51 protein-coding genes (1 of these 51 running past the window's edge) are annotated in these 52,798 nt (G+C 63.3%); 21 read left to right on the forward strand and 30 right to left on the reverse strand.

The annotated features are described in order from the left end of the window. Together NKJ01_RS19750 and NKJ01_RS19755 are read right to left on the reverse strand one after the other, a co-directional pair. Positions 1 to 1,151, reverse strand: partial view of an RNA polymerase sigma factor gene (locus tag NKJ01_RS19750; protein ID WP_352730280.1) — the 5' portion only. Its footprint begins 94 nt before the window's first position; the window shows 1,151 of its 1,245 coding nt (coding positions 1-1,151); the start codon lies at positions 1,149 to 1,151; its stop codon lies off the left edge, out of view. Between the two features lie 7 nt (positions 1,152 to 1,158). Continuing rightward, complete coding sequence (locus NKJ01_RS19755; RefSeq protein WP_352730282.1) at positions 1,159 to 1,527, reverse strand: YciI family protein; 369 nt, start codon at positions 1,525 to 1,527, stop codon at positions 1,159 to 1,161. Between the two features lie 254 nt (positions 1,528 to 1,781). On the opposite strand from NKJ01_RS19755, the gene NKJ01_RS19760 reads away from it, so the two are divergent. From NKJ01_RS19760 to NKJ01_RS19770, 3 genes are all read left to right on the forward strand, one after another. Next, positions 1,782 to 2,741, forward strand: coding sequence for a TAXI family TRAP transporter solute-binding subunit (locus NKJ01_RS19760; RefSeq protein WP_352730284.1), 960 nt, complete (start codon positions 1,782 to 1,784; stop codon positions 2,739 to 2,741). Between the two features lie 112 nt (positions 2,742 to 2,853). Then, the gene (locus NKJ01_RS19765; protein WP_352730286.1) at positions 2,854 to 4,965 is read left to right on the forward strand and encodes a TRAP transporter permease; all 2,112 of its coding nucleotides are present in this window, start codon (positions 2,854 to 2,856) and stop codon (positions 4,963 to 4,965) included. Next, a complete protein-coding gene (locus NKJ01_RS19770; RefSeq protein ID WP_352730288.1) occupies positions 4,962 to 5,363 on the forward strand; it encodes a DUF1850 domain-containing protein in 402 nt (133 codons plus the stop codon). The genes NKJ01_RS19765 and NKJ01_RS19770 overlap by 4 nt, the downstream gene beginning before the upstream one ends. Before the next feature lie 78 nt (positions 5,364 to 5,441). Here NKJ01_RS19770 and NKJ01_RS19775 read toward each other — a convergent pair whose 3' ends face one another. From NKJ01_RS19775 to NKJ01_RS19785, 3 genes are all read right to left on the reverse strand, one after another. Next, positions 5,442 to 5,888: a thiol-disulfide oxidoreductase DCC family protein gene (locus NKJ01_RS19775; protein ID WP_352730290.1), complete on the reverse strand. Its 447-nt coding sequence runs from the start codon at positions 5,886 to 5,888 to the stop codon at positions 5,442 to 5,444. A gap of 179 nt (positions 5,889 to 6,067) precedes the next feature. Then, a complete protein-coding gene (locus NKJ01_RS19780) occupies positions 6,068 to 6,208 on the reverse strand; it encodes a hypothetical protein (RefSeq protein WP_352730292.1) in 141 nt (46 codons plus the stop codon). Positions 6,209 to 6,257: 49 nt separating this feature from the next. Continuing rightward, positions 6,258 to 6,521, reverse strand: a complete 264-nt coding sequence (locus tag NKJ01_RS19785; protein WP_352730294.1) for a F0F1 ATP synthase subunit epsilon — start codon at positions 6,519 to 6,521, stop codon at positions 6,258 to 6,260. Positions 6,522 to 6,742: 221 nt separating this feature from the next. Between NKJ01_RS19785 and ligD the strand changes: the two genes are divergently transcribed. Next, positions 6,743 to 9,271, forward strand: a complete 2,529-nt coding sequence (gene ligD / locus NKJ01_RS19790; RefSeq protein ID WP_352730296.1) for a DNA ligase D — start codon at positions 6,743 to 6,745, stop codon at positions 9,269 to 9,271. Positions 9,272 to 9,479: 208 nt separating this feature from the next. On the opposite strand, the gene NKJ01_RS19795 is transcribed toward ligD, so the two are convergent. Then, entirely contained in the window at positions 9,480 to 10,154 is a 675-nt protein-coding gene (locus tag NKJ01_RS19795; protein ID WP_352730297.1) for an ArsR/SmtB family transcription factor, read from the reverse strand. Positions 10,155 to 10,328: 174 nt separating this feature from the next. Between NKJ01_RS19795 and NKJ01_RS19800 the strand changes: the two genes are divergently transcribed. The 3 genes from NKJ01_RS19800 to NKJ01_RS19810 all read left to right on the forward strand — a co-directional run bounded on the left by NKJ01_RS19800 (position 10,329) and on the right by NKJ01_RS19810 (position 11,176). Next, entirely contained in the window at positions 10,329 to 10,436 is a 108-nt protein-coding gene (locus tag NKJ01_RS19800) for a DUF1127 domain-containing protein (RefSeq protein WP_352605972.1), read from the forward strand. Positions 10,437 to 10,502: 66 nt separating this feature from the next. Then, positions 10,503 to 10,835, forward strand: a complete 333-nt coding sequence (locus NKJ01_RS19805) for an NIPSNAP family protein (RefSeq protein ID WP_352730299.1) — start codon at positions 10,503 to 10,505, stop codon at positions 10,833 to 10,835. Then, complete coding sequence (locus tag NKJ01_RS19810; RefSeq protein ID WP_352605969.1) at positions 10,832 to 11,176, forward strand: antibiotic biosynthesis monooxygenase family protein; 345 nt, start codon at positions 10,832 to 10,834, stop codon at positions 11,174 to 11,176. The genes NKJ01_RS19805 and NKJ01_RS19810 overlap by 4 nt, the downstream gene beginning before the upstream one ends. A 41-nt stretch (positions 11,177 to 11,217) precedes the next feature. Here NKJ01_RS19810 and mbfA read toward each other — a convergent pair whose 3' ends face one another. Continuing rightward, positions 11,218 to 12,201 carry an iron exporter MbfA gene (gene mbfA, locus NKJ01_RS19815; protein ID WP_023762247.1) on the reverse strand — a complete coding sequence of 328 codons (984 nt, stop codon included), beginning with the start codon at positions 12,199 to 12,201 and terminating at the stop codon, positions 11,218 to 11,220. 165 nt (positions 12,202 to 12,366) lie between these two features. Here mbfA and NKJ01_RS19820 point away from each other — a divergent pair, with 165 nt between their 5' ends. Continuing rightward, positions 12,367 to 12,690 (forward strand): hypothetical protein, encoded by a 324-nt coding sequence (locus tag NKJ01_RS19820; RefSeq protein ID WP_352730302.1) that lies wholly within the window; start codon positions 12,367 to 12,369, stop codon positions 12,688 to 12,690. 241 nt (positions 12,691 to 12,931) lie between these two features. Continuing rightward, positions 12,932 to 13,915: a threonine/serine dehydratase family protein gene (locus NKJ01_RS19825; protein WP_352730304.1), complete on the forward strand. Its 984-nt coding sequence runs from the start codon at positions 12,932 to 12,934 to the stop codon at positions 13,913 to 13,915. A gap of 111 nt (positions 13,916 to 14,026) precedes the next feature. On the opposite strand, the gene NKJ01_RS19830 is transcribed toward NKJ01_RS19825, so the two are convergent. From NKJ01_RS19830 to NKJ01_RS19845, 4 genes are read right to left on the reverse strand one after another with little or no spacing between them, the layout of a single operon-like run. Next, positions 14,027 to 15,163 carry an ABC transporter permease gene (locus tag NKJ01_RS19830; protein WP_023762244.1) on the reverse strand — a complete coding sequence of 379 codons (1,137 nt, stop codon included), beginning with the start codon at positions 15,161 to 15,163 and terminating at the stop codon, positions 14,027 to 14,029. Then, on the reverse strand, positions 15,160 to 16,080 hold the full coding sequence (locus NKJ01_RS19835) for an ABC transporter ATP-binding protein (RefSeq protein ID WP_352730306.1): 921 nt from the start codon (positions 16,078 to 16,080) through the stop codon (positions 15,160 to 15,162). Before NKJ01_RS19835 ends, NKJ01_RS19830 begins: the two co-directional genes overlap by 4 nt. Continuing rightward, positions 16,077 to 17,030 carry an HlyD family secretion protein gene (locus NKJ01_RS19840; protein ID WP_023762242.1) on the reverse strand — a complete coding sequence of 318 codons (954 nt, stop codon included), beginning with the start codon at positions 17,028 to 17,030 and terminating at the stop codon, positions 16,077 to 16,079. Before NKJ01_RS19840 ends, NKJ01_RS19835 begins: the two co-directional genes overlap by 4 nt. Positions 17,031 to 17,043: 13 nt before the next feature. Then, complete coding sequence (locus NKJ01_RS19845; RefSeq protein ID WP_352730308.1) at positions 17,044 to 17,730, reverse strand: CerR family C-terminal domain-containing protein; 687 nt, start codon at positions 17,728 to 17,730, stop codon at positions 17,044 to 17,046. A 105-nt stretch (positions 17,731 to 17,835) separates the two neighbouring features. On the opposite strand from NKJ01_RS19845, the gene NKJ01_RS19850 reads away from it, so the two are divergent. The 3 genes from NKJ01_RS19850 to NKJ01_RS19860 are packed head-to-tail and all read left to right on the forward strand — an operon-like array spanning position 17,836 to position 20,123. Next, complete coding sequence (locus NKJ01_RS19850) at positions 17,836 to 18,309, forward strand: CYTH domain-containing protein (protein WP_352730310.1); 474 nt, start codon at positions 17,836 to 17,838, stop codon at positions 18,307 to 18,309. Then, the gene (locus tag NKJ01_RS19855; protein ID WP_352730312.1) at positions 18,306 to 19,244 is read left to right on the forward strand and encodes a CHAD domain-containing protein; all 939 of its coding nucleotides are present in this window, start codon (positions 18,306 to 18,308) and stop codon (positions 19,242 to 19,244) included. Before NKJ01_RS19850 ends, NKJ01_RS19855 begins: the two co-directional genes overlap by 4 nt. 51 nt (positions 19,245 to 19,295) lie before the next feature. Then, on the forward strand, positions 19,296 to 20,123 hold the full coding sequence (locus NKJ01_RS19860) for a C40 family peptidase (protein WP_352730314.1): 828 nt from the start codon (positions 19,296 to 19,298) through the stop codon (positions 20,121 to 20,123). 65 nt (positions 20,124 to 20,188) lie between these two features. On the opposite strand, the gene NKJ01_RS19865 is transcribed toward NKJ01_RS19860, so the two are convergent. Then, positions 20,189 to 21,565 carry an adenylate/guanylate cyclase domain-containing protein gene (locus NKJ01_RS19865; protein WP_352730316.1) on the reverse strand — a complete coding sequence of 459 codons (1,377 nt, stop codon included), beginning with the start codon at positions 21,563 to 21,565 and terminating at the stop codon, positions 20,189 to 20,191. 365 nt (positions 21,566 to 21,930) lie between these two features. Further along, positions 21,931 to 22,731, reverse strand: a complete 801-nt coding sequence (locus tag NKJ01_RS19875; protein ID WP_352730318.1) for a helix-turn-helix domain-containing protein — start codon at positions 22,729 to 22,731, stop codon at positions 21,931 to 21,933. Between the two features lie 112 nt (positions 22,732 to 22,843). Between NKJ01_RS19875 and NKJ01_RS19880 the strand changes: the two genes are divergently transcribed. Continuing rightward, entirely contained in the window at positions 22,844 to 23,704 is an 861-nt protein-coding gene (locus NKJ01_RS19880) for an SMP-30/gluconolactonase/LRE family protein (protein ID WP_352730320.1), read from the forward strand. 277 nt (positions 23,705 to 23,981) lie between these two features. Here the strand turns inward: NKJ01_RS19880 and NKJ01_RS19885 are convergent, their stop codons facing one another. The 7 genes from NKJ01_RS19885 to NKJ01_RS19915 form a co-directional block, all read right to left on the reverse strand. After that, positions 23,982 to 25,469, reverse strand: coding sequence for a lipopolysaccharide biosynthesis protein (locus tag NKJ01_RS19885; protein WP_352730322.1), 1,488 nt, complete (start codon positions 25,467 to 25,469; stop codon positions 23,982 to 23,984). 40 nt (positions 25,470 to 25,509) lie between these two features. After that, entirely contained in the window at positions 25,510 to 26,484 is a 975-nt protein-coding gene (locus NKJ01_RS19890) for a glycosyltransferase family 2 protein (protein ID WP_352730324.1), read from the reverse strand. Positions 26,485 to 26,651: 167 nt separating this feature from the next. Next, entirely contained in the window at positions 26,652 to 28,028 is a 1,377-nt protein-coding gene (locus NKJ01_RS19895) for a sensor histidine kinase (RefSeq protein WP_352730326.1), read from the reverse strand. Beyond that, positions 28,025 to 28,681 (reverse strand): response regulator, encoded by a 657-nt coding sequence (locus tag NKJ01_RS19900; protein WP_352730328.1) that lies wholly within the window; start codon positions 28,679 to 28,681, stop codon positions 28,025 to 28,027. Before NKJ01_RS19900 ends, NKJ01_RS19895 begins: the two co-directional genes overlap by 4 nt. Positions 28,682 to 29,069: 388 nt before the next feature. Further along, entirely contained in the window at positions 29,070 to 29,303 is a 234-nt protein-coding gene (locus NKJ01_RS19905) for a hypothetical protein (protein WP_023762229.1), read from the reverse strand. A gap of 391 nt (positions 29,304 to 29,694) precedes the next feature. Then, on the reverse strand, positions 29,695 to 30,414 hold the full coding sequence (locus tag NKJ01_RS19910) for a phosphatase PAP2 family protein (protein ID WP_023762227.1): 720 nt from the start codon (positions 30,412 to 30,414) through the stop codon (positions 29,695 to 29,697). Between the two features lie 14 nt (positions 30,415 to 30,428). Then, the gene (locus NKJ01_RS19915; protein WP_031261091.1) at positions 30,429 to 30,770 is read right to left on the reverse strand and encodes a hypothetical protein; all 342 of its coding nucleotides are present in this window, start codon (positions 30,768 to 30,770) and stop codon (positions 30,429 to 30,431) included. Between the two features lie 172 nt (positions 30,771 to 30,942). On the opposite strand from NKJ01_RS19915, the gene NKJ01_RS19920 reads away from it, so the two are divergent. Further along, positions 30,943 to 32,334, forward strand: a complete 1,392-nt coding sequence (locus NKJ01_RS19920) for a sensor histidine kinase (RefSeq protein WP_023762225.1) — start codon at positions 30,943 to 30,945, stop codon at positions 32,332 to 32,334. Beyond that, positions 32,331 to 32,987 (forward strand): LuxR C-terminal-related transcriptional regulator, encoded by a 657-nt coding sequence (locus tag NKJ01_RS19925; protein WP_023762224.1) that lies wholly within the window; start codon positions 32,331 to 32,333, stop codon positions 32,985 to 32,987. The genes NKJ01_RS19920 and NKJ01_RS19925 overlap by 4 nt, the downstream gene beginning before the upstream one ends. Positions 32,988 to 33,062: 75 nt before the next feature. Here the strand turns inward: NKJ01_RS19925 and NKJ01_RS19930 are convergent, their stop codons facing one another. Both NKJ01_RS19930 and NKJ01_RS19935 read right to left on the reverse strand, forming a co-directional pair. Next, positions 33,063 to 33,554 (reverse strand): hypothetical protein, encoded by a 492-nt coding sequence (locus NKJ01_RS19930; protein WP_352730331.1) that lies wholly within the window; start codon positions 33,552 to 33,554, stop codon positions 33,063 to 33,065. A gap of 317 nt (positions 33,555 to 33,871) precedes the next feature. Beyond that, positions 33,872 to 34,354 carry a hypothetical protein gene (locus tag NKJ01_RS19935; protein ID WP_352730333.1) on the reverse strand — a complete coding sequence of 161 codons (483 nt, stop codon included), beginning with the start codon at positions 34,352 to 34,354 and terminating at the stop codon, positions 33,872 to 33,874. Between the two features lie 295 nt (positions 34,355 to 34,649). On the opposite strand from NKJ01_RS19935, the gene NKJ01_RS19940 reads away from it, so the two are divergent. Then, positions 34,650 to 36,653: a PhoX family protein gene (locus NKJ01_RS19940; protein WP_352730335.1), complete on the forward strand. Its 2,004-nt coding sequence runs from the start codon at positions 34,650 to 34,652 to the stop codon at positions 36,651 to 36,653. 130 nt (positions 36,654 to 36,783) lie between these two features. Here NKJ01_RS19940 and NKJ01_RS19945 read toward each other — a convergent pair whose 3' ends face one another. Beyond that, a complete protein-coding gene (locus NKJ01_RS19945; protein ID WP_352730337.1) occupies positions 36,784 to 37,974 on the reverse strand; it encodes a flavin-containing monooxygenase in 1,191 nt (396 codons plus the stop codon). A 338-nt stretch (positions 37,975 to 38,312) separates the two neighbouring features. Between NKJ01_RS19945 and NKJ01_RS19950 the strand changes: the two genes are divergently transcribed. Next, positions 38,313 to 39,350, forward strand: coding sequence for a phosphatidylglycerol lysyltransferase domain-containing protein (locus NKJ01_RS19950; RefSeq protein WP_352730339.1), 1,038 nt, complete (start codon positions 38,313 to 38,315; stop codon positions 39,348 to 39,350). A 31-nt stretch (positions 39,351 to 39,381) separates the two neighbouring features. On the opposite strand, the gene NKJ01_RS19955 is transcribed toward NKJ01_RS19950, so the two are convergent. Next, on the reverse strand, positions 39,382 to 40,143 hold the full coding sequence (locus NKJ01_RS19955) for an ABC transporter permease (protein ID WP_031261086.1): 762 nt from the start codon (positions 40,141 to 40,143) through the stop codon (positions 39,382 to 39,384). Positions 40,144 to 40,157: 14 nt separating this feature from the next. Beyond that, positions 40,158 to 41,084 carry an ABC transporter ATP-binding protein gene (locus NKJ01_RS19960; RefSeq protein ID WP_352730341.1) on the reverse strand — a complete coding sequence of 309 codons (927 nt, stop codon included), beginning with the start codon at positions 41,082 to 41,084 and terminating at the stop codon, positions 40,158 to 40,160. Positions 41,085 to 41,321: 237 nt separating this feature from the next. On the opposite strand from NKJ01_RS19960, the gene NKJ01_RS19965 reads away from it, so the two are divergent. Both NKJ01_RS19965 and NKJ01_RS19970 read left to right on the forward strand, forming a co-directional pair. After that, positions 41,322 to 42,683, forward strand: a complete 1,362-nt coding sequence (locus NKJ01_RS19965) for a cytochrome ubiquinol oxidase subunit I (RefSeq protein ID WP_352730343.1) — start codon at positions 41,322 to 41,324, stop codon at positions 42,681 to 42,683. A 108-nt stretch (positions 42,684 to 42,791) separates the two neighbouring features. Continuing rightward, the gene (locus tag NKJ01_RS19970; protein ID WP_352486105.1) at positions 42,792 to 43,796 is read left to right on the forward strand and encodes a cytochrome d ubiquinol oxidase subunit II; all 1,005 of its coding nucleotides are present in this window, start codon (positions 42,792 to 42,794) and stop codon (positions 43,794 to 43,796) included. Between the two features lie 209 nt (positions 43,797 to 44,005). Here the strand turns inward: NKJ01_RS19970 and msrA are convergent, their stop codons facing one another. The 4 genes from msrA to NKJ01_RS19990 all read right to left on the reverse strand — a co-directional run bounded on the left by msrA (position 44,006) and on the right by NKJ01_RS19990 (position 47,123). After that, a complete protein-coding gene (gene msrA / locus NKJ01_RS19975) occupies positions 44,006 to 44,737 on the reverse strand; it encodes a peptide-methionine (S)-S-oxide reductase MsrA (protein ID WP_352730345.1) in 732 nt (243 codons plus the stop codon). A 111-nt stretch (positions 44,738 to 44,848) separates the two neighbouring features. Next, entirely contained in the window at positions 44,849 to 45,109 is a 261-nt protein-coding gene (locus tag NKJ01_RS19980) for a hypothetical protein (protein ID WP_352730347.1), read from the reverse strand. 100 nt (positions 45,110 to 45,209) lie between these two features. Next, a complete protein-coding gene (locus NKJ01_RS19985) occupies positions 45,210 to 45,908 on the reverse strand; it encodes a DUF1223 domain-containing protein (RefSeq protein ID WP_352730349.1) in 699 nt (232 codons plus the stop codon). A 150-nt stretch (positions 45,909 to 46,058) separates the two neighbouring features. Further along, positions 46,059 to 47,123 carry a TadE/TadG family type IV pilus assembly protein gene (locus NKJ01_RS19990; protein ID WP_352730351.1) on the reverse strand — a complete coding sequence of 355 codons (1,065 nt, stop codon included), beginning with the start codon at positions 47,121 to 47,123 and terminating at the stop codon, positions 46,059 to 46,061. A 239-nt stretch (positions 47,124 to 47,362) separates the two neighbouring features. Between NKJ01_RS19990 and lepA the strand changes: the two genes are divergently transcribed. Together lepA and NKJ01_RS20000 are read left to right on the forward strand one after the other, a co-directional pair. After that, positions 47,363 to 49,168, forward strand: a complete 1,806-nt coding sequence (gene lepA / locus NKJ01_RS19995) for a translation elongation factor 4 (protein WP_352730353.1) — start codon at positions 47,363 to 47,365, stop codon at positions 49,166 to 49,168. Positions 49,169 to 49,676: 508 nt separating this feature from the next. Beyond that, positions 49,677 to 50,192 (forward strand): hypothetical protein, encoded by a 516-nt coding sequence (locus tag NKJ01_RS20000; protein WP_352730355.1) that lies wholly within the window; start codon positions 49,677 to 49,679, stop codon positions 50,190 to 50,192. Between the two features lie 519 nt (positions 50,193 to 50,711). Here the strand turns inward: NKJ01_RS20000 and NKJ01_RS20005 are convergent. Further along, the gene (locus NKJ01_RS20005) at positions 50,712 to 52,352 is read right to left on the reverse strand and encodes an ABC transporter substrate-binding protein (protein WP_352730357.1); all 1,641 of its coding nucleotides are present in this window, start codon (positions 52,350 to 52,352) and stop codon (positions 50,712 to 50,714) included. Positions 52,353 to 52,798 lie beyond the last annotated feature (446 nt).

A 52,798-nucleotide genomic window follows, 5' to 3' on the forward strand; every position in this document is an offset into this window, starting at 1 on the left:
TGCGGTACCTGCCCAAGCCTGGCCAGGAGACCGGCGCGGGCTGCCCAATAAGGCTGATACTCATCAAGCCGCTTGTCGTCGCCCAGCACGTAGAGGGCCGCCAATCCAGTCACTGCACCCTCGTCCTCGGCAATCGCCACCGCGCGGTTGATCGCCACCACCGGTGATCCCGCGACAGAGAGCAGCGCGTCGTAGAGTTCGCGGACCGCCACCCAGTCGGTGCAGCCGGTCAGCCGTCGCGCCGCATGTGCGGACTGAACCGCCGCCTCAAGCTGGTAGCGGCCGATGACGCCCATCGTGGCGGCGCGGCGGAGCAGGGATTCCGCTTCGTCGACCAAAGCGCCATCCCACAGCGTATGGTCCTGCTCGGCCAGCGGAACATAATCTCCGGCCGGATCGCGCCGTGCCGCGCGCCGCGCTTCGGCGAACAGCATCAGCGACAGCAGACCCAGCGCCTCGGGCTCTTCCGGCATCAGCGAAGCCACCAGGCGGCCGAGCCAGATGCCTTCGCTGGCCAGATTGCGGCGCCGCGTTTCGGTGCCCGCCGGATCGGACCAGCCTTCGGCGAAGGCGGCGTAGATCGCTTCCAGCACCGTATCCAGCCTTTCGCCGAGTTCGGTCCGCTCCGGAACGCGGAACGGAATGCCGGTTTCACGGATGCGGGTCTTGGCGCGAACCAGACGCTGGCCCATGGTTGCCGGCGACACCAGGAAGGCTGAGGCGATCGTTGCCGCGTCGAAACCCAGCACGGTCTGCAGGATCAGCGGCGAGCGAATGCCGGGCTCGATCGCCGGGTGGGCGCAAGCGAACATCAGCCGCAGCCGTTCGTCGGGAAGGTCTTCGTCAGTCATGCCCGCCTCCATCTCCTCGGCAATCAGCTTGAGATGCTCGCGGCCGGCCTCGCTGGTCAGCCGCCGCCGCACCGCATCGACGCGGCGCCGCCTTGCCACCGCCAGCAGCCAGGCTTCCGGCCTTTCAGGCACGCCGGTTCGCGGCCAGCGTTCGAGTGCCGCGGCAAAGGCGTCAGCCAGCGCGTCTTCGGCAGCGGCCACGTCACGCGTGCGCGCCGCCAGCCAGGCAACCAGCTTGCCGTAGCTTTGCCGGGCGGCGGCTTCGGCGGCCACCCGGGCGATCTCCGAGCGACTGTCCATCACATCATCATCTCTCGGACAGGTACTCGGTCATTTCCCAGATCGGCCGCAGCTCGACAATACCGGTGCTGGCCGCCGGGCAGCGCGCCGCCCAGGCGATCGCGGCGTCGGCATCCTCGGCCTCGATCATGTAGAAGCCGGCAAGCTGCTCCTTGGTATCGGCATAGGGGCCGTCGAGCACGTTGGTCTTGCCCCCAGCCACCCGCACCGAGGTGGTCGCCTGACTCGGGCGCAGCCTGTCCCCTGCGAGCCACGCGCCGGACTTCTTCAAGGCTTCGGTATAGGCACCATAGGCGGCACTCATCTGGTAGGTCGCCTCGGCCGGTGCATTCGCCATCGCGGCTTCGTCGGCGTAGATCAAAATCATGTATCGCATGGTCATCTCCCGTTTTCGAAGGCCGCTTCCTTGCGAGCCAAACGTATGTCGCGCGGCAGCGCGCGATTTCGACAGACAGCTCAAAAAACTTTCGGCTCCGCTGGCTTTTTGCGCAAGCCGCCATCTGTTTCGATCCCTCAACCGTTCGTCTAACGAGCACAATTGCGGGTTGGCATTTGCGGCTCGCTGTCTAAACTCGCCGTGGTCGCACCTGGGAGGCGGTGCGGTGGTCGATTTTTCAGGGAGGACATCCGATGTTCCATTTCAGAACGAAATTCGTTGCAGCCGGTGCCGTGGCGCTCTCGCTTGGCCTGGATGCCGTCTCAGCCAGCGCGCAAGAATTTATCAATGTGCTGACCGGCGGGACGTCCGGCGTCTATTATCCACTCGGCGTCGCATTGTCTGAAATCTACGGCAAGGGCATCGAAGGCGCGCGCACCCAGGTGCAGGCAACCAAGGCTTCGGTCGAAAACCTCAATCTGTTGCAGCAGGGCAGGGGCGAGATCGCCTTTGCGCTCGGCGATTCCGTCAAGCTGGCCGCTGAAGGCAACACCGAAGCCGGCTTCCCGGGCAAGCTCGACAAACTGCGCGGCATCGCCGCCATCTATCCCAACTACATCCAGATCGTCGCCAGCCGCGAGTCCGACATCAAGACGTTGGCCGATCTCAAGGGCAAGAGCCTGTCGGTCGGTGCGCCGGCGTCCGGCACCGAGCTCAACGCGCGCGCCATCTTCGCTGCCGCCGGGCTGAAATACGAGGATCTCGGCCGGGTCGAATACCTACCCTTCGCCGAATCGGTCGAACTGATCAAGAACCGGCAGCTCGACGCCACGCTGCAATCCGCCGGACTCGGCGTCGCCTCGATCCGCGACCTCGCCACCTCCGTGCCGATCAATGTCGTGGCAGTGCCGGAGCAGGACGTCGCCAAGATCGGCGCGCCCTATCTTTCGGTGATCATTCCCAAGGGAACCTATGAAGGCCAGAGCGAGGATGTCGCAACCGCCGCCGTCGGCAATTTCCTCATCACCCGCGCCGATGTCTCCGACGAAACCGCCTATCAGATGACCAAGCTGCTGTTCGAGCATCTCGACCAGCTGGCCGCGGCGCATGCCGCCGCCAAGGCGATCGACCCGACCAAGGCACTCGACGGCATGCCGGTACCGCTGCATCCCGGCGCCGAGCGGTACTACAAGGAGAAAGGGCTGCTGAAGTAGGCGCGTGGCAATCCGACATGTCTTCGCCAGGCGCCCCCCCCCCCCCCGCCCGGCCGGGGGGGGGGGAGGGGGGCGCCTCGCGCTACAATTCGCTCCTTTTGGAGACCGATGGATGAGCGAAGCAACGACAACCGACGGCAAATCCGCCACCTTCCATCTCCCCGTCGCCGAAGAGCAGGTCGAAGGCCTGCCGCCGGGCTTCGGCGACGGCATGGCCGGCAAGGCCGCCTTTCTCATCGCCGTCGCTTTCTCCGTCTTCCAGATCTACATCGCCGCCTATGGCAGCATTCCGAGCCAGGTGGTGCGAGCCATGCATGTCGGCTTCCTGCTGCTGCTCGGCTTCGGCCTGATCGCCAATCTGCGCGCCAGAAGCGTGCCGGCGAAAGCCGTGTTCTGGACGCTCGGCGTGCTCGGCTTCGGCACCGGACTCTACAATTGGGTGTTCTATACCGACCTCATCCGCCGCTCCGGCTTCCTGACCACGCCGGACCTGATCGTCGGCGCAGTGCTGGTGGTGCTGGTCTTCGAGGCCGCCAGGCGGCTGATGGGGCTGCCGCTGGCGGTCATCGCCTTCATCTTCCTCGCCTATTGCTTCGTCGGCAACCATCTGCCGCCGCCGCTCATCCATCGCGGCTATGATTTCGCCCAGCTCGTCGACACCTTTGCCTACGGCACCGAAGGCATCTACGGCACGCCGATCTATGTTTCAGCCGCCTACATCTTCATCTTCGTCGTCTTCGCCGCCTTTCTCGAACGCGCCGGCATGATCGCGCTGTTCAACGATTTCGCGCTCGGTCTTGTCGGCACCTGGCGCGGCGGCCCGGCGCAGGTATGCGTGCTGTCGTCGGCACTGATGGGCACCATTTCCGGCTCGGGCGTCGCCAATGTGGTGGCCAGCGGCCAGTTCACCATCCCGCTGATGAAGCGCTTCGGCTTCCGCGCGGCTTTCGCCGGCGCCGTCGAGGCAACCTCCTCGATGGGCGGCCAGATCATGCCGCCGGTGATGGGCGCGGTCGCCTTCATCATGGCCGAGACGCTGAACGTGCCTTATGCCGAAGTGGTCAAGGCAGCGATCATCCCGGCACTGCTCTATTTCGGCGCCTGCTTCTGGCAGGTGCATCTGGAGGCCGGCAAGGCCGGCCTGCACGGCATGGCAAAGGCTGACTTGCCCAATCCATGGGACGCGGTGCGACAGCACTGGCCGCTGGTGCTGCCGCTGGCGGCCCTCATCTATCTTTTGTTCGCCGGCTATACGCCGATCTTCGCCGGCACGATGGGCCTGACGCTGACCATCGTGCTCATCCTCGGTACGCCGCTGGCGGCAGCGATCGGGCCGCTCGCCTTCCGCATCGTCTTCTGGCTGGCGCTCGGGCTCGCCGCGGCTTCGTTCATGAAGTTCGGCGTCAACCTCCTCGGCCTCGTCATCGCCGCGCTGATCGTCGCCTGCTTCACCTTCAGGGGCGGGCGCGAGACGCTGCGGATCTGCGTCGACTCGCTCGCCGAAGGTGCCAAGAACGCGCTGCCGGTCGGCATTGCCTGTGCCATCGTCGGCATCGTCATCGGCACGCTGACGCTGACCGGCATCGCTTCGACCTTCATCGGCTGGATCATCTCGATCGGCGAGAACAATTTGTTCCTGTCGCTGGTGCTGACCATGGTCACCTGCCTGGTGCTCGGCATGGGCATTCCGACCATCCCCAACTACATCATCACCTCGTCGCTGGCCGGGCCGGCGCTTTTGTCGCTCGGCGTGCCGCTGCTGGTCAGCCATATGTTCGTCTTCTATTTCGGCATCATGGCCGACCTGACGCCGCCGGTGGCGCTGGCGGCGTTTGCCGCCGCCCCCATGGCCAAGGAGAGCGGCCTCAAGATCGGCATCCAGGCGACCAAACTCGCCATTGCCGGCTTCGTCGTGCCGTTCATGGCGGTCTATACGCCGGCGCTGATGCTGCAGGACGCTGGTCCGATCGCCGCCCAGTTCGGCTATCCCGTCGAGGTCGCCTACATCGTCACCAAGGCGTGCATGGGGATCGTGCTGTGGGGTGCTGCCGCCGTCGGCTTCCTCATCAGGCGCATGGCGTGGTGGGAGCGCCTGCTGGCGTTCGCCGCCGGCGTGCTCTTGGTCGCGGCGGTGCCACTCACTGACGAGGCCGGCTGGGCGCTGTCGCTTGCTTGGATCGGCTGGCACTGGTGGCGGGCGCGGCAAGCATCGATCTCCGCATGAGCCTGTGCATCCTGGCCGCCGGCAAGACGGTGACGCTCTCGGTTGCCGCCTTCACGCTGTCCTGGATGCATTCGGTTGAACGGACGCGCTGGGAGGAGGGCTGGAAGGTGACGCCTTCCGGCCTGCAAGTGGTCGAGGCGCGGATCAAGGGCTCGGGCGCGGGCATGGAGCCGCCGGAAGGCGCGGTGCTGCGCGACGGCTGGTGGGTCTATGCGCCTGATGTAGGCCCACAGCGACGCCTCGTGCTCGCCGCCTCCGGCGCGACCGGCGACGGCTGGATGCTGTGCACGGTTCAAGGCTGCCGTGAACTCGGCAAGGTGGCTGGTGCCTCCATTGTGCTGGAACCATGCGGGTCGGACGGCACGAGCCAGCCCGATAGCGCACGATCAGGCCGGTGAGCGGATGGGAAATCTCGACATGGAAGTCGAAGCGGCCGTTTTCGACGGCCTCGTGAAATCTCCTGCCGATCTGACCCCCTAGCCAATCATTCGTCCCCGCAGCTCGGTGGAAGGAATGTCGCAACTGTCCTTCCTGCCGAACAGGGCGTAGCGGTTCTTGGCGATGCTGATATAGAGCCAGTCGCGCAGCGGGCGCGGCAGCAACAGCAAAGCCTTCATCGCCCGCCAGGGCCAGCCGAGTTCCGACATGACGGCGACAAAACTGTCGAGCCGCGTGAAGGCGACGCCGTCGATCAGGACGAGATTGGTTTCGTAGGAGTCCGTGCGCAGCCCGTGCTTTCTGAACAGCGCTTCGCCTAACGGCGATTGCGCGGTGGCGAAGCGGAAGCGGCTTTGGCGGTCAAGCCTGACCACCATGCGCACGAAGCCGGAGCACAGCACGCAGACGCCATCGAAGACGATCAGCGGACGGCGTGCATCGAAGGATGTTTCGGAAGGACTGCTTGACTGGGGAAGGTCGGTCACGCGGGCCTCGGCTGCTTGTGCCCTATGACACTAAGCCAGCCGGAGGCGGCATCAAAGCCGCGGCGATGTCGCACGCCGCCTGTCGGCGAGAGCGGGACGCTCGGAGCGATAGGTGGTGGCGCGGGTTGAGGCGGCGGGCCTGCAGATCCGGCTGTCGTGGCGGCTCTCGAAAGTCATGATCAGTGCGCGCCCAGCGAGCTGCCGCGACGGGCGCAGGCCGGGCCGGGGCCGCGCATGTAATAGCGCTCGGGCCGATAGGTCGGCGCGACGAATTCGCGGATGACGGCGGCATAGCCGATGAGGTGCGCGAGGAAGTTCATTTACCTGGTCCCTGTCCCGTTTTCGGATGTCCCTTCCGAATTGCGGTCATCATAGCGTCGAGGCGTGAATAGTCGGTGAACGTGATGTTAAGATCTGGTCGAAAAGGCCTTGCTTCGTGGCTGGAATGCGGCTGATTCGGGGTCTTTCCGTGCAGTTGGTCGGCATTCCGGCCAACGTGACTTTTGCATCACATATGTTTCGTTCGAATGCCGCCTGCGCGCGATTCTGTTTCAGCTTTTGCCGCGCCTGGGAAATTTCCGTGCTGGCGCGACCATCCCGGAAAGCGGCCTTCGCGTCGTCGACGTCGCGCATGGCGGAACTGGAGCGGCCTCTGCCCGTTCATCTTCATCCGGGTTCTGGAAGGGAAGATATCATGGCGCCGCGCCCGGCCGGGAAAGGCCATCCGAGGCTGTCGCTGGGCCCACGGCGAAGGCGGCCCCCAAGCCTTCGTTCGACCTGATGAAGAAGAGCCTGCCGTCGGATGCCGGGCCTGCGAAGGCCGGCGCGCCAAGTCAGCCTGAGGACATCAAGAGATGGCCAGCCTCGAACAGTATCATTCCAAGCGCGATTTCAAGAAGACGGCTGAACCGGCCGGCAAGGTTTCTCGCGACAAGAAGTCCAAGGCTGGCGGTATCTTCGTCATCCACAAGCACGCCGCGACAAGGCTGCATTACGACCTTCGCCTCGAACATGCCGGCGTGCTGTGGAGCTGGGCGGTGACGCGCGGCCCGAGCCTCGACCCGCATGAGAAGCGGCTGGCCGTGCATGTCGAGGATCATCCGATCGACTACGCACCGTTCGAAGGCACAATCCCCAAGGGCGAGTATGGCGGCGGTTCGGTCATCGTCTGGGACGAGGGCACCTGGGTCCCCGAGATCGACCCGGCCAAGGCGATGAAGAAGGGCCATATCAGCTTCGAGCTCAAGGGGCACAAACTGCACGGCCTTTGGCATCTGGTGCGGCTGAAGCCACGCGCGGGAGAAAAACACGACAACTGGCTGCTGATCAAATCGGACGATGCCGCGGCCCGCCCAGGTGAGGACATTCTCAAGGAGGCACCGGAATCGGTGAAGTCGGGCCTGACGATCGAAGAAGTCGGCGAAGGCAAGACCGCCAAAGGCAAGGAGCCAAAGGTCTGGCATTCAAACAAACCGGCCGTCGGCAAGGCGAAGGCCGGGGGCAAGAAACTCGACTTCGTCGAGCCGCAGCTGGCCACGCTGGAGCGGGATGCGCCGCCGGGCAAGGACTGGCTGCACGAAGTCAAGTTCGATGGTTATCGCATGCAGGCGCAGATCGCCGGCACCGATGTGCGGCTGCTGACCCGCACCGGTCTCGACTGGACCGCAAAGTTCGGCGACGAGATCATCGCTGAACTCGCCGGACTGAAATGCAGCGACGCCATCATCGACGGCGAGATCGTCGTGCTGGCCGACAGCGGTGTTTCGTCCTTTGCGCTGCTGCAAGCCGATCTCTCAGCCAGGCGGACGGATCGCTTCCTCTACTATGTCTTCGACACGATGCGCCTTGACGGCAAAGACCTGCGCGCCGAACCATTGGTCGAACGCAAGCAGGCCCTGCGGGACCTGCTCGGCAAGCAGCCGGAGTATGCAGCAGTTCGTTTCAGCGACCATTTCGCCGAACCCGGCAACATCATGCTGGAGCATGTCTGCCGCATGGGGCTCGAAGGCGTCGTCTCCAAGCGCGCGGATGCGCCCTATCGCAGTGGACGCGGCCCCACCTGGGTGAAGTCGAAATGCACGGCGCGGCAGGAATTCGTCATCGGAGGGTATTTGCCGTCGGACAAGACCGGACGCGGACTGCGCTCGATCCTCGTCGGCTTCCACGAGGGCGGCAAACTGCATTATGCCGGACGCGTCGGCACCGGCTTTTCCGGCAAGGGCGCCAATGAGCTAAAGGCAAAGCTGGACCGGCTGAAGGCGACTGCCTCACCCTTCTCCGCCGCCGTGCCGAAGGGCAAGGGACTGGTGTGGGTCAAGCCGGAACTTGTCGGCGAAGTGGAGTTTCGCAGCTGGACGTCCGACCGTATAATACGCCATGCCTCGTTCCAGGGACTGCGCGAGGACAAGCCGGCGGAGGAAGTCGTGCAAGAAAAGCCGAAGGCGTCGACAGGCGAGGCATCGACAGGCAAGGGCGCGGCCAAGGCTAGGTCTGCGGCCGGCAGCGCGGCCAAACCCTCCGGGTCGATGACGACCACGATCAAACTCTCGCATCCCGACAAGCTGCTGTGGCCCGACGAAAAAATATCCAAGCAAGCGCTGCTCGACCACTATGCGCAGGTGTGGCCGCGCATGCAGCAGTTCGTCGTCAACCGGCCGCTCAGCCTGGTGCGCGCACCGGACGGCGTCGGCGGGCAACGCTTCTTCCAGAAACATGCTTCGGCCGGCATGAGCGACAAGATCGCCCGCATGAAGGACCCGACCGACGGCGAGGAGATCCTGTTCATCCGGGATTTCGACGGCGTTGCGGCACTGGTCCAGTACGGCGTGGTCGAGATCCACATCTGGGGCTGCACAATCGACAAGCTTGAACAGCCGGACCAGATCATCTTCGATCTCGATCCCGATGAAGGCGTCGACGTGAAGGCGGTGCGCGCCGCGGCGCTCGATATCAGGGGCAAGCTCGACGAGCTGTCGCTGCCGAATTTCGTCAAGACCTCCGGCGGCAAGGGCTTTCATGTGCTGGTACCGCTGAAACCCTCGGCGGATTGGGAGGCGGTTAAGCCCTTCGCCCATGATTTTGCCCGTGCGCTCGAACAGGCTGCCCCCGACCGTTACACGGCGACGCTGTCGAAAAAGGCGCGCACAGGAAAGATCTTCGTCGACTATCTTCGTAACGGCAGGGGATCGACGACAGTCGCGCCCTATTCGTCGCGCGCCAAGAAGAACGCCACTGTGTCGATGCCGGTGACCTGGGCCGAGATCGAGGCCGGACTGGCGCCGAACGCCTTCCCGATCGGAGACAAGACGACGCTGAAGCAGCTGGCGCAGGCCGATCCGTGGGCGGATTTTTTCAAGCGGGGGAAGGCGTTGAAACGGGAGTGATCCACCGCACGTAGCGCTCTGTCACGGCCCCCCTCTGGCCTTCGGCGACATCTCCCCCTCGAGGGACCCTCAAGGGGGGAGATTATGCGCTCCGGCGCTTTCGCCAACTATCAACGCTGTAAGGCGAGCGAGACGATGAAACTGCCAATCTCCCCCCTTGAGGGGGAGATGCCCGGCAGGGCAGAGGGGGGCGCTGTCCCACCGGCTCTCACGTCAAAAACACCCTCTCGAAAGCCTGCTTGCCTGGCGGTGAGAAAATGACCGCGCGGCTGTCCTTTTCGCGGCGTGCCCATTTCTCCAAAAGTATCTTGTCGAGAATGGCGGCACCCAGCGTGCCGGCGAGGTGCGAGCGCCGCACGCTCCAGTCGAGGCAGGCGCGGCACACCGGCCTGCGCGGCTTGGTGTAGACATCGATGCCGATGGCGGCGAAATGCGACGCGGCCGCCGGCCCAAGCCTGATCTCCTTGTCGTCGCGCAGAAGAATTTTTCTGGCGACAAGACGGTCGAGCATCGCCACCGCCCGCTCGCCGGCGAGGTGATCGTAGCAGACGCGTGCCACGCGCATGGCGCCGTCGCGGGGACCCGGCCGCACACGCTTCGGCCCGACCGCCTCCGCGACACCGGTGATGGCTTCGATCATGCCCGCCACCTGTGGACCGGCGAGGCCGTAATAGCGATGCCGGCCCTGGCTCGCCACGGTCAGCAGGCCGCCTTCCATCAGTTTGCCCAGATGCGAGCTGGCGGTCGGCAGCGAGACGCCGGCCTCGAGCGCCAGTTCGCTCGCCGTCAGCGCGGTGCCGCCCATCAGGGCATTCAGCATATTTGCCCGCGCCGGGTCGCCGACCAGGCTGGCGACGCGGGCGATGTCGGGTCCTTCACGCATAGTTCGTTCCTCATCGAAGCGTTCCTGTCAGATAACCACTATCCTCCGACCAGATCAAGGAGACGACGATGCCCGCACGAACCGCTTCCCCCCTCAGCACCGCTTCCCGGCCGTCAATCGTTTCCGTTCGTCACCTGCGCACGCGGCTGCTGGCCCCGCTGGTATGACCGCCATTTGCAGCGTCTCGACCTTGCCGAGATCGACGATCATCTGCTGCGCGACCTTGGCCTGACACCTGAAGAGGTGCGCCGCGAATGCGCGAAATCGTTCTGGCAGACCTAGCGGGCCAGGCAACACAATGTTTCGACGCCGCTCGAACTATCGACGCAGAAACCCAAGGAGACCACAATGACCATCACCTGCTTCATCCGCTACGAGATCGACCCGTTCGGCAAGGCGGCCTTCGAGGAGTATGCGCGCAACTGGGGCCAGGCCATTCCGCGCTGCGGCGCCGATTTGATCGGCTACTTCGCGCCGCATGAGGGCTCCGCCACGACCGCCTACGCCGCCTACAACATCGACAGCCTGGCAGCCTACGAAGCCTATCGCGCCCGACTTGCCGCCGATCCCGCCGGCAAGGCAAACTACGAGTTCGCCAAGCGCGAAAGATTCATTGTGAAGGAGGATCGCATGTTCCTGAAACTGGCGTCAGGCCCTCACGCGAAACTGGTGCTGCCGTGATTGCCGTCATTTTCGAGGTCGAGCCGGCGGCGGGCAGGCGCGACGCCTATCTGAGCATCGCCGCCGACTTGCGGCCGCTGCTCGACGGCATCGACGGCTTTCTTTCCATCGAGCGCTTCCAGAGTCTGGTCGACCCGAACCGTATCCTGTCGCTGTCCTTTTGGCGCGACGAGGAGGCGGTCAAGGCCTGGCGCAACACCGACGAACACCGGCAGGCGCAGAAGGCCGGCCGCGGCGGCATCTTTGCCGGCTACCGTCTGCGCATCGCGCATGTGGTGCGCGACTATGGGCTGACGGAACGGGACGAGGCGCCGGCAGACAGTCGGGCGGTGAATGGGTGAGGGTTCTATCTTCGCCCCTGAGGGAGAAGGGAGAACCGCGCTCAAGCATTCCCGATCAGCACACCCGCCGCAAACACCAGGGCGCCGCCCAGCACCACCTGGAAGGCGGCACGAAGGAAAGGGGTCTGCATGTAGCGGTTCTGGACGAAGGCAATCGCCCACAGTTCGAAGAACACCACGACCGCCGCGACACCTGTCGCCGTCCAGAAATGCGGGATGAGATAGGGCAATGCGTGGCCAAGGCCACCCGCCGATGTCATGACGCCGGTGGTGATGCCGCGTTTTATCGGCGAACCACGGCCTGATAGCTTGCCGTCGTCGGAAGCCACTTCGGTAAAGCCCATCGAGATGCCGGCGCCGATCGAAGCGGCAAGCCCGACCAGAAAGGTCTGCCAGGTGTCATGCGTGGCGAAAGCGGCGGCGAAGATCGGCGCCAGCGTCGACACCGACCCGTCCATCAGCCCGGCAAGCCCCGGCTGCACATAGGTGAGGATGAACTGGCGCTGCTCGGCAGCGGCCTCTTCGTCCTTCACTTCGCCAGGTACGTGCTTTTGCTCCAGGCGCTGCGCCAGCGTTTCGTGCCCCTGCTCGGCAATCGCCAGATCGCCGAGCAGCTTTCTGGTCGAGGCGTCGGTGGTGCGCTTGGCCGCTTCGACATAGAACAGATAGGCCTGCCGCTCCATCGCTTCGGCCTGGCTGCGCACATGCTCGATGCCAAGGGGTCTCACCAGCCAGTCAGGCTTGCGCTCGTAATAGCCTTTCACATGCTCGCGCCGGATCAGCGGAATGCGCTCGCCGAACCGCTCGCGGAAAAGCTCGATCAGCGCGTCGCGATGGCCATCCTCCTCCTCGGCCATCTCCTCGAACACTTTGGCCGATTGCGGGAAGGTTTCAGCCAGTCCGTCGGCGTAGGCGCGGTAGATGCGTCCGTCATCCTCCTCGGACGAAATGGCCAGCGCCAGGATTTCCTGTTCGGTGAGCGATTCGAAGGGACGGCGGCCGAAGCCGAAGACGCGGGAAAGCATGAGGAATTCACCCTAGTTTAGAATGGTTCTAAACTATGGTTTGTGATGCCTTCGGTCAATTGCGCGCGGTCAAGAATTGTTGAAACCCCGCACGAGGCAAGGCCTTCATTATCAGTGAATGTTCACCTATATGGCTGGATCAAGCCAAGAACAAGGAGCCAGCAGATGAGGGCAAAACAGCCTCCGCCCCCCTATGACCCCAAGCCCGTTCTCGATCTCATCGCCAGCATCGAGGCCGACCTGCAGCGCCTGAAAGGCCTGGTCGAGCAGCAGGTCGAGAAATTCGATCCCGCCAACCCGCACAACAAGGCGCCGGACGGCAAACTGACCGAGGAAGGCGTCGAGTGCTGCTACCGCATGTTCGACGAGGGCAAGTCGCGCTATTCAGTTGCCCAGCAGATGAAGATTTCATTCGCTGCGGCCACGCACCGGTTCAACAACTGGCGCAAGCTGGGCGGGAGCAAGCGACAGCGGACGCTGTTGGGGTGAGAGCCCGCTTCGCCGCAGGCGAATTGAAAGGTCCGGTGGACCTTTCAAAGGGCTCGAACCGGGGAGCTGCCGTAGGCAGCGGGCCCCCCGGCTGAGCGCTCGACCGCCAGATGTCGGCGGGACAGCGCCGTGACGTTGGCGGTCGTCCCGCAAACTTTGTAACGGTCACATTTTTTCATTGGTGCGCCACATCTGTTTGCGCGCATCATGCGAGGACACCGTCTCTTCCACTGGACCTCGCATGACCACCATGACCCCTCCCGGCATCGCCGACATCCATGCCGCCGCCGCGCTTCTCTCCGGTCTGATCGTCGAAACGCCCTTGATCGAATCGCAGGAGCTGAACAAGCGCTTCGGCGCGCGCATCCTGTTCAAGCCGGAGACGCTGCAGCGCACCGGCTCGTTCAAGTTCCGCGGCGCCTACAACAAGCTGTCGTCGCTCAGCGAAGAGGAACGCAGCCGGGGTGTCGTCGCCTTCTCGTCGGGCAACCACGCGCAGGGCGTCGCGGCGGCGGCGGCAATGTTCGGCGTCAAGGCCGTCATCGCCATGCCGGTCGATGCACCGGCGATCAAGATCGCCAATGTCCGCAAGATGGGGGCGGAGGTGGTACCATTCGACCGCTTTCGCGACGACCGCATGACCGTGATCCGCCCTTATCTCGAAAAGGGCATGGCGCTGGTGCCGCCCTTCGACGACCCGGCCATCATTGCCGGCCAGGGCACGATCGGCCTCGAATTGATGCGTCAGGCAAAAGCGCTTGGCGTCAGCCTCGACGCGGTTGTCGTACCCTGCGGCGGGGGCGGCCTGTCGAGCGGCATTTCCGTTGCCGTCAAGGACGCCTCGCCCGGCACCGCGGTGTGGGCGGTGGAGCCCGAGCACTTTGATGACACCCGCCGCTCGCTGGCCGCCGGCACCAGGGTTTCGAACGAGCCCGGCCACGCCTCGATCTGCGACGCGATCCTGACCGCCGAGCCCGGCCTGATCACCTTCGAGATCAACCGCAGGAACCTCACTGGTGCCATCGCCGTCTCCGACAAGGCAACCGCGCAGGCGATGCGCGACGCCATGGCCTATCTCAAGCTGGTGGTCGAGCCCGGCGGCTGTGTGGCGCTGGCGGCACTGTCATCGGGCGAGATCGCGCTATCCGGCAAATGCGTTGCCGTGGTGCTGTCCGGCGGCAATGTCGATTTCGGCACTTATGCCGAGATCATGGCGGCGGCGTAGCTGGTTCCGAAGCATTGCAGCGGCGCAGAATGATAGCTGCAGCGATCCTTCACACCCGCCGGCTTCCAAGACTTCTGCGCTGCAAAGGCGCCCTGACGCTCAGGGCGGCGTCTAATCCAGCGTTCGCCTGAACCGCACCAGTGCTACGCCGGCAAACAATGCTACGAACATCACCAGCCAGCCGATCTCCGTTGCGACCGCCGGCAGTTCGGCTTCCTTCAGCATCACCGCGCGGATGATGCGCAGGAAATGCGTCAGCGGCAGTATCTCGCCGAATACCTGCGCCCAGCCCGGCATGCCGCGATAGGGAAACATGAAGCCGGACAGCATGATCGACGGCAGGAAGAAGAAGAAGGTGAGCTGAAGCGCCTGCATCTGCGTACGGGCGATGGTCGAGATCGTATAGCCGAGCAGCACCAGCGCCAGCACGAAGATCAGCACGGCACTGAGCAGCAGCGATATCGAGCCGGTGAACGGGATAGCGAACAGAAGCTTCGCCGCCGCCAGCACCACCACCACCTGAACGGCGCCGACCGCCAGATAGGGCAGTACCTTGCCGAGCATGATCTCGAGCGGGCTCGACGGCATCGCCAGAAGGTTCTCCATCGTGCCACGCTCGGTCTCGCGCGTCAGCGCGATCGAGGTCATCATCACCATCGTCATCTGCAGGATAACGCCAAGCAGGCCGGGCACGATGTTGTATTGCGAGATGCCTTCGGGATTGTAGCGCCGGTGCACCACCACTTGGAGCTGGCCAAGCGCTGCCTCGGCGGCCGCCTCCTGCATGCCTCGCGCCCGAAGCAGAGCCTGGCTGGCGACGGTGCCGAGCGTCGAGATGGCGCCGCTGGCTACGGCCGGATCGGTGGCGTCGGCCTCTATCAGGATCTGCGGGCTGTCGCCGCGCTCGACCCGCCGGGCGAAGTCGGCGGGTATGGTGACGACGAAGGCGACATCGCCGCGCGACATCAGGAATTCCGCATCGGCAGCGCTTTGCGAGACGTGGTCGAAACGGTAGTAGCCGGTGGTCTGCAGTGCCGAAACCATGGCCCGCGTGTAGGGGTCGCTGCTCGTCGCCACGAGTGCTGCCGGCAGGCTTTTCGGATCATTGTTGATGGCGTAGCCGAACAGCACCAGTTGCATCAGCGGCACGCCGAGCATCATGGCAAAGGTGATGCGGTCGCGCCGCATCTGGATGAATTCCTTGATCAGCAGGGCGCCAAGCCGGGCGACGGAAAAGACGTTGTTCATGCCATGTTGTCCTTCGAGCCGGACATGAACTGGATGAAGACATCCTCGAGGCTGGTTTCACCAGCCGAAACTTTCACGCCCTTGTGCTCTCTTTCGACATCGGCGAGTGCCGCCTCAAGCTTCTTCTTGTCGGAGCCGACGACATGCAGTGTCGCGCCGAACGGCGCCACCTGGTCGACACCCGGGCGGCCTTGTAGCGTTTCGGCCACCTGGTCGAGCCGCGGACCCTGCAGGACGAATGTGGTCAGTCCGGCATTCCTGACCACTTCGACGACGGTGCCGGTGGCCAGCATCTTGCCGTAGGAGATGTAGCTGATGCGGTGGCAGCGCTCGGCCTCGTCCATATAGTGGGTGGACACCAGCACGGTCAGCCCGCCGGCGGCGAGCCGGTGGATCTCGTCCCAGAACTCGCGCCGGGCTTTCGGATCGACGCCAGCCGTCGGCTCGTCGAGCAGCAGCAATTTCGGCTGGTGCATGATGCAGGCGGCGAGCGCCAGACGCTGCTTCCAGCCGCCGGACAACGTGCCGGCCAGCTGGTTGCGGCGCGTTGCCAGGCCGAGGTCCTCAAGCGTCCTGGCGACATGTTCCTCGACTGGCTTCAGCCTGTAGAGCCGCGCCACGAATTCGAGATTCTCGCCGATCGTCAGGTCCTCGTAGAACGAGAATTTCTGCGTCATGTAGCCGACTTCGCGCTTGATGCGCAGGCTGTCGGTGCGGATGTTGAAGCCCAGCACCGTGCCTTCGCCTTCGTCAGGCGTCAGCAGGCCGCACATGATGCGGATAGTGGTGGTCTTGCCCGAACCGTTGGGTCCGAGAAAGCCCACGATCTCGCCTTCGGCGACCGTCATCGTGACATGGTCGACCACGGCCTTGCCGCCAAAACGTTTGACCAGCCCACGGACGTCGATGGCGTTCATTTTGCGCCATCCGCCAGGTCGACATCGACGATCTGGCCCGGCTGCAGCGGGCCGGCATCGCCCTCCGGCCGCGCCTCGACGAGGTAGACCAGCTTCTGCCGGTTCTCCAAGGAGTAGATCACCGGCGGGGTGAATTCCGGATCGGGCGAGACATAGCTGACGCGTGCCTTCACATCCGGGCCGCAGCCGTCGCAACGGACGCTGAGCAAGGTACCGACCTTGATCGAGGCGAAGGCGCTCTCCGGGATATAGACGCTGAGCTTCACCGCGCCGTCGGGCAGGATGGAAATGACTGGAGCGGTCGGACCGGCCGTGTCGCCGGGATTGCGGATGACATCGTTGACACGGCCTGGCGAAGGGGCTGCCAGCACCCGCTTCGACAGCCGCCACTCAGCCTGCTCCAAGGTCGCCTGAGCCTGCTTGACCTGATTGTCGGCAGCCTTGATCGTCTCCGGCCGCGCCGGCAGGCCGCCGACAGCGAGATTGGCACTGGCCTGGCCGACCTGTGCATTGGCCGTCTCCAGCGTCGCCGACGCGGTGTCGAAATCGGCCTGCGTGCCGGCGCCGCGCTTGAACAGATCGGCGGCGCGGTCGTATTTGCGCTTGGCATCAGCGGCCTGGGCGCTGGCCATGTCGAGCTGAGCCTTGAGCACCGCGATCTCTTCCGGCCGCTTGCCGATCTGCAGGTCGGCCAGTTGCGCCTGAGCCTGGGCAAGCCCGGCCTTGGCCTGCGCCACCGCGATCTTCATATCGGCACTTTCCAGCGTCACCACGGTCGTGCCGGGCACCACTCGGTCGCCGCGTTTCACAGTGACCGTCTCGACCTGCGCCACCTCGATCGGCGCCAGCAGCACATAGTCGCCCTCGACATAGCCGACGGCCAGCGGGGGAGCCGGGGCACAGGCACCGAAAAGCTGCGCGGCGAGCGGCAGCGCACACAGAAAGCTCATGGTCTTTGCCCCTTCATCCTTGCCTCTTCCGGGCAGCCAGTATGGCTTTGAGATTGCCCGATGTGACCGCCACCACCTTGGCGGCCTCGGCGGCGCCGATGTCGTTCCAGCCCATACGGCGCATCACCGCCTCGCGGCCGATGCGGAAATAGATGACCTGTCCAATCAGCGTGAACACGATGAGCCTTGTGGCCTCGCTTTCGGCCGGCTCGCCGGTCGCCTGTTCCCAGAGCTGGCACATCCGGCGATGCGTCGGCTCGAAGACGCCATCATAGATGCGGTCGAGGGCTGCCGTCGGATGCGAAAGCTCGCGCAGCACGAACTGCACGATCTCGCCGGCCTGCGGACTGGCCACGACAAAGCCGACCATCCGTTCCAGCGCCGCGAAGAGTTGGGCCTGCGCCGCCTCCGCTCCGCCCGGCATGGGCGCCTGCGCATTGCCGAGTGCCTGGCCGGCGACCGTCTGGATGGTCTCGACAATGAAGTCGGCGGCAGCAGTGCGAAGGCCCTCCTTGCTGCCGAAATGGTAGGCGATCGAACCGATATTTGCTTGCGCCTCGGCCGCGATCTCGCGCGTCGAAGTGCCGTCAAAACCCCGCCGCCCGAACAGTTTAAGCGCCGCCTTGACGAGGGCCGCGCGTGTCGTCTCGGCAGGAGATGCTTCGCGGCGCAGGATTTTGGCATCGGGTTGCTTGATCATGACGACGCACTTTAATCAATCGATTGATTAACGTCAAACTGCGAACGCCAGTTGTGGACGTCATTGTCTTGCCATGGGCGGCGGCAACCGCTTTAGTGCGCGGCCATGAGCAAGGAAGTCGAACGAAAATTCCTGGTCTCCAGCACCGCATGGCTAGAACTGGCCGAGGCGGATATCCGCATCCTGCAGTTCTATCTCGCTGCCGGCCCCGGGCGCACGGTGCGCGTGCGCATCAGCGATGGCACTTCCGCCAAGCTGACGCTGAAATTCGGTAGCGAGGCGCGCGAGCGCGACGAATTCGAATATTCGATCCCGCTGTCGGAGGCGATGGAGATGCTGGATTTCGCCATCGGACGTGTCATCGAGAAGACACGTCACCATGTTAGGCATCGCGGCCATCTCTACGAAGTCGATGTCTTTGGCGGTCCGCTTGCGGGACTTGTGATCGCCGAACTCGAGACACCGGAGGACGTGCCGGACGAAATGCTGCCTGACTGGCTCGGCCGTGAAGTCACCGGTGAGCAGGAATTCTACAACGCGTCGCTCGCCCTCGGGGGGATACCGGAGATCGCCGCATGAGCTTTCGCATCGATCCACGCCTGCCGCTGACCGGCGAGGTCAGGCGTATCCTTGCCGAGGAAATCGGCAAGGCTCTGCATCATCTTGACGCCGCGCGTAGCAGGCCGGAGCAGGCGCTGCACAAATGCCGCAAGCGGCTGAAGAGCGCGCGTGCCTTGTTGCGTCTCGTCCGTTCCGGTGACGAAACATTCTGCGAGACTGAAAACCAATGCTATCGCAACGTCGCCGGCCTGCTTGCCGGTCCACGCGAGGCGACTGCGCTGATCGAGACCATCGACCGGCTGGCGGCAAGCTTTCCCAAGGAGAGCGCCGACGTTGGGCTGGGTGCGGTGCGCGACAGCCTGATCGCGCGTCAGCATGAATTGCACGAAGGCAGCGGGTTCGAAGCGGCGATCGGCGCGGCGACCGCCGCTTGCGAGGAAGGTCTCAAGCGGATCGAAAGCCTCGTCTTGCCCGACCAGCCGGAACAGGCCGCGGACGTGCTTGCCGAAGGCGCCCGCATCACCTTGCGCCGTGCCAGGAAGGCGCTGGACAAGGCCGGATCGCGCGGCGAAGCCAATGACTTCCACGATCTGCGCAAGGCGGCCAAGACTCACGGCATGCATCTGTCGCTGCTCGGCAGGCTGTGGCCGGCCCCGATCAAGGCCCGGCGCAAGGCGGTCGACGAACTGGGCGAGCGGCTGGGCGACCTGCATGACGTGCTGGTGATGCGCGCCCTGCTCGAAGCCGATGAGCGTCCGCTCGGACCGCCCGAAGACACGAAGCTTCTGGGCAAGCTTTTGAAGCGGTCGGAGAAGCAGCTGAAGAAGAGCTGTCTGGCCGAGGCGGCCGGCCTGTTCGGCGACAGCCCCAAACGTTCGACGCGCAAACTGGCGCGCAAGGCGCGCGACGATCTGGCTCCGCCGCCGGAAGACGCGAGTGCCGCGGCTGGCTGACCGACATGCGGCTGGCGCCCGGCTGTCTGCCTATGCTAATCGCCATAGGACATGACCGAGCCCGTCGACACGCTTCTGGATCGACTTGGCCGCTGGCTTGCCGGCCGGCTGCAGGAAGAATCTTCCGGCTACGAACCCTATACGCCGTCCGATGCCGACACGCTGCGCCGCACGCTTGAGCCCGGCGACATCCTGCTGATCGAGGGCAACCAGAAGATCTCGGCGGCGATCAAGTACCTGACCCAGTCGACCTGGTCGCATGCGGCCTTCTATGTCGGCGACGCGCTGGCCGAACCGGAAGACGGAACGGAGCGGCGGCGGCTGATCGAGGTCACGCTCGGCGAAGGCTGCGTCGCCGTGCCGTTGTCGCGCTATCGCACCTACAACACCCGCATCTGCCGGGCGAGCGGGCTGGCGCCGGAGGACCGTGACAAGGTCGTCGCCTTCATGGTCAGCAAGCTCGGCCTGAAATACGACCTCAAGAACATTTTCGACATGCTGCGGTTCTTCTTCCCGACGCCGCCGGTGCCGGTGCGCTGGCGCCGCCGCATGCTGGCCTTCGGCTCCGGCGACCCGACGCGGGCGATCTGCTCGACACTGATCGCCGAGGCCTATGGCCAGATCCGCTATCCGATCCTGCCCGAGATCACCCGTGCGCCCGGCCGCGCTTCGGCGCAGTCGAATTATTCGCGCAAGGAAATCCTGCACATCCGCCACCACTCGCTCTACACACCGCGCGATTTCGACCTGTCGCCCTATTTCCGCATCGTCAAACCGACGCTGGAATATGGTTTCGACTACCGGCAGATGGTCTGGGACGACAAGGCAAGCACAGACGCCGCAGCCGCAAAGGCTGGCGAAATCGCCTCAGACACGTGATGCCCCCTATGGCGCGGCCTACCGCTATCCAGCCGAGGTGCAGGCGTTTCACATGGCGGCCTATATCACGCCGAAACCGCAATAGCACCCCGGTTTTCGGCTCCGTGTTCGACCCAGACATGGACCGGTTCGTCCCGGCCGCGGATGCTCACCGGTCCATGATCGCGCGCATTCAACTGTGTCGTGGGCGATTCCGCCTTCGCGGCCTCAATCAGTCGTGACCCAAAGCAAATATTCGCCTGAAGCTCACGGCAGAGCGACTGCAAACGGCTGGCGACGTTGACGGTGTCGCCCACCACCGCGAAGGACAGATTGCGCTCGCTGCCGACCGCGCCGATGACCACTGCGCCATATTGTGCACCGATCCGAACGTCCAGCGGCGGGTATCCCCTGGACACCCGCTGTACATTCCAGTCTTCGAGAGCGGCGACCATCGCTTCAGCACACTGGATGGCGCGAGTCGCGTCGTCATGGCTGGCTTGCGGAACCCCGAATGTCGCCATGATGCAATCGCCGATATAGTTATCGACGGTGCCATGGTGGTCGAAAACGACCTGTTCCATGCGACGGTGGAACTGACGCAGAAGTTCGAACACTGCTTCGGCGGGATGATCCTCGGAATAGTGTGTGAAGCCGACGATGTCGGCGAACAGCACCGCGATATCCTGCCGGCGGACCGGGCCGAAGGGCTCGTCATCGGTGGCGAGCTGATCGACGACATTGGGCGAAAAATGCCGGGCGAGATTGGCGCGGGCGCGCTCTGCCTTGACATAGTCTTCCGACAGATGTCGGGAACGATAGACGACCAGCGCCATGATCGCGCCGATAATCAGCACAACCAACACGTTGGTCGCCTGCGCAAATGTATCGACGAAATTGGGGTTGAGATAGAGGTTCAGTCGCTCCGTCATCGGCAGCGAATAGAGGTTCGTCGCCGGAATGACGGTTCCCGGATGAGAAATCACCCATCCCACCCCGATCGCCCATGTCAAGGCCGCGAGCGCGCCGAGATAGAGCGCCAATCGTGTCGAAAGGGTCAGCGCGCCAAGGCATACGAAAATCAGCAGGAATTTGAAGCTGCCCTCACGCAGTTGCATCGCGGCCGGCGCGACCTCCAGGGAAAACGGGTTAGGCGTTACCAGCAGAACGGTCAACAGAATGATGTCCAGCGTACCGACGAGGTAACCGATCCACCATCGCGCCGTGCGACGGCGCGCAAAGAGAAACTGGATCAGGCCGACGAGCTGGAACAGCACGAGGCCCGCCAGCACGAAGAGCAGCGAAGCATCCCAGCGGCTGATCAATGAAAAGAAGCAGGAGATCACCGCGAGCGATGCCGTACGGGCCCAGAACTGCAATGCAGCACCCTGGCGTTCTGCGCGCGCCCGCAAATTTTTCAGGCGCGAATAGCGGCGAAGTTCAAGTGTTGGCGCGGTCGGCATAGGATCACTTCGATTTCACGGGGAGGTGTCACGCATTCGGCAAACCCGCCCTCTACAGTCTGGCAAATCAGTGCGCGAACTCTATCATGAATGTGATTTCATTTTTGAACCGCGGCTGCAAAGAGCAAAAATGTCCGGACAAAAGATCTTCGTGAAAACCGAAGCACGACAGGCGGAGGCTTCGGTTTTCACGAAGATCACCAAAAAACCGCAGCGCCCGGCGTCATTCTCTTCATGGATGCGTTCGGCCCGCGGCCGGCGCTGGGCGGCATGGCGGAACGCCTGGCCGCAGGGGGCTATACCGCGTTGGTGCCGGATCTGTTCTATCCCAACGCGCCCTATCCTGCCCGGGATGATTGGCCGTGTCAGGCCGGTAACGGGCGGCGTCCCTTTGCGGGAGCGGCGGGCCGATCGAACGCGCCGGCGTCGCGCGGATGCGGTCCGATTGGCATGATCGCGGGAAATGGCGTTGCACCAAAGGCAAACGTCCATTTGTAGCCGACCAGCCCGTCCTCCGGTGTCGTATGCTGATCGTGATGGGCCAGCAATCTGGCGCGATCGGCCAAATCCTCGGCCTCGCGCCGCACCATCTCCGCCGTCTCCGGACGCATTCGCCTGCTAAAGCTGACGAAGCTCGCTTCGTTCTCGATGTGGGTGATGGCCCAGCCGATGAAATTCTTGTTGGTCATTTCGAACAGCGGCCGCAGCGGCCCTTCGAAATTCCACTGGATCGGCGTCTCGACCAGCAATCTCGCCGACAGACCCCGTCCGAGCGAGATCAGGCCGAGTTCCTCCAGGTCGCGCAGATAGAGAAACATCGAGGCTTCGCTCAGACCTTGCGAGCGCATGATGCCCTCGGGCGTGAACTTTTCCGACAGCATGACGAAGATGAACAGCAGTGCCGGCCGGCCGGCGAGCCTACGCTCGATCTCCGGCGCGATGTGGTTGACGGGCCCTGGCCCCCTGTTCATCGAGCCGAGCACGTTCTCGAGCTCGACGCCTGCAGCAGCGCACATCTCCATCAGCCGGTCGAGCTTGCAGTTGCGCTCGTGGAAGATGCGCTTCACCGTCGGCTCGGAAACACCCATGCGTTCGGCGAGTTCGCGATAGGTGACACCCTTCGCCTTCAGTGTCCGCTTCAACGCGTCGAAGATCAGGCCGTTCATGGAATGCACCTCTTGCCTGCAGTTTCGTATCGACTTTCGATACTAGCGGTAATCTACCTTTCCGGAAAGTATCGAAAATCATAGGCTTCCGTTGTCATCACAGGAGACAGCCATGAACAGCCTCATCCCCACAGCGTTTCTCGCAATCGTCGGTATCGCGGCGGCGCCCGCCGCCGAGGCCAGCGAACTCTGGCGCGCCGCCGGTCTCGAACAGCCGGAATCGGCCCTGTTCGATGCCGCCAACAACCGCATCATCGTCTCCAACATCGTTGGCAATCCGGGTGAGGCCGACGGCAACGGTTATCTCAGCGTGCTGTCCTTGGACGGCAAGACCGTCACCCAACACTGGACCGACGGCATGGACGCACCCAAGGGCATGACAATATCCGGCGGCAAGCTCTATGTCGCCGACATCACCAAGGTCCGCGTCATCGATCTCGCGAGCGGCAAACTCGTCGCCAGCGTCGCGGTGCCGAACGCCGTCTTCCTGAACGACATGACATCGGACCGATCAGGCATAGTCTATGTCACCGACATGCTGGCCGACACAATCTACCGCATCGACGGCGACCGGCCGGAACTGTTCGTCAAGGACGCGGCGCTGGCTTCGCCCAACGGCGTCTTCGCCGACGGTAGCAGGCTGATCGTCGCCTCCTGGGGCAAGGGCATCAAGCCCGATTTCAGCACGGCGGAGCCGGGCGGACTGCTGTCGGTCGACATCGCCAGCAAGGTGATCTCGCCCTTGCCGGGCGCTCAAGAATTCGCCGACCTCGATGGCGTCGTCGCTATTCGTGACACCATCTATGCCACCGCCTACATGACCGGCACGCTCTACCGCTATCGTCCCGGCGGCACACCGGAAGCGGTGGCGCATTTCAAGCCCGGCAGCGCCGACATCGGCACCGACGGCGAGTCGATCCTCTATGTGCCGTTGATGAACGAGGGCGAGGTGGCGGCGCTAAAGCTCGACTGAGAGCCAGATCGGCGCCTCAGGCCGATCTCCGAGACCTTCGCCAACAGCCGTGAGATGGACCGTCATGTCGCCTTTTGGTTCGTTCAACGCCCCATCCTAGCCGCAACGACGTTGCTGGTCGCCATCCGAAAGGGGGTCCGGAGTTGGTCGTTCGGGGCACCAAGTCGCTGGCTCCGCCCAGAGCGAACAGACGCCGCGCAACGTGGTCGGCCGCGCCAAGGCCCCGCCGCACCGCCAGGCATCCAGTCATCCCGGCGAACATCGGCAAAAGCCCACGTCACGGAACCGATCCGCCATGGGCGAATTTCCGGTAGAAGCGGCCTCCCATCACGCTTGCCTCAAAGGCCAGCTCGATGATCCCTTTGCGGCTTGAGCTGAACACCATGACGACGCTCAGGAAGATGACATAGGACGCGACGAGAGAGATCAACAGCGTCACGAAAGTGCCTGGCAGCGATGCCTTCAAGCTGTATTCCAGGACGCCGGTTATGATCGCTGAGGCACAGTACGGCCACAGGGTCTCCAGCAGCTGCCTGAAATCGAGTGGGCCGCGCCTTGTCGCCCCCCACCACAGGATCGGGCCCTGGATGGTGCCCACGCCTATGTAGAAGGCGGCGACCCCGGTTATTCCCCACGGCAATCCGCACACGAAAGAGGCGACAAACAGGGTGGAGCTCAGGGCGCCCCAGTTTCGCATTTCCCTGGTCCGGTCCTGGCTGATGAAAAGCCAGCCGGTGCTGCTGCTGATCGGCGCGAAGATGGCGCCAAAGGCAAGAATGGAAAATACCTGCGAAACCTCCGACCATCGCGGCCCCAGCAACGTGACGATAAGCAGCTGACTGTTGACGATGGCGAATATCACTGCCGGGTAGGTGGCGAGAATTATCAGTTCCAGCATTCGGAAATAGAAACGGCGGTATGTTTCCGGCTCGTTCAAGGTTCTCGCAAGCGAAGGAAGCGCGACTTTCGCTATTGGCGTGGTGATCTGGCTGAGCGGCAGCAAGAGCAGCTTGTATGCCCGGTCATAGATGCCGAGAGGCATCTCGCCGAGGTAGCGGCCGATCAATATGTTGTCAAAATTCCTGGCGAAAAAGTTCAGAAAATTGAAGGACGTTATGTTGGCGCCAAAATTCAACAGATGGAAGTTCTGCGTTTGCAGAGCAGGCCTGCTCGGAACCCATCCGGCAAAGCACCAGGCCAGCAAAAGTGTGGTCAGCGATACCGCTATCTGGCTGTAGACGAGGGCCCAGTAGCCGGAGCCGTTCCAGGCAAAAAGCAGGCCTGTCACGGACCCGACCAGAAAGCTGGACAACTCGACCAGGGCTATTTTCGAGAAGAGAAGCTGTCGATTGAGCAAGGCCATATGCTGGGCGCAGAGACCGCCAATCACAAAGGTCGCGCTAAGGCCCGTCACGATGGGCACGACCCGGGGCTCTCTGAAAAAAGCACCTGCTGCCGGGGCAAGCGCTATCACGGCCAGGCAGATTGCCGCGCTCAGCCCGACATTGACCCAGAAGACGAAGCTGAGCTGCTCCTGGTTGATTTCATCCCTTTGGACCGTGGCTTGGGTCAGGCCGAAATCCGAAAACAGCGCCGCGAATGCGAACAATGGCGCCGCCATCGCCACGATGCCGAAGTCCTCGGGCAGAAGAAGCCGGGCAATCAGGATCTGGTAGCAGAATTGCATCAGAAACTTCAGCGCCTGCGACCCGAAGTTGATGGCCGCCCCATTCACCGAGGCGACCTTGAGTTCGGCCCGTGACATCCGGCTTTCAGAAAATGCAAATCGCTTGACCTGGGCCATTTCAACCAGCGTGAACAGTCGTGATTTTGTTTTTGGCCTTCCGCAGGATCGACGCGGCGATCCGCCAATCCATCATCCCGGCGGTCGCAAGCGGCAACAACCTCCTCTCGGCGATCAGTGCCTGGGTCTTGTACTCGGCCGACAGGCGCTTCATGGCGCGAATGCGCTCCTTGAGGAGGGAAACGAGTCTCGAATTGCCTGATAACCGTCGATCGAGCAAAAGCGATTGCGACTGATCCACCTGGCCGTCGTAGTTCACCTTCGTCCTGCTCCAGCCGGCGCCTCGGTGGGTGTACAAGTAGCCGCGAAAGTCGCTGGCCACGTATTTTGCGCCTTCGAGCAGCGCATCCGTCACAAAAAGAAAGTCCTCGCCATGACGAGAATTGGAGGGGTAGCGCAGCGATCGATCCGCCAGGAAATTTCGCCTGAAGACCGGTTTGAGCAGACCCCAGTCCGTGTCGACGCCAAAGGGCCTCGCATGCGCCAGGAACGTCTCGATGTCGATCAGCGTCGTATCTTTGGTGAACGCGATGGTCGCGGGACTGGAGGCGTCGCTTGCCGGATCGTAGTATGAGAACTTGTCGGTGACGATATCGGCGTCTTGTGCAGCGGCAATCTCGACAAGCCGCTCCATCCGCCCGGGCGCGTACGCATCATCGGCATCCAGGATTGCGATCCAGTCGCCTCTGGCAGCCTCCAGGCCGGCATTGCGGGCGGCTGAAGGTCCGCCATTCCTGGGCAGGTGAACGACTTTGACGCGGCTGTCCTGCCGCGACATTGCTCCGGCAACCTCCAGGGTTGCGTCGGTCGAGCAATCATCGACGACTATGATCTCGATAACTGCATCCCCCTGCGCCCTTGCGGAATTGACGGCGCGTTCGAGAAACGGAACCGCGTTGTAGGCGGCGATCAAGACCGAAACAGTAGGGCGTGCAAAGGGCGGTTTCTGGGCAGGGAAACGAAAATTAGCGTTCATCGGAAACCTCCGGGGAAACGAACCCGGTGGATCCCGCCAATTCCCGGGTTCTTGAGAAAGCCGCACCTCCCTATCAGCCGTCGCTGAGATCAGGATTAGGCCGCGATGAAGCGAAACTGAAATTGAAGCCGAAGCCTCACGCTGTGCCGATCAGCAGGGTTGTGCCTTCAGGCTTGCGGCAACGTCACCGCGACGTGAAGGCCACCGCCGGGCGAAGGCGTGCTGAGGGCGATGTTCGCGGAAAGGCGCTCGACGATGCCCGAGACGATGGCGAGGCCCAGTCCGCTTCCTTCCACCTCGGGCACATTCACGCGATAAAACCGGCGGAATACCGCCTCGCGATGCTGAGGGGCGATGCCTGGGCCGCTGTCGGTGATTGAAAGCGCCCAGGCGCCGGGCTCAGGCGAGATCGAGACCTTGATCTTCCCGCCAGCCGGCGTGTACTTGATAGCATTGTCGATCAGATTGCCTATCAACAGGCGAAGCATGGGTTCGTCCGTTTTGACCTCGGCTGCCTCGGCTCCGTCGAGCGAGACATCATGCCGCTTGAGCGTGATGATCGTGCCGAACTCGGCGATCACCGATGCGGTGACATCATAGAGTCGGACCACTCTCAGCTCGACCGGCTGATGGCTGATGCGCGCCGCCTCCAGCATCTGCTTGACGAGGCGGGTGGCCTTGTCGTTGCTGGCCGTCAGGTCGGCGAGGATCGTCTCCCGCTCCGTTTCGCTGTCGGCATGCGCCAGCATCTGCAGCAAAAGCTTTATCCCGGCATGAGGCGTTCGCAGCTGGTGCGCCGCCTGGTCGGCGAAGCGCCTTTCCGCCGTCAGCGACCGGTCGAGCTTGCTGAGCAACTGGTTCACCGACATGCCCAACGGAAGCAGGTCGCGCGGCAACGCATCGATCGCGATGACGGAGAGGTCGTCGGGCGAACGGCTGCGGATCTGGCGGACCAGGCCGTGAATGGGTCCCAGGCCGTTGCTGATGCCATACCAAACCAGCAGCCCGATGACCGGCACCAGCACCAGCAGCGGAAAGAACAGATTGAGCATGATGTTCGACACCAGCGTGTCGCGAAGGGCTCGCTTTTCGCCGACTTCCACGACGATGCCGGTGTTCGGGATCGGCAGCGAATAGACGAGCCATCGCTCGTTGGCATAATTCAGCTCGGTGAAGCCGGCCCTTTGGACTGGAACGCTCTCGGGGAAGGCGCCGTTGGTGAAGATACGGATCCTGCCGTCCTTCCACAGGCGAAATATATGCGCGTCGGCGTAGTCGTCCGCCTGATCGTTCATGGCGAGCTGGTTGCCCATCGCAAAGTCCATGTCCTTGACCTGCCTGGGCGGGTGGTTGCCTGGCTCTTCGATCTGATGTTCCAGCAGCGTCCAGAGCACGTTGGCGTCATTGATCAGCTTGGCGTCGTAGATGTTGTCGATCTCGCGCCTGGCGGAGCGGAAGGCGAGGACCCCGATGACTGCGATTGCGACGAGGATCGTCGGCGTTATCCGCAGAAAGAGCTTCCAGGTAAGGGTCAGGCGCCTCATGGCTCGATCATGTAGCCGACGCCCCGGATGGAGCGGATGAAGTCGGCACCGAGCTTTCTGCGCAGATTGTAGATGATGACCTCGGTGGTATTGCTTTCCACCGCGCTGTCGGCGCTGTAGAGCGCGTATTCGATGTCGCTCTTGGTGACGTATTTGCCGGCCCGCTCCATCAGGAGCTTGAGCAGTCGGAATTCCTTGGCGGTCATCGCGATCTGGCCCTCGGCGCCGCGCACTACCATTGCCGCTGGATCCATTTCGATAGCGCCGCTTCTCAGGATGATCTCGGTGCGGCCCTCCCGCCGGCGCATGAGGGCGCGCAACCGTGCCAGCAATTCGTCGAGATCGAACGGCTTCACCAGATAGTCGTCGGCTCCGTTGTCGAGCCCTTCGACCTTCTGCAGGGACGTATCACGGGCGGTAAGCAGAAGAATCGGCACGGCGTTGCGATTCTTCCGCGCCGAGCGCAGGACCTCAATCCCGTTCACCCCAGGCAGGTTGACGTCGAGCACGACCACGTCGAAGGCGAGGTCCTCGAGCCCCGCGATCGCAACCTCGCCATCCTTCATCCAGTCCACCCCATAGGCATGCTTTTCGAGAGCCTTCTTCAGCGAAGAGCCGAGGATCAAATCGTCCTCAACCAGAAGCAGCCGCATGCGATGCCTTTCCGTTGCGGTGAACCGCCTGAATTCCCGATCCGATTGTGAACCAAGGACGCCATCGCGGCATTTTGCGGGCAAAATCAGGTTACGGGCGGGGCGTCTCGTCACGGTTGCGAGAGCAAGCGAGAGGAGGTCCGGCGATGCGGCCGCGACCGTCAGCTTCGGCCCGCGAAACCCCATGGCCAGAGAAAACGAGGTAAGTACCTGACCATGAGAATGATCACGCACCCACTCTCGACGGCGTCATGCATCACCCGGAGGCTTCGATAATCCGCCATCATCACAGCCTTTGAACGGTCGCCGACCGCGGCAAGAGGCAGGCCCGTGACATGCGTGTTCGCGGGGTGCTCGAAAAAGTGGCCAACCTTCAACCCGCGCGGTTCTACTGATCCGAGAACCTGACGCTTACCCCGTGCTGCCGAAAATAGGCCTGCATCAACTTGCGGCCCGAGCGGTTGTTCTGCGCCAGCTTGGTCGGAACGAACACCGCCTGTTTTGTTCCCTCTCGTGCCAGCGCTGCCTTAAGGCTCGCGATATGTACGTCGAGGTCGGCATTATCCGCCCGGAGCGAGGCATAGATGCATTCGATCGCTTCGGCCACGGTCAGTTCGCTCACAGGGGTCGTCCTTTGGTTGGTTAGGCGGGCGGCGGCTTAGCACAGATTCGCGGCGCCGCCGATACCGATGAGACCGTCAGTGCACAGCGCCCGGGTTTTGCAAGCGACGACGGTGTCGCTCGAAGTGCAAAGATAGATACCAACCATTGGCGACCGTTGCAGCCTCGCTGGCGCGCTGCTGGTCATCGAGTTCTTAGCGTCCAATCACCAGCAGCCATTTTTCAGGATACTTCCCGAGGATTGCGCGTTAGGGTGTTCCAAACGGGCAGGGGGATAACGCGGTTGGCTATTTTCAAGACCTTCACGACATCGGCATGCTTGCTGTCGGTGGTTTTCCTGCTAACGGGTTGCGGGCATGGGCTGATCAACCGGCTGATCTAGTCTCCCGGCTCTAGTCTCCAGTCTCCTCGTCGCCGTTCGGGCGCTGCCCGCGCCACCGCTGCCATGTACGGGCAGCGAGCCAGCACAGCATCGCCCAGGCGAAGCCGGCGCACCAGCCGGCCAGCACATCCGACGGCCAGTGCACACCGAGGTAGACGCGGCTGATGCCGACCAGCAGCGTCGTCAGCACCGCCAGCGACAACACATAGATCTTCGTCGTTCGCCCAGGCAGAAAGCGCGCTGCCAGCGCGCCGAGCGTCAGATACGTCACCGCCGACAGCATGGCGTGGCCGCTCGGAAAAGACAGCGTTGTTTCGTTGGCGAGATGCGAGACGAGTTCAGGGCGGGGCCGGTCGATGCCAGCCTTCAGCAGGCTGGACAGCACCTGACCACCGGCCACCGCCACAAAGACGAAAAGGGCGGTCGCCGGCCTGCGGATAAGCAAGAGATAAAAAATTGCCGCTGCTACGATCAGCACCACCACGCTGCCGCTGCCCAGGCTGGTGATGTCGCGCATCGCCCCCTCCAGCCAGGGCGGACCGATCGGACTGTCGGGCTGGCCTGCCTTGCGGAACGCGAGCAGGATTTCGGTGTCGAAAGCGTGCGGCGTGGCGGCCCGCGCCACCTCGATCAATTCCTCGAGCCCCCACAGGCCGGCGGCGATGACCAGACCGGCCAGAAGCACCGGGAATTCGACACGGTTGAGCAGAGCGTTCGCGGCGTTCTTCATCGGCAATTCGCCCGTTACAATCGGCCTTGTAGATAGGGTCCGAGCGTGATCAGTGCCACGGCTGCGATTGCCAGAATGATGCCGGTGGCCTGCAACGCGTTGACGCGCTCGCCGAAGAAGACCAGTGCGACGGCATTCACTGAAACCAGCTGGATGACTGCCGACAGGCTGAATGACACCGACATGCCGAATTCGCGGATCAGCCGCAGCATGATCAGATTGCCCAAGGAATAGAGCGCCAGCGTCAGCAGGATCTTGCCAAGGCTCGGCGCAAGGCCCCACTGTTTGGCGGCGGTGGCCGCCAGCAGGAAGATGACCGTCGAAAAGCCGAGCTGAAGCAATCCCGAAAGACTCAATGTTTCATCCCCCTCTCGAAGCAGCTCCCGCCGCGTGAGTTCGCGGACGTTGTTTCCGAAGCGTGCCGGGACGTCAAGCGACCTCGACCGAACGTAGGCCTTGGCAACAGCAAGGCGGAAGCCCAATGTATTGAAATCGCCCAGCCTATCATTGAAGGGCGGTCAGGGGCTCATGATTCGTATTGTTCAAAACTTGGCGCGGCGCTGGAGCGAGCTTTCCCTTGCCCTGCAATTCGTCGTTGCCGGCGGCTTTGGCCTGCTGGCCGTCATGCTGGTGGTGGGAGCCTGGGTGACGGGTCAGATCCGGGATGGCGTCATCCGCAATTCGGCCGCCACGACGGCGCTGTATGTCGACAGCGTGATTGCGCCCCTGCTCCCGGACCTGCGCAAGCAACAGAAGCTCAGCGACTCCGTCAAGCAGGCGCTAGACGAGACGCTTGGCCAGGGCGCGCTCGGCAAGCGCCTCGTATCTTTCAAGCTCTGGAGCCGTGACGGCACAGTTCTCTACGCCAAGGAGACGGCGCTGATCGGCCGCCGCTTCGATCCGAGCGACAATCTGCGTTCCGCCTTCAAAGGCAGTGTCGTCGCCGAATTCAATACGTTCGATGATAGTGAAGGTGAGGAGAAGGCTTCCGGCCTGCCATTGCTGGAGATCTACAATCCCGTGCGCGAGCCGTGGTCCGGCGAGGTGGTGGCAGTCACCGAATTCTATGAGATCGCCGACGACTTCAAAGCCACGCTGGCTTCCGCTTTGTGGTCAAGCTGGCTGATCGTCGCCGGCGCGACGCTGGCGGCCTTCCTGCTCCTGTCGGGCATCGTCCTGCGCGGCAGCCGCACCATCGACGATCAGCGCGGGGCGCTGCGCCGCCAGGTGTCGGAGCTGCAGGGCCTGGTGACGCAGAACAGCGCCTTGCGAGTGCGCGTGCAGCGGGCGTCCCGTCGCGCCACCGCGCTCAACGAAAGGTATCTGCGCCGAATCGGCGCCGATCTGCATGACGGTCCGGCGCAACTCGTGGCCCTGGCGGCGCTGCGCATGGATAGTCCGGTGTTTTCCGGCGATGGCCATTCGGGCGAAAGCCGCTCCACCGAGGTCGCGATGATCCGCAAGACACTGGAGGATGCGTTGCGCGAAATACGCGGTATCTGCACCGGCCTCGTCCTGCCGCAGATCGAAACGGCTGCCGCAAACGACATTCTGCGGCTGGCCGTCAACGAACACCAGCTGAGGACGGGAACGTCCGTGACCCTCACGCTGGCCGGACAGTTGCCAGAGCCCGGCGCGTCGGAGAAGATCAGTATCTATCGGTTCGTGCAGGAAGGGCTGAACAACGCCTATCGCCACGCGCGAGGCAAGGATCAGGCGGTGAGTGCCGGAATGAAGGGTGGCAGGCTTTACGTTGAAGTATCGGATGCCGGGCCAGGCTTCGATCCGGCACGGGACGAGGGCCTCGGGCTCGCCGGCCTCAGAGAGCGGGTCGAAAGCATTGGCGGCCAGTTTGAAACCTTGACCGGGCCGCAAGGCACGCGTCTGGTAATCCGTCTATCGGTCGAGGAGCAAGCATGACTGGTGTCATTCGCATCGCCATTGTCGACGATCATCCCCTCTTCCGCGAAGGTGTGACGCGCAGCCTATCGGAGATCGGAGGCTTCGATATGGTTGGCGAGGGTGCCACGGCGCAGGATGCCGAACGCATCGTCTCGACCGTTCGGCCGGACATATTGCTGCTCGATATTTCGATGCCGGGCGGCGGCCTGGCCGCGGTTGCGGGGATCCTCGCCGGCCATCCCGCCCAGAAGATAGTCATGCTGACCGTTTCGGAGGCCAATGCCGATGTGACCATGGCCCTGAATGCAGGGGTGTGCGGCTATGTGCTCAAAGGCATCGGATCGCGCGCGCTTGCCGATATCCTGCGCAGCGTGGCGGCCGGCGAAAGCTATCTTTCGCCGACGCTCTCGGCTCGCCTGCTTTCGGATCTCCAGTCCCAGCATCCGACCAACGGCAATGCGGACCGGCTGCGGCAACTCACGGAACGGCAGACGGAAATTCTGCGGCTGGTGGCGGAGGGGCTAAGCAACAAGGAAGTCGCGTTGCGGCTGGAGCTGCAGGAGAAGACCGTCAAGCATCACATGACCGGGGTGCTGTCGAAACTCAATGTGCGCAACCGCACCGAAGCGGCTTTGATGATGCGTGAGCTGCGCGACCGCAACCAGTCTTAAACCCCCAAACGAGGTCACCTCCGCCGGGGGCGACGGAGGTGACGTGTGAGGCCGGCCGTTGCCTGTTGGTCGGCTTCACAAGGCCTTGAGACGGCCGACGTCGGCTGGTGTGGCCCGGCGGTCGATGATCGTGCGACCGAGCGCATCCTCCATCCTGAAACGACCGTTCTCGAGCTTTTCCGTTATGCCGTCGGGATGCCGGATCGTGATCTTGTTGCCTGTCACGTCGACCTCGTCGCCGGTCGTTGCATTGACATGGCTCGCGCTGTTGCCGTTCTTACCCTTGTTGGCACCCGACTTGCCGGCATTGCCACTGTTGCCATTCCCGCTGCTGCTGCTGCTGTTGCCGCCACTGCTACCGCTATTGCCGCCACCGCCATTTCCGCCACCGCCGTTTCCACCACCGCCGCCGTTGCCGCCACCGCCCTTGCCGGCCTGTGCGCTGGCGGCGTAAATCGCGGGAACGGAGCCGTGGAAGGCAATTTGATAGGGAGCGATGGTCAACGCCAGCGCAGCCGCGGATCTAAGTGCAAGCCGGCAACAAGGCGTTGTGAGCGATCTGTGCATCCTGATCTCCGTCGATTGAGCCCGGCGCGCCCACCTTCAACGTTGCAGTTGCAACCAACATCGCCGAAAGACGCGGTGCCCGGAAGCGACCTCCGACCGTTGCCGTTGTCACCCAGGACCTTTGCAAGCGCAAGATTGGACTAAAGTCCTAATCGCATGCTATATTAGTTTTGTATGAACGGCGCCGCGATCGCCATCGTCGAGCGGGATACTGGGTTTCCGTGATGCCTGACGACGGCAGACGCCGAACATCAAGTCACCTCCGCCGGGGGCGGCGGAGGTGACTGCGAAGCAGGCCCTTGCCTGGGTGGCCTGCCTCACAAAGCCTGAAGACGACTGTAATCGCGCGCCGTCGCTGCACGTTCGACGATCGTTCGGCCGAGCGCATCCTTCATCTCGAAACGGCCGTTCGCGATCTCTTCGGTGGTGCCATCGGGATGCTGTACTTCGATCTTGTTGCGATCCACGTCAACCTTGTCGCCAGTGGCCGCGTTGACGTGATGGCCGGCTCCGCCATCGTTTTGGCTTTTTCCGGTTCCGGAATTGTCGGTGGTGCCATGATCGTTGCTGGCGCCGTCGTCGCCGCCACCAGACCCGGAATTTCCGCTGTTTCCGCTGCCGCTTCCGCCGCTTCCACCAGCGCCACCATCATGTCCGCTATCCTTGGCGTGTGCGGCTGCGGCAATGAGGCCGGACGCGGAGCCGTTGAAGGCGAGTTGATAGGGGGCGACAGCCAGCGCCAATGCCGATGTCGCTCTCAGAGCCAGCCAACGAAAACGGGTGGGGGTCGATCCGCGCATCACGGACCCTCCTATACATCAGGCCGATGCCGGCTTTGGCAAGCGGCCGACTATTGCCGGCATAGTGGCCTTGGCATAGGGGGCCCACGACCAATGCCGCACCGACAGGGACCTTTGCTCGGCCTGACCAGGACTTTGGTCCCTCGCGTCGCTCGGTTGCGAAAAGGGTCGGCTGGCGGGTCGTGAAATCCGGTTGAAAGCGACTGGAGATGTCACGAAAATGTGATCGACCGGCTATAAGGGGTTAAACAGGCAACACGCTCAGCCATCGCCCAAAGCCAGAGGCAAGTCCCAAATGACCGAAAAACGCTCCCCCGACGCCCGATTCCGCACCAGCCTGCTCGAGGAAAACGACGGCCCCGCAACCAACCCTACGGACAACCGCACCATGGGCGAGATCATCGCCGCGCGGTTCTCGCGCCGTGGCTTCCTCAAAGGTTCACTGGCCGTCTCGGCCATCGCCGCAACCGTTAGTCCGCTGGCGCTGGTCAGTGCCGACGAGGCCCGGGCCGCAGAAGGCTCCGCCTTTGCGTTCGACGAGTTGGAGGCCGGCATCGACGACAAACACCATGTCGCGCCGGGCTACGATGCCGATGTGTTGTTGCGCTGGGGCGATCCGCTGTTTGCCGATTCGCCGGAGTTCGACCCGACGAAACAGTCGGCGCAGGCTCAGGCGAAACAGTTCGGCTACAACAACGACTATGTCGGCTATCTCCCGATCGACGGTTCGGCCGAACACGGCCTGCTGGTCGTCAACCACGAATACACCAACCCGCATCTGATGTTTCCGGGCGTCGTCAAGATCGTCGACAAGGACGGTAAGAAATCAGCCGAAGTCGCACCGCTCTCGAAGGAGCAGGTCGATGTCGAGATGGCTGCCCACGGCGGCACCATCGTCGAGATACGCAAGGTCTCGGGCAAATGGCAGGTAGTGCGCGACGGCAAGCTCAACCGTCGCATCACCTCCAGCACCGAAATGGCGCTGTCTGGTCCGGTCGCCGGCCACGATCGCGTCAAGACCAATGCAGACCCGTCCGGCACCAAGGTTTTCGGCACATTCAACAACTGCGCCGGCGGCGTTACCCCTTGGGGCACCTATGTGATGGCCGAGGAGAACATCCACGGCTATTTCTCCGGCGACCTGCCGGAGGGCCACAAGGAGGCCGCCAATTACAAGCGCCTTGGCATTCCCGAAGGCGCCTATGAATGGGCCGCCCATTACGATCGTTTCGACCTCGCCAAGGAGCCCAACGAGGCCAACCGCTTCGGCTGGATCGTAGAGGTCGACGTCAACGATCCGACCTCGACGCCGAGGAAGCGCACCGCCATGGGCCGCTTCAAGCACGAGGGCGCCGAATCAATCGTCGCCAAGGACGGTCGCGTTGTCTTCTATCTCGGCGACGACGAACGCTTCGACTATGTGTACAAATTCGTCACCAAGGCGGCGTTCAATCCCAACGACCATGCCGCCAACAAGGATCTGCTCGACGACGGTACGCTGCATGTCGCCAAGTTCGCCGAAGACGGTTCGATAGAATGGCTGCCGATCGTCTTCGGGAAGGCGCCGCTGACGACTGAGAACGGCTTCGCCAGCCAGGCCGATGTGCTGATCGAAACGCGCCGCGCCGCAGACCTGCTCGGCGCCACCAAGATGGACCGCCCCGAGGACATCCAGCCCAATGCCGTCAACGGCAAGGTCTATGTCATGCTGACCAACAATTCGAAGCGCAAGGCCGACCAGATCAATGCCGCCAATCCGCGCGCCGACAACGCCTTCGGCCACATCATCGAAATATCGGAAGATGACGGCGATTTCACCGCCATCAAAGGCAAGTGGGAAGTGCTGCTGAAATGCGGCGATCCCTCCGTCGCCGATGTCGGCGCCACCTTCTCGACGGCGACGACGGCCAATGGCTGGTTCGGCATGCCCGATAATTGCGCGGTCGATTCGGCTGGGCGCCTGTGGGTCGCCACCGACGGCCAGAGCCCGAAAACCACCGGCCGTACCGATGGCCTGTGGGCGGTCGACACTGAAGGCGCGGCGCGGGCGACCTCGAAACTGTTCTTCCGCGTGCCGATCGGCGCCGAAATGTGCGGCCCGCTGTTCGCGCCCGACGACCAGACCGCCTTTGTCGCCGTCCAGCATCCGGGCGACGGCGGCGAGGACTGGGAGCCGTTCGGCCGCCCGTCCTATTACGAGGACCTGTCGACGCGCTGGCCCGACTTCAAGCCCGACATGCCAGTGCGGCCGGCGGTGGTCGCGATCACCAGACAGGGCGGCGGCAAGATCGCGGTCTGATATTAAAGCGCGTCGCGTTGAAATGGATCCATGCGACGCGCTTTAGGTCTTTGTTTCCATGCACAATGCCGGAATGGTCGAGGAGGACTTGATGATTGAGGTCGTCGAGTCCCGGCGGCTCGAACCGAAATCAGCGTGAGGCACCGGATGAGGCGCCAGCGGCACCTGCAATCCGTTTGGCGATCGCCTTGGCCAGGATGCCGGCATTGGCGAAACAGCCGCGAATGCTTGGCCGCATGCCGGTGAACCACAGGCCGGGGAATTTCGGATCGGATTGGCCGCCATTGAAGAGAGGAACGCCCTTGCCGTCGAGCACGCCGAGCTTGCCGACCATGGGCTCCAGCCCGGTGCGATAGCCTGTCGCGGCAATGACGATGTCGGGATAGACCAGGCTGCCATTGGCCAGTATCACGCCGTCGCGGGTGAATTCCCGTATGGCCGGCACCACGGTGATCTTGCCCGATTTGATGGCGCTGACGGCGCCGTCGTCGGCGGCGATCGCAGTGTAGTCCGAGGTCAACCGGCTGGCGCCGCCCGAGGGCGCTGGCGGCAGGCCGAATTTGGTCAGGTCGCCGAAAACCAGGCGCTGCGTTGCCGTCATCACCGCATCGGCGATCCACAATGGCAAGCGCGCCATGAGCGGCGAAAGCCTATGCACGGCGATCTTGCTGATCCGCTTGGGCAGCAAAGCGGGGCCGTTGCGGGCCGACAGCCAGATGGCTGCCGTGTTGATGCCGGCCAGATGATTGAGCGCGTCGAAACCCGAATTGCCGGCGCCTACGACCAGCACTTTTTGGCTCGCATAGCCCTGCGCGTCGCCGAAATCCGCCGAATGGATGATGCGGCCGGCGAAATCCTTCATCCCTTTCCATTCGGGAATGAACGGCAGCCTGTCGCGGCCAGTGGCAATGACGACATTGCGCGCAAGGCGAAGTCCGGTGCTGGTCCGCAGCGCCCAATGATCGCCCTTGAAGGTGATCTCTTCGACAGCGACGCCAAACTGCACCGGCAGCCGGTTTTCCCCACTGAAATCATTCATATGGCGGATGACGGCCGTCCTTTGCGGAAAAGCAGGCGTGCCGGGGGGATAGGCAAGGCCGGGCAGCGAAGAAAGATCGCGATGGGTGTTGAGATGCAACTGCTGATGCCGCCGATGCCAAGGCTCGGCCAGCCGGCTTTCTTTTTCCAGGATCGCCGTCGGCACGCCAGCATTCATCAAGGCATGCGCCGCGACCAATCCGGCAACACCGGCGCCAACGACGATTGCCGGCTCGACCGTTATCGGCAGGTCCGCAACCGACCGGATTGTCGTATCAGTCATTCACCCTCGAATCCCCATTCGACCCGTCCTTCCGCATGGCTCGCAGAACACTGTAACCGTTTGACCCCGCGCAGTATCCATACAACAACCTGCTGCCGATTTTCGAGCCATCCATTGGGCCGCGGTTGCGCTCTATATGGCATATGCGCGATATCAGCGGTAATCAGGTCGCGGCAATGTGATTGATTCGAGGCCTTGGGGGGCTGGCTGGTCTTTGTCATCCTCACGCGCATGCCCGGAAGGGTTCGATTTTCGAGGTCATGCGCAGAATCAAAGTGTTACAGCACCTTTGCGCGTCTTGAACGCACGGCGCTGTGGCGGCACGCGGAATCTCGGCCATGCCCTCCTTGCGGATCTATTTCGACAAAATCCTCGAGGGCGCCGCGCCCAAGGTGGCGCGGCAGGAGCTGACGCATGTCGAGCGCCTGGCGCTGGTTCGCCGCCATGGCGACTTCTCGCTCGCCTATTCAAGCGCCGTTCAAAACAAGCTTTCCTATTTCGGCGACTCCGACGGCTACATCGCCTTCGGCACCAAGATGAAGCATCATTTCGCACTCGGCGATCCGGTGGCGGCTCCAATGCTGCGGCCCGACTACATCAGACGCTTCGTCGAGACCGGCGGCAGCCCGTGGTTCGTGCAGATCGGCGAGGGGACCGCGCGCGTGCTGGCCGGGCTCGGCTACAAGGTCAATCGGCTCGGCATCGATACCCGCCTCACCCTGCCTGATCATGATTTTTCCGGAAAGCGCAACGAGACCGTGCGCTACTCCGAGCGCTGGCTCTTGAAGAAGGGCTTCTCGTTCGAAGAGGACAAGCGCACGATCCATCTCGACGAGATCGCCCGGCTTTCCGACAACTGGCGCGGCGACCGCATCGTCAAGCGTAGGGAAATGGGTTTTCTCAACCGCCCGTTCGCCGACCATCTGGGCACCGATATGCGCCGTTTCGTCCTGCATGGTCCCAATGGAGAGCTGGTCGCCTTGCTCGACTTCGACCCCTTGTATCGGGATGGCAAGGTCATCGGCTACACCACCGCCTTCAAGCGCAAGCATATCGATGCCTCGCCGCATGCCGAGATCGGCCTGACCAAGTTCGCCGTCGACCGCTTTCGCGAAGAGGGCATATCGGTGGTCACGCTTGGCTTGTCGCCGCTCGTCGACATCGGGCCGAGCGGATTTGCCGAGAGCGACTTCTGGCGCAACACTTTTCAGCGCGCCTACGACTCTGCCTGGGTCAACCGCCGCAGGTTCAACCTGCAAGGCCAGGCGGCGTTCAAGCGCCGCTTCCATGGTGTCGAGGAGCCTGTCTACATCGCCTTCCGCAAGGGGACGCATGTCGAGATGCTGGGGTTGCTGCGGCTGGTCAAGGCGATTTAGACCTGCCTGCGGCTCAGTATACTTTCGCCGCTCAGTTTCTCAGCCGGTAACCCGTCCTGAATATCCAGGCGACGATCGTTATGCAGATGGCCAGGAAGACGACCGTCATGCCGAGGCTGATGCCGACCGAGACGTCGGACTTGCCGTAGAAGCTCCAGCGGAAGCCGCTGATCAAATAGACGACCGGGTTGAACAGCGTCACCGTGCGCCATATGCCGGGCAGCATGTTGATCGAATAGAAGCTGCCGCCGAGGAAGGTCAGCGGCGTGATGATCAGCAGCGGTACCAGCTGCAACTGCTCGAAACTCTTGGCCCAGATGCCGATGATGAAGCCGAACAGGCTGAAGGTCACCGCCGTCAGCACCAGGAAGGCGACCATCCAGAACGGGTGCAGGATGGTGAGCGGCACGAACAGCGACGCTGTCGCCAGGATGATAAGGCCGAGGATGATCGACTTGGTCGCGGCTCCGCCGACATAGGCGATGACGATCTCCAGATAGGAGACCGGCGCCGACAGCAATTCGTAGATCGAGCCGACGAATTTCGGGAAGTAGATGGCAAAGGAGGCGTTGGAGATCGACTGCGTCAACAGCGACAGCATGATCAGGCCCGGCACGATGAAGGCGCCGTAGCTGATGCCGTCGATCTCGGTGATGCGGGAGCCGATGGCCGAGCCGAAGACGACGAAATACAGCGATGTCGAGATGACCGGCGAGACGATGCTTTGCAGCACGGTGCGGAAGGCACGCGCCATTTCCACACGGTAGATCGCCCATACTGCACGTAGATTCATGGCCGTGGGCAGGTTCATGGCTCTCTTCTCACCAGGTTGACGAAGATCTCCTCGAGCGAACTGTTTTGCGTGTCGATGTCACGGAACTGGATGCCGCCCGCCTCGAGGTCGCGGATGAGCGAGGCGACGCCCGGCCGCTCGGCCTGGTTGTCGTAGGTGTAGGTCAGCTGCCCGCCATCGCCCGACAGCTCCAGCGCGTAGTGCGAGAACGCTTCCGGAATTGCGGGCAGCGGATTGCGCAGTTCAAGCACCAGCCGCTTGCGGCCGAGCTTGCGCATCAGTTCGGCCTTGTTCTCGACGAGGATGATCTCGCCGCGGTTGATGACGCCGACGCGGTCGGCCATCGCCTCGGCTTCCTCGATGTAATGCGTGGTTAGGATGATGGTGACGCCGTCCTCGCGCAGCCGGCGCACCATCGCCCACATGTCCTGGCGCAACTCGACATCGACCCCGGCGGTCGGCTCGTCGAGGAACAGGACACGCGGCTCATGCGACAGCGCCTTGGCGATCATCAGCCGGCGTTTCATGCCGCCCGACAGGGTGATCGCCTTGGCGTCCTTCTTGTCCCACAGCGACAGGTCGCGCAGCACCTTCTCTACGAAGGCCGCATTGGCCGGCCTGCCGAACAGGCCACGGCTGTAGTTGACCGTCGCCCAGACGCTCTCGAAGGCGTCGATGGTCAGCTCCTGCGGCACCAGCCCGATCAGGCTGCGCGCGGCGCGATAATCCCTGTTGATGTCGTGACCGTCGACGGTGACGGTGCCCGACGAGCGGTTGACGATGCCGCAAACGATCGAGATCAGGGTCGTCTTGCCGGCGCCGTTGGGCCCAAGCAGCGCAAATATCTCGCCACGCTGGATGTCGAGATTGACCTCCTTGAGCGCGGTAAAACCAGTAGCGTAGGTCTTGGAGACCCCGGAAATAGACAGGATGGAAGACATGGCTGAAAACGGCTGCTTGAAAGAGGTTCCCTGATATAGGCCGAATGTCGTCCCATGCAACTGCAAGTCAATGCCGCTGCTGACAGTTCTCGACAACGATTGCGGGCGTCGAGGCCGGGCACGCCGACGCCATATCGGGGGCCCTGCGGCGTTCCGCCCTGCGTGACGCGACGCCGCTTTGACCGGGCACGGCTCGCGCCCTATTCTTCCAGGCATTCGAAGCAGCCGGAGCCCACCATGGACCCGCTCGTCCTGTCGCGCATGCAATTCGGCGCGAATATCTCGTTCCACATCCTGTTTCCAACGATCACCATTGCGCTTGGATGGGTGCTGCTGTTCTTCAAGCTGCGCTACAATGCGACCAATGATTCCGCTTGGATGCGCGCCTATTTCACGTGGGTGAAGGTGTTCGCGCTGTCGTTCGCCATGGGCGTCGTGTCGGGCGTCACCATGAGCTTCCAGTTCGGCACCAACTGGCCGGGCTATATGAAAACGGTCGGCAACATCGCCGGACCGCTGCTGGCGTACGAAATCCTCACCGCTTTCTTCCTCGAAGCGGCCTTCCTCGGCATCATGCTGTTCGGCTTCCGCCGCGTCTCCAACCGCAGCCACACGCTGGCGACGGTGCTGGTGGCGGGCGGCACCACCGTCTCGGCCTTCTGGATCATCGCGCTCAATTCCTGGATGCAAACACCGGCCGGCTTCGAGATCCGTGACGGCGTGGCGCATGCCGTCGACTGGTGGGCGATCCTCTTCAATCCGTCGATGCCCTACCGGCTGACCCACATGCTGCTCGCCTCCGGGCTGACGGTATCATTCCTGATATCGGGCCTGTCGGCGCTGCGATATCTCAACGGCGACCGCTCGGAATCGATGTGGAAGGCGCTGCGCACCGGCGTCTTCACTGCGGCAATCCTGATCCCGATCCAGATCTTCGCCGGCGACCAGCATGGGCTGAACACGCTGGAGCACCAGCCGCAGAAGATCGCCGCCATGGAGGCCAACTGGAACACCGGCCCCAACGTGCCGCTGGTCCTTTTTGCGCTCCCCGACGAGGCGGCCCGCGAAAACAAATTCGAGATCGCCATTCCCGACGGCGCCAGCCTGGTGCTGCGGCATTCGACCAGCGGTGTGGTGCCGGGCCTCAACGACTATCCCGGAAACCATCCGCCTGTGTTCCCGGTGTTCTGGGGCTTTCGCATCATGGTCGGAACCGGCATCCTGATGCTCCTCGTCTCGTGGTCGGCCGCCTTCTTCCTCAAGCGTCGGCACAGCCTGCCGAAGCCGCTCGCTTTGCTGATGGTGCCGATGGCACTGTCGGGCTGGCTGGCGACACTGGCCGGCTGGTACACCACCGAGATCGGCCGCCAGCCCTGGCTGGTGACCGGCGTGCTGAAAACCGCCGATGCGGTCGGCCCGGTGGCCGGCAGCCATGTCGCCCTGACGCTCGCCATCTACCTTGTCCTCTATGTGCTGTTGCTGATCGCTTTTCTCGGCGTGCTGGTGCACCTGGCGCTGAAGGCGGCGAAGGATGGCGACAACTCGCCGCTGCCGGGCGTGCTCAATGCGCCGATGTCGCAGCCGGCCGCGGGGGAGTGAGGAATGGTCCGCGCAGCGGACGAAAAGCCAACGATTTGGCTTTTCGAATGACGAACGCCCGCAGCCATAGCGAAGGGCAGAAGCCGTAATGAGAAGGACGAGAGATCAATGACCTTCGACTGGCCAACCGCGCTCCCCCTCATCTTCGCCGGCCTGATGGGCCTCGCCATCCTGATCTACGTCATCCTCGACGGTTTCGATCTCGGCATCGGCATCCTGTTCGCCGCGGCGCAGGATGCCGAGCAGGACACGATGATCGCCGCCATCGGCCCGTTCTGGGATGCCAACGAGACCTGGCTGGTGCTGGCCGTCGGCCTCCTGCTGGTCGCCTTCCCGCAGGCGCATGGCGTCATCCTGACCGCGCTCTACATTCCTGTGTTCGTGCTTCTGGTCGGGCTGATCCTGCGCGGCGTCGCCTTCGATTTCCGCGCCAAGGTGCCGACCGAGCACAAGCACCGCTGGAACCGTATTTTCTTCCTGGGTTCCATTATCGCTTCGCTGGCGCAGGGCTATATGCTGGGCGTCTACGTGCTCGGCCTCGATGTCGGCTTCGGCGGCATGGCGTTCGGCGTGCTGGTGGCTTTCTGCCTGGCCGCGGCCTACGCCGCCATGGGCGCGGCCTGGGTGATCTACAAGACCGAGGGCGAGCTGCAGAAGAAGGCGGTGCGCTGGCTGCGCACGACGCTGGTGCTGACCGCGCTCGGCATGGTCGCCATCTCGCTGGCAACGCCCCTCGCCAGCCCGCGCATCTTCGACAAATGGTTCGTCTGGCCCTCGATGCTCTATCTGTCGCCGCTGCCGATCCTGTCGGCGCTGCTGTTTCTGTGGCTGTGGCGGCAGACATTCCACCTGCCGAAGCCCGACGATCGCCATTCGCTGACGCCGTTCCTGACACTGGCCGCGATCTTCGCGCTCGGCTTTGCCGGGCTGGCCTGGTCGTTCTATCCGTTCGTGGTGCCGGATCGCCTGACCATCTGGCAAGCGGCCTCGGCACCGGAAAGCCTGGCCATCATCCTGGCCGGCACCGTGGTCGTGCTGCCGATCATCATCTTCTATTCGTTCTATGCCTACCGCGTGTTCGGCGGCAAGGCGACGGATTTGACGTATGATTGAGCGCCCAGCGGCGCACGCCAGCGCGAGGCGCCCCTCTCTGGCCTGCCGGCCATCTCCCCCTCAAGGGGGGAGATTACGCGCTTAGTTGCTTTCGCCAACTATCAACGCAGTAGGGCGAGTGGGACAGCGAAGCTGCCGATCTCCCCCCTTGAGGGGGAGATGGCCGGCAGGGCAGAGGGGGGTGCTTCGCGCCGACGTTTCGAGAGAACTCAATTGCTCGCCGACAACACCAGCACCGGCTTTTCGCTGTACAGCGCCGGGAACAGCGCCTTCAGGTTCGCCACCTTGGGCAGGTCGTTGTAGACGATGTAGGGATAGGTCGGGTTCAGCGTCAGGAAATCCTGATGATAATTCTCGGCCGGATAGAAGGTCTTGCCGGTTTCCAGCGTGGTGACGATCGGCTGCGGGAAGACCTTGGCCTGGTCGAGCTGGGCGATGTAGCTCTGCGCGATCTTCTTTTGCGCATCGTTTTCGGCAAAGATCGTCGAACGGTACTGCGTGCCGGAGTCCGGTCCCTGGAAGTTCAGCTGGGTCGGGTTGTGGGCGACCGAGAAATAGACCTGCAGCAGCTGGCCATAGGTCACTTTGGACGGATCGTAGGTGATTTCGACGGATTCGGCGTGGCTGGTGCGGCCTGTGCCGACGGTCTCGTAGACGGCGCTGTCCTTGTCGCCGCCGGTGTAGCCGGATACGGCCTTGGTCACACCCTTGACGTGCTGGAAGACACCCTGCACGCCCCAGAAGCAGCCGCCGGCGAAGATTGCCTTTTCACTGCCGGGCGCCGCCTTTTCGTCCAAAGCCGGCGGCGGGATCTTCACCGCGTCCTCGGCAGAAACCGCCGGCGTCAGCCAGAAAGCGGCGCCCGCGGCGGCCAGCGCAAGTGCGGCGAGCGCGCCTTTGACAAAGCCAAGCGAACGGTTTGGTGTCTTGATGTCGGTCATGGTTGCACTCCTCATGCCTTCCATTGGGATCAGTCTATTGGATCAGGGACGGCGGCGCGACGCACGAGTTGCGGCGGGGGCTCACATTCGCGTGCGCCGCCGGCAATCGGCCTAGTTGGCCGGCTTCATGGCATCGGTTGCCGGTTTCATCGCGTCAGCCGTCGGCTTCATGGCATCGGCGGCCGGCTTCATCGAATTGGTGGCCATCGGGTCGGCGGGCTTCATCGCATCGGTTGCAGGCTGCATGGCGTCCGCGGCCGGCTTCATGGCATTGATCGCGTCGTCGGCACGGGCGATGCCGCCGGCAAACAGCGCCGTCGAGCACAGAGCGAAAGCGAGGGCAGGCAGCGTCAGGCGGAACAGAGTGGTCATGATGGTCTCCTTGGGGTTGATAGTGGGGCGCGCTGTCCTGGCGGCCGTTCTATGCGGCGCCGCGCGTGCGGCGTTTGCGCAATCTCTTTTGAAGCGTGATCTAGTTGGTTGCTGCGGCCAGAATCGGCCCGCCGCCTGGCGACTGGACGAGCACGGCGGTGCTCAGGCCGTCCGAAGCCGGCGGCAGATCGAGCACCGCGGCGGCGCCGGTCCAGCCGCCGATTTTCTTGAGCGAATGCACGACATTGGCATGCGGCAAAGTGCGGCCGGTGTTTTCGCCGCGCGCCACCGGCACCTGGACGACTCCCCTGAGATAGCGCACCAGCCAGACATCGGCCCTGCCGCCAGGCACCGTGCCGGCACCGATGCTGACCTTGCCGCGGTCGATCGACAGCGACGGGCCGCCGATGCGGCCAGTGCTTGCGATCAGCTTTTCGATCTCACCGGGTGCAGCGCCGACGGCATCGGCATGGCCGTTGACCACCACTTGCGGCGTGAACGGGCCGTCATGGCCGAGCGGCGGCTCGTAGCTGACCTGGCGCTGCGTGAATTCCTGGCGGCCGAACGTGTCCTTCCAGCCGAGATAGTCCCAGTAGGTGACGTTGAAGGACAGCGCCAGCACGCCGGGCTGGTCCTTGACCCTGATCAGATTGGCGTTGGCCGGCGGGCAGGACGAACAGCCCTGGCTGGTGAACAGCTCGACCACCGTGAGCGGCAGGGCAGCGGCCGCACCGAGCGACACTGCGAGTGCAAGCGCGCAAAGGCTGGACACTGTGACGAACTTGCTGGACCCTGACATTCGGCTTGCTCCGTGGCGCCGGCGCCCGGATGCGCCGCTCATGTCCCCACTTCGCCGCTGTCTGCCGCTTCGTTACAGCGCTCACCGGTTTGTGATCATCAGGCTCAATTCTTCCCTTCTCCCCTTGTGGGAGTGGGCCAAGAGCGCCGCTTACTGCGTCAGCACCGTGTTGTTGGGCCGCTTGTTGAAGTCGCACTTGCCGGTCACGTTGTAGAAGAAGTCGGCGTTGCCGACTGGCGCCGGAACCGAGTTGCCGCCGTCCTCCCAAGCCTGGTAGCCGGTCGAGCCGCAGGGCACGAGGCGGAAGATATCGACGACCTGGCCGGTCGCGATCTCGGCCGGAAGGACGTCCTTGCTTGTCGAGCTGTAGAGCCGGTTGGACGTGGCCGCGTCGTTCGAAGAGAGGTTTTGCGGGTTGCCCGACGGCACGTTCATCTGCAGATAGAGGCCGGCCATCTGGCTGACGTCGATTGACGCACCGGCGGTGCTGCCAGCAGACATCGTGTCCACGCAGTAATATGTCGTGCCAAACTTGTCGGTGTTGAGCGTAACCCCGGTGGGCGCGTTTTTGCCGAGTTTGCAGACCTGCGTCTGGGCCAACGTGGTGACGGTCTTGCCGGTTGAATCGGTGGTGATGACGTTGACGTTGGTGGTGCCGTAGCCTTTCGGATCTCCGGTTTTGCCATATGTATAATCGATCGTCATCAGCGGCTTGGCCACTGCCGCACCGAATTGCGTGCCGTAGAGCGTCATTTTCTTGTTCCAGTAACCCGACACGCCGGTGACCTTGAAGGTCGCCGCCACCAAAGCCGGCGTCTTGTTCACCGCCGATGAGACGCCGATCGCCACCGTGGGGATCCTGGCGATCTGCATGAAAACGGTCGGCATGGGGAAGCTCGCCGTTGCCTGCGCCGTGGCGGTGCCGTTGGCGCTGACGGCGAAGGTGTTCAGCGTCGCGGTGCCTTGTCCGCCATTGGCCACGTAGGACGCCTGCATCGCCACCTGGCGTTGTGGCATCGTCGAGGCCGTATCCATCGTGGTGATAGACAGGATCGCGGAATCGAGTGCCGCCTGTTCGGTCGACCTGGTCTGGACCGCCGAGGTGTAGTCGACCGAAAAACCGATCGCGGTGATCAGCGGAATCATGACGAGAACGAGTATCGGTGCGAACGCGCCGCTCCGCGACCCGATAAACCTGCCTGCCAGCCCCCGCATGCCTTGATCCTTATTTCAGAATATCCTCCCCGGCTAACATGGCAGTCCCCAATTATGATCTAACGGACTTGGTTAATATTTATCGTTTTTCGCGAAGAGCGCGTAATGAGCCATAAGCGCCGGCGGCACTTGCCCGGCAGAGGCCGTACCGCTTGCTCTGCAACGGCCGCAACGCTCGCCCCGCCCCGGCAGTGGCTGTGCCGCTTGCCGCAGCAAGCCGCCCCTGCTAAACGCGCGCCATGAGCACTCCCCTCGACCACATCCGGAATTTCTCCATCGTCGCCCATATCGACCATGGCAAATCCACGCTTGCCGACCGGCTGATCCAGCTGACCGGCGGGCTGGAGCTGCGCGACATGAAGGAGCAGGTGCTGGACTCGATGGACATCGAGCGCGAGCGCGGCATCACCATCAAGGCGCAGACGGTGCGGCTGAAATACCACGCCAACAATGGCGAGGACTATATCCTCAATTTGATCGACACGCCCGGCCATGTCGACTTCGCCTATGAAGTGTCGCGCTCGCTCGCCGCCTGCGAGGGGTCGCTGCTGGTGGTCGACGCCTCGCAGGGCGTCGAAGCTCAGACTCTGGCCAATGTCTACCAGGCGATCGACAACAACCACGAGATCGTCGTGGTGCTGAACAAGGTCGACCTGCCGGCCGCCGAGCCCGAGCGCATCCGCGAGCAGGTCGAGGAGGTGATCGGCATCGACGCTTCCAACGCCGTGCTGATCTCGGCCAAGACCGGGCTTGGCATTCCCGATGTGCTGGAGGCCATCGTCCACCAGCTGCCGCCGCCGCGCGAGGGCGATGCTTCAGCGCCGCTGAAGGCGATGCTGGTCGATAGCTGGTACGACGCCTATCTCGGCGTCATCGTGCTGGTGCGCATCATCGACGGCGTGCTGAAGAAGGGCCAGACCATCCGGATGATGGGGACCGGCGCCAAATACCTGGTCGAGCGCACCGGCGTGTTCACCCCGGCCCGCATCAATGTCGACGAGCTTGGCCCCGGCGAGTTCGGCTTCTTCACCGGCTCGATCAAGGAAGTGGCCGACACCCGCGTCGGCGACACCATCACCGAGGACAAGCGCGCCACCGCCAAGGCGCTGCCCGGCTTCAAGCCGGCGCAACCGGTGGTGTTCTGCGGCTTGTTCCCGGTCGACGCCGCCGATTTCGAGGATCTGCGCGCCGCGGTCGGCAAGCTGCGCCTCAACGACGCCAGCTTCTCCTTTGAAATGGAAACCAGCGCCGCGCTCGGCTTCGGCTATCGCTGCGGCTTCCTTGGCCTGCTGCATCTGGAAATCATCCAGGAGCGGCTGGAACGCGAGTTCAACCTCGACCTGATCGCCACGGCACCCAGCGTCGTCTACCGGCTGCTCCTCAACGACGGTTCGATGAAGGAATTGCACAACCCGGCCGACATGCCCGATGTGGTGAAGATCTCCGCCATCGAGGAGCCATGGATCCGCGCCACCATCCTGACGCCCGACGACTATCTCGGCGGCATATTGAAACTCTGCCAGGACCGGCGCGGCATCCAGGCCGACCTGTCCTATGTCGGCAAGCGCGCCATGCTGATCTACGATCTGCCGCTCAACGAAGTGGTCTTCGATTTCTACGACCGGTTGAAGTCGATCTCCAAGGGCTACGCTTCGTTCGACTACCACCTCACCGACTACAAGGAGGGCGACCTCGTCAAGATGTCGATCCTGGTCAATGAGGAGCCCGTCGATGCGCTGTCGATGCTGGTGCACCGCACGGCGGCGGAAAAGCGCGGAAGGCAGATGTGCGAGAAGCTGAAGGAACTGATCCCGAACCATCTGTTCAAGATCCCGATCCAGGCCGCGATCGGCGGCAAGGTCATCGCCCGCGAAACCATCTCGGCGCTGCGCAAGGACGTCACCGCCAAGTGCTACGGCGGCGACGTCTCGCGCAAGCGCAAGCTGCTGGACAAGCAGAAAGAAGGCAAGAAGCGGATGCGCCAGTTTGGGAAGGTCGATATCCCGCAGGAGGCGTTTATTCAGGCGCTGAAGATGGGGGATTGAGAAGCCGATTGGCGCGCGAAGCGCGCCAATTCATCGATCCGGTGGATCGATGGCAGGCTTCGAAAGCGGTGGAGTTGCCGGGGGCAATGTGCCCCGCTGGTGATGCGTTGACGCAGAGCGGTGTAGATTACTCTCCAGGAGGCGGCGCCCAGGCTATCTGGGCACCGAGCGCTTTTTTGAATGTTCCAGGGTCCCCGCGCTGTTGGCATCGGCACGCGGAGATCACGTTTGTACGAATACGTACCGATGGCCTTGGCTTGGTTGCTCGTGCCGCGATGGGGCGCTACAAAAATCGGGCGGCGGACCTCGGTTCGCCAGTGGCCGACGCGGGCTCAGGCAACTGTCTCACCGGCATTCGCGTCGGCCACTTCTCGACCGCAGGCGAGGGCGTGACAAGGCCGGATCGCCCGAGGGCTTCTCGACACCTCCGCCGTTTTCCGCTTCGCGCTACCCCTTTGAGAACGTTCCGCCCAGGAGTATCCTCAGCAGGGCTTGGGGGAGATTTCAAATGCGTTCCAACCCGCTGGACATCGTTGCCGCGACCGGCCTGGCGATCGGTGGCGCTTTCGGGCTTGCCGGCACCTTCGTCGCCAGCGCCGAACTGCGCGAGACGCTGTGGACCGTCGACGGCGTGGCACTGGTGGTGGCGACCGCGCTGCTGACGATGAAATACCAGCGGCTGGGCAATGACTGCATAGCTGCCGGATTTCTGACCTTTCTCGCCGGCGAGAGCCTGCTGCTGGCCGGCAATGCGGCAGGGCTTGAGGCCAGCGTGCCCTCCTATGTCGGCGGCATCTCGCTGTGGGCGGCCGCACTTGTCATGGTCAGCGCACCGAAGACTTTCGCCGTGTGGATGCGGCTCACCGCGCTCGTGGCCGCAGGGCTGTTTGTCGTCTCGGCTTGCATGATCCTGTGGGGCGCGCGCCTACTGCCGACCTCGTCGCCGCTGCCCGCCGCCGGCTATCCGTTCCTGGTGCTGACCTTCGTCGGCTGGATCTGGACTTTGGTGAAGACCGAGAGGTGAACGGGTCGGCGCGTCTTGCCTTCTCCGCGGTGGGAGAACGGAAGACCAACGCTGGCGCCGCCCCTCATTTGGCTGCCGCCACTCGTCGTTCGAAAAGCCAAGCAGTTGGCTTTTCGTCCGCTACGCGGACCACTCCTCAACTCCCCGTAAACGGGGCGAAGGACGCTGTCATCGCTGCTTTCGCCAATCACCAGCGTTGCAAACCGAAACGCCGGCGTTGCGGCCGGAAAGCCGTTTCCGGAGGGGCTGCGCCGCCTTGTGATGGTCGGGCCGTAGGCGCTGCCTTAGTTCCTCGCCCCACGATGTGGGGAGAGGTGGCCCGGCGAAGCCGGGACGGAGAGGGGCCTGCGCGGCGTTGGGAGGTCTATCGCCTGAAAGCACCCGATGGAATTTATCGTTCGGCTCTTACCCATCATGCGGCTTTGATATTGCGGAGGGCGTCCCCCTCTCCGTCCCGGCTTCGCCGGGCCACCTCTCCCCCACTTCTGTGGGGGCGAGGAACCCAAGAATGGCGAAGGCTCAACTCTCAATCCACACCTTCTCAAAGTGTTGTTCCAGCGCCTGGTGCTGTTCGCAACCCTCCACACCCTTGCGGTACGTCCGGTAGACCGAGCGCCAGTAGGGTTGGATGATGATGCCTGAGTCGCGCAAATTCAGCTCGATCTTGGCCATGATCTCCTTGCGCGCCTTGGCGTCCGGGGTCGCCAGCGCCTTGTCGAGAAGCTCGTCGAACTCCTTGTTGGCGTAGGCGCTTTCGTTCCAGGCGGCGCCGGATTTATACGCCAGCGCCAGCACCTGGACGCCGAGCGGGCGGCCGAGCCATTCGGTGCAGGAGAAGGGGTATTTGCTCCAGTCGTTCCAGAAGGTGGCGGCCGGCAGCACGGTGCGCTTGATCTTGAGGCCGGCCTCGCGCATCTGCGCGCCGATGGCGTCGCCGGTGCTCTTTTGCCATTCGACATCGACGGAGATGAGTTCGAATTCGTGGTCGGCCTTGCCGGCCTCCGCGAGCAGCTTCTTCGACTGGTCCAGGTCGCGCTTGGCCGGGCCGATATCGGCATATTCGGGGTGCATGGGGCCGACATGGTGGTTGTCGGCGGGCTTGCCGCGACCGCCGAGGCCAAGCGCCAGCACGGCGGAATTGTCGACGGCGAGCTGGGCGGCGCGACGCACCTTGACGTCGTCATAGGGCGCGTTGCCGACATTGAAGCGGGCGACGATGGTGGAGCCGGTGGCGATCTCGGAATTCATCAGCCCCATCTGCTCGGTCTGCGAGACGGCATCGGAGGCGGTCTCGTGGTCGGTGTCGATTTCGCCGGATTCGAACGCCGACAGCATGGCGTTGGGGTCGGAGCCGTAGTCGACCCATTTGATGCCGTCGAGGTGGAACTCGCCCTTCCACCATGGCTTATCCCTGCGCTTCACCTCGGCGCCGGTCTCGGCATCCCAGCGGACCAGCTCGCAGGGGCCGGTGGTGATGGCCAGCGCCTTCTTGGGATCGGCGTCGCCCTCATAGGAGCGGTGCATGATCAGCGCCGGATAGTCGGCCATGCCGGCGATCAGCGAGATGTCGGGCTTGGGCAGGTTCAGCTTGATGGTGAAGTCGTCGACCTTGGCGATGCCGCCGTCGACCACCTTCTTGGTGTCGGCGTTGACCAGCGCACCCATGCGCGCGGCGACCGAATTGCCTGCTGCCGAGGCGTCGCACCAGCGGGTGAGGTTGTGGATGACATCGTCGGCGTTGAAGGCATCGCCGTTCGACCAGGTGATGCCCTTGCGGACATGCAGCGTCAGCGTCCTGGCGTCGTCGCTCGCCTCCCAGCTTTCGAGCAGCCAGGGCTCGAAGGAGAAGTCGGTGTTCCAGCGCACCAGATATTCGTTGCAGTGGCGGGCGACATTGGACATCTCGACGCCATCGAAGGTGCGCGGGTCCTTAAAACCCTTGACGTTCATGGCGACGCGCAAGACGCCGCCCTTCTTGGGTTCCGCCGCGCGGGCAGGGGTGGCGGCCAGCCCGCCCAGCGCCAGGGCGCCGGCGGCGCTGACGCCGAGGCCGGCCATCAATGCCAGATATTCACGGCGGCTGATGCCGCCGGTCTTGAAATCGTCGGCGACGGGTTTTGCCTGCGGGTGCAATTTGCGGTCGGTCAGCATGAATTTCATCGTCGTTCCCCTGTTGTTGGGCGCCCCGGCCGATCGACAGACGCGGGGGACGGATGCGATCGCCGGGACGCCTTTTGCCTGAGGGAATGATAGAGCGAGGTGACGCTGGGGAGTGTTCGGTTTTCCGCAGTGATTGTGCGGTGCTCCGCAGGGGGGAGTCGGCAGTGCGCTTATACTTTGCAGCCGCGCTGGGAGAGATGCGCCAACGGCGCGGCGCCAATCTCCCTCCTTGAGGGGGAGATGGCCGGCAGGCCAGAGGGGGTCGGCACGACGGGACGCGACCTCGTACTTTCAAAAAGATGATGCTAGCGCTCTACGCGCGACGACCCCCTCTGTCGCCTTCGGCGACATCTCCCCCTCAAGGGCAGGGGAATCGCACATGAGTACAAAGGGACTCTTGTGTGGTGTGCGGAAATCGATTCTGAAAGGACCTCTGGATGATCGGA

The organism is Mesorhizobium sp. M0276, assembly GCF_040321755.1.
Lineage (GTDB): Bacteria > Pseudomonadota > Alphaproteobacteria > Rhizobiales > Rhizobiaceae > Mesorhizobium.

What these genes read in the sequence shown, in the direction of transcription:
- NKJ01_RS19835 (WP_352730306.1), bottom strand. Translation starts at nt 16,080, where the DNA reads ATGAACGCCATCGACGTCCGTGGGCTGGTCAAACGTTTTGGCGGCAAG.
- NKJ01_RS19945 (WP_352730337.1), bottom strand. Translation starts at nt 37,974, where the DNA reads ATGACTGATACGACAATCCGGTCGGTTGCGGACCTGCCGATAACGGTC.
- NKJ01_RS19955 (WP_031261086.1), bottom strand. Translation starts at nt 40,143, where the DNA reads ATGAATCTACGTGCAGTATGGGCGATCTACCGTGTGGAAATGGCGCGT.
- NKJ01_RS19940 (WP_352730335.1), top strand. Translation starts at nt 34,650, where the DNA reads ATGACCGAAAAACGCTCCCCCGACGCCCGATTCCGCACCAGCCTGCTC.
- NKJ01_RS19860 (WP_352730314.1), top strand. Translation starts at nt 19,296, where the DNA reads ATGACCGAGCCCGTCGACACGCTTCTGGATCGACTTGGCCGCTGGCTT.
- NKJ01_RS19910 (WP_023762227.1), bottom strand. Translation starts at nt 30,414, where the DNA reads ATGAAGAACGCCGCGAACGCTCTGCTCAACCGTGTCGAATTCCCGGTG.
- NKJ01_RS20005 (WP_352730357.1), bottom strand. Translation starts at nt 52,352, where the DNA reads ATGAAATTCATGCTGACCGACCGCAAATTGCACCCGCAGGCAAAACCC.
- lepA (WP_352730353.1), top strand. Translation starts at nt 47,363, where the DNA reads ATGAGCACTCCCCTCGACCACATCCGGAATTTCTCCATCGTCGCCCAT.
- NKJ01_RS19890 (WP_352730324.1), bottom strand. Translation starts at nt 26,484, where the DNA reads ATGAACGCTAATTTTCGTTTCCCTGCCCAGAAACCGCCCTTTGCACGC.
- NKJ01_RS20000 (WP_352730355.1), top strand. Translation starts at nt 49,677, where the DNA reads ATGCGTTCCAACCCGCTGGACATCGTTGCCGCGACCGGCCTGGCGATC.
- NKJ01_RS19935 (WP_352730333.1), bottom strand. Translation starts at nt 34,354, where the DNA reads ATGCGCGGATCGACCCCCACCCGTTTTCGTTGGCTGGCTCTGAGAGCG.
- NKJ01_RS19885 (WP_352730322.1), bottom strand. Translation starts at nt 25,469, where the DNA reads ATGTCACGGGCCGAACTCAAGGTCGCCTCGGTGAATGGGGCGGCCATC.
- NKJ01_RS19785 (WP_352730294.1), bottom strand. Translation starts at nt 6,521, where the DNA reads ATGCGCGACGTCGACGACGCGAAGGCCGCTTTCCGGGATGGTCGCGCC.
- NKJ01_RS19820 (WP_352730302.1), top strand. Translation starts at nt 12,367, where the DNA reads ATGAGGGCAAAACAGCCTCCGCCCCCCTATGACCCCAAGCCCGTTCTC.
- NKJ01_RS19780 (WP_352730292.1), bottom strand. Translation starts at nt 6,208, where the DNA reads ATGAACTTCCTCGCGCACCTCATCGGCTATGCCGCCGTCATCCGCGAA.
- NKJ01_RS19865 (WP_352730316.1), bottom strand. Translation starts at nt 21,565, where the DNA reads ATGCCGACCGCGCCAACACTTGAACTTCGCCGCTATTCGCGCCTGAAA.
- NKJ01_RS19895 (WP_352730326.1), bottom strand. Translation starts at nt 28,028, where the DNA reads ATGAGGCGCCTGACCCTTACCTGGAAGCTCTTTCTGCGGATAACGCCG.
- NKJ01_RS19980 (WP_352730347.1), bottom strand. Translation starts at nt 45,109, where the DNA reads ATGACCACTCTGTTCCGCCTGACGCTGCCTGCCCTCGCTTTCGCTCTG.
- NKJ01_RS19990 (WP_352730351.1), bottom strand. Translation starts at nt 47,123, where the DNA reads ATGCGGGGGCTGGCAGGCAGGTTTATCGGGTCGCGGAGCGGCGCGTTC.
- NKJ01_RS19930 (WP_352730331.1), bottom strand. Translation starts at nt 33,554, where the DNA reads ATGCACAGATCGCTCACAACGCCTTGTTGCCGGCTTGCACTTAGATCC.
- NKJ01_RS19850 (WP_352730310.1), top strand. Translation starts at nt 17,836, where the DNA reads ATGAGCAAGGAAGTCGAACGAAAATTCCTGGTCTCCAGCACCGCATGG.
- NKJ01_RS19765 (WP_352730286.1), top strand. Translation starts at nt 2,854, where the DNA reads ATGAGCGAAGCAACGACAACCGACGGCAAATCCGCCACCTTCCATCTC.
- NKJ01_RS19855 (WP_352730312.1), top strand. Translation starts at nt 18,306, where the DNA reads ATGAGCTTTCGCATCGATCCACGCCTGCCGCTGACCGGCGAGGTCAGG.
- NKJ01_RS19840 (WP_023762242.1), bottom strand. Translation starts at nt 17,030, where the DNA reads ATGAGCTTTCTGTGTGCGCTGCCGCTCGCCGCGCAGCTTTTCGGTGCC.
- NKJ01_RS19875 (WP_352730318.1), bottom strand. Translation starts at nt 22,731, where the DNA reads ATGAACGGCCTGATCTTCGACGCGTTGAAGCGGACACTGAAGGCGAAG.
- NKJ01_RS19795 (WP_352730297.1), bottom strand. Translation starts at nt 10,154, where the DNA reads ATGCGTGAAGGACCCGACATCGCCCGCGTCGCCAGCCTGGTCGGCGAC.
- ligD (WP_352730296.1), top strand. Translation starts at nt 6,743, where the DNA reads ATGGCCAGCCTCGAACAGTATCATTCCAAGCGCGATTTCAAGAAGACG.
- NKJ01_RS19965 (WP_352730343.1), top strand. Translation starts at nt 41,322, where the DNA reads ATGGACCCGCTCGTCCTGTCGCGCATGCAATTCGGCGCGAATATCTCG.
- NKJ01_RS19805 (WP_352730299.1), top strand. Translation starts at nt 10,503, where the DNA reads ATGACCATCACCTGCTTCATCCGCTACGAGATCGACCCGTTCGGCAAG.
- mbfA (WP_023762247.1), bottom strand. Translation starts at nt 12,201, where the DNA reads ATGCTTTCCCGCGTCTTCGGCTTCGGCCGCCGTCCCTTCGAATCGCTC.
- NKJ01_RS19920 (WP_023762225.1), top strand. Translation starts at nt 30,943, where the DNA reads ATGATTCGTATTGTTCAAAACTTGGCGCGGCGCTGGAGCGAGCTTTCC.
- NKJ01_RS19760 (WP_352730284.1), top strand. Translation starts at nt 1,782, where the DNA reads ATGTTCCATTTCAGAACGAAATTCGTTGCAGCCGGTGCCGTGGCGCTC.
- msrA (WP_352730345.1), bottom strand. Translation starts at nt 44,737, where the DNA reads ATGACCGACATCAAGACACCAAACCGTTCGCTTGGCTTTGTCAAAGGC.
- NKJ01_RS19845 (WP_352730308.1), bottom strand. Translation starts at nt 17,730, where the DNA reads ATGATCAAGCAACCCGATGCCAAAATCCTGCGCCGCGAAGCATCTCCT.
- NKJ01_RS19925 (WP_023762224.1), top strand. Translation starts at nt 32,331, where the DNA reads ATGACTGGTGTCATTCGCATCGCCATTGTCGACGATCATCCCCTCTTC.
- NKJ01_RS19755 (WP_352730282.1), bottom strand. Translation starts at nt 1,527, where the DNA reads ATGCGATACATGATTTTGATCTACGCCGACGAAGCCGCGATGGCGAAT.
- NKJ01_RS19985 (WP_352730349.1), bottom strand. Translation starts at nt 45,908, where the DNA reads ATGTCAGGGTCCAGCAAGTTCGTCACAGTGTCCAGCCTTTGCGCGCTT.
- NKJ01_RS19880 (WP_352730320.1), top strand. Translation starts at nt 22,844, where the DNA reads ATGAACAGCCTCATCCCCACAGCGTTTCTCGCAATCGTCGGTATCGCG.
- NKJ01_RS19900 (WP_352730328.1), bottom strand. Translation starts at nt 28,681, where the DNA reads ATGCGGCTGCTTCTGGTTGAGGACGATTTGATCCTCGGCTCTTCGCTG.
- NKJ01_RS19950 (WP_352730339.1), top strand. Translation starts at nt 38,313, where the DNA reads ATGCCCTCCTTGCGGATCTATTTCGACAAAATCCTCGAGGGCGCCGCG.
- NKJ01_RS19830 (WP_023762244.1), bottom strand. Translation starts at nt 15,163, where the DNA reads ATGAACAACGTCTTTTCCGTCGCCCGGCTTGGCGCCCTGCTGATCAAG.
- NKJ01_RS19770 (WP_352730288.1), top strand. Translation starts at nt 4,962, where the DNA reads ATGAGCCTGTGCATCCTGGCCGCCGGCAAGACGGTGACGCTCTCGGTT.
- NKJ01_RS19960 (WP_352730341.1), bottom strand. Translation starts at nt 41,084, where the DNA reads ATGTCTTCCATCCTGTCTATTTCCGGGGTCTCCAAGACCTACGCTACT.
- NKJ01_RS19970 (WP_352486105.1), top strand. Translation starts at nt 42,792, where the DNA reads ATGACCTTCGACTGGCCAACCGCGCTCCCCCTCATCTTCGCCGGCCTG.
- NKJ01_RS19825 (WP_352730304.1), top strand. Translation starts at nt 12,932, where the DNA reads ATGACCACCATGACCCCTCCCGGCATCGCCGACATCCATGCCGCCGCC.